The sequence below is a fragment of the Romboutsia maritimum genome (genome assembly GCF_002251085.2).
In the GTDB taxonomy this organism is placed as follows: Bacteria; Bacillota; Clostridia; order Peptostreptococcales; family Peptostreptococcaceae; genus Romboutsia_B; species Romboutsia_B maritimum.
The window spans coordinates 1-57671 of sequence record NZ_NOJZ02000003.1; the positions used below are offsets into that span (position 1 = coordinate 1).

Genomic DNA, 57671 nt, shown 5'->3' on the forward strand with positions numbered 1-57671 from the left:
GATTATATGCTAATATTTCATTAGTTGATGAATCTTTTATCGTAGATAGATAAGCCATTTTGCCATTGCCGTACGGCATATATGTAATATCAGTTAACATTATTTTACCAGGTATATTTTGTTTAAATTCCCTATTTAACTTATTTGGAACAACTCTATGTTCTTTCGTAGCCTTAGCCATGCGTTTGTATGGATTAGATTTACGTATTGGACAAATAATATTATACTTTCTCATTATTCTTTGGATTTTCTTTCTATTCATTATGACATTGAATTTATTCTTTAATATCATCTTTATGGTTCTAGAACCTTTCTTATATCCACGGTAATTAAATGCTTTTAGAATAATTTCTTTTGATTTAAGATCTTCATTTTCCATCATATCTCTAGCTTTAAAGTTTCTTAAAAAATTATAATAACCTGAAGTAGAGACATTAGCAATTTTGCATAAATGTCTCGTCATATTATAAAGTTTAAAGTCCTTAATTAAGTTTTGTATTAGCCTAAATATCATAGATGATGGTAATTTCTTATTTATCACCTGCCTTTCTTGCAGCTCGAGCTTTTTTATCAATTCAAGCTCCGCTTTAAGATACCTTATTTCAGCATCTTTTTTAGCAAGAACTTCTTCAATCGTTAAATCTCTATTAAGTGTTCTTCCTGAATTTAAAGTTCTAGTATCTTCTAAACCTAAAACGCCTTTATCCTTATATGCATTCCTCCATCTTCGACTAGCTGAATCTATACGCTTAATTCCAATTATATCAATATTAAATCCAGCATCTTTAAAAATTTTTCTCGAAGTTTTTCCATTTTCATATTCTGCAATAAACTGTAGTTTAAATTCATTAGTATAAGTTATCCCCTTAGAGGACACATTTTTTATATATTTATTTTTAGATAATTCTAGTATTTCTTGCTCTGTAAATATCTTTTTACTCATATTTCAATCACTCCTCAATTAATATTTTACAAAAAAAGACCCTATATAGATAGACACGTTTTTTCTCGTGTCCACTATATAGGATCCATTTTACCTTTGTTCTACGCTTTTTTTATTTGAATTTATAATTTTTAAATGTGATTAAACTTTTAAAAAACCTTATTACTAGTTTTTGGTGTAATTATATTTGATATGAAAATCAAAATTATACTTATCATCCAAGGTTTTAATCCAAATTGATTAATCAATAAATTAACTCCTGAAATTGTAACTAAAGCATATTTAATTGTAATCAAAATTGTATTTTTAGAGCTTTTTCCTGATAAAATCATTCTTATGCATAAAGCAAACATCCTTATGCCTACAAAACCTACCATCACTCCTACAATATCTTGAATTAAATAATAATAATGAAATTCCATAACTAATTACTCCTTATTCTTTTATATAGTTGCTGCAGCTTCTTCGTCTTCTTCAAGTGCCTTAATCTCTTCTTCTGTATAAGTCTTCATACTAAATCCAGTAGCTCCATATATGAATGATATTATAGGAGTTATCCAACTTAAGAAACAATATGGTATAAACTCAAATGGGCTAACACCTAATGTCTGACTACAGAATATAGCATTTGAGTTCCACGGTATTAATGGACCACCAAGTGTAGCTGTATCTTCTATTATTCTAGATAAGTTTTCTGGCTTTAATTTAAATTCTTTGTATAACGGTGACATTACAGTTCCTACAAATACAGATGTAAACATCATAGATGAACTGAATGCATTTGCAAAATAACTTGCAATAAATGTAGCACCAACTAACTTAGTTCTAGAGTTACCTATTTTATCTATCATTGGTTGTAATAATATTTCTAAGAAGCCAGTTTTTTGAAGTATACCTGCTATTACGAATACGATAAATACTAATAGCACTGTTTCTGCCATACTCATTATTCCACCACGATTTAATAATTTATCTGCATAATTAAGACCTGTATCTATAGAGTATCCATTTAACATATATTTTAATATATCACCTATTTTTTCACCTTCTTGAACAACTGCTATCCCCGCTCCAAGAATTGATGAAAATAGTATAGATACTATTGGCGGCTTTTGTAATAATAATAAAGCTAATAATATTATTATTGGAATTAAAGCTATAAATCCTATGTGGAAATTAGCTTTTAAAACAGTCACTACTTGATTTATTTGATTATAATCTATTGTATTATTTGCATATTTGAATCCTATTACTGTATATAAAACTATACATAATAAGTATGAAGGTACTGTTGTAAATGTCATATGTTTTATATGTGTTATAACGTCAGTTTTACAGACAGCTGCTGCTAAATTTGTAGAATCTGATAAAGGAGATATTTTATCTCCAAAAAATGCACCCGATATTATAGCTCCAGCTGTAAGTCCAGCAGGAACACCCATACTAGTTCCTATACTCATTAATGCTATACCAGAAGTCCCTAAAGTACCCCAAGAAGTTCCAGTAGCTATAGATGTAAGAGAGCATACTATTAATGTTGTAAGTAAGAAATATTTAGGTGTTATTATTGTAAGTCCGCTGTAAACTATTGTAGGTATAGTACCAGCTGCTATCCAAGTAGCTATTAATACTCCTACTGAAATTATAATTAAGTTAGATTGGAAAGCATCCTTCCCAACTGAGAATCCAAATTCTTCTATTTCTTTATTCGTATATCCTAATTTCATAGATGCAGGAACAACGATTAACCAAGATAATAAAAACATTGTTGTTATAGATGCCTTAAATACAACCATACCAACTGTAGTTAAACATATAATTGAAAGCATTACTAAAGCTGCAAATTTAAATGTAGGTTTTCTTTTTTCAATATTTTTACACATGATGTAATTCTCCCTCTATTTATAACGACATTTAAATAACGTTTTCATTTTACTCATTTGACTGTTTTATTTACCTCTTAATTAAGATATTATTGCTTTTTTAATTCTATTTAATCCTTCTTCAACCATAGCCCTTGGACAGGCAATGTTTATTCTTTGATATCCATCTCCACCTATACCAAAAGATACTCCGTTGTTTAGTGCAACCTTACCTTTTTCAACTAAAGCTTTTGCAACTTCTTCATCACTTAATCCAGTTTTACTGAAGTCTACCCATAATAAGTATGTTCCTTCTGGTTTTCTAACTTTTAGAGAAGGCATATTTTCTTCAATATACTTTACAGCAAAGTCTATATTTCCTTCTATATATTCAAGGTATTCATTTAACCAATCTTCTCCATGATTGTAAGCAGCTTCTGTAGCTACTAAGCTGAATGCATTATTTCTTCTTATATCTAATCTAATAAAAGCAGAATCTAATATTTTGTAGTCTTCTTCATTTGGTAATATAACTTGAGACATTTGTAATCCAGCTATGTTGAATGTCTTAGTAGGTGCCATGCAAGTTATACTATTTTGTGCAAATTTTTCACTTATTGATGCAAATGGAGTATGCTTGTGTCCTTTGAAAATTATATCACTGTGTATTTCATCTGAGATAACCTTTACATTATGCTTAAGACATATATCTCCTAGTTTTTGTAACTCTTCTTTAGTCCAAACTCTACCTACTGGATTATGTGGGTTACAAAGTAAAAATATTTTTACATCTTTGATTTTAGCTTCTATATCTTCATAATCCATAATATAGTTTCCATCTTCTAATTTAACTAAAGGACTTATTATTAACTCTCTTCCATTTTGTTTTACAACACTATTGAAAGGACTATAAACAGGCTCTTGTATCATTATCTTGTCATTTTTTTCAGTCATTTCTTGTATCAATATACTTATAGTTGGAATAACTCCTGGGCTGAATACTAACCATTCTGGTTTTATTTCCCATCCATATCTTCTAACTACCCAGTTTGCAATTGATTCATTGTAAGATGCTGGTCTAGTTGTATATCCATAAATGCCTTGTTCTACTCTTTTTTTAAGTGCATCTATTACACATGGAGCTGTTTTAAAATCCATATCTGCTACCCACATAGGAAGAAGATCGTTTGTTCCATATTTTTGTTCCATCTCTGACCATTTTGCTGCAAAGTTATTGCTTCTATCAATTACAGTATCAAAGTTATAATTCATAATTGTTATACCTCCAATATTTTTTTAATTATATTTTATGTATAAAGCAATATATGTGCCAAATTTTCAATTTTTTTATATGTAAGGAAACTATACTAAGTAATTTCATGTGAATAACCTATAAATGCTAGTAATACTAATGAGTCTAGAAATGTAAAAAATGACATTTTGAGCAACAAACAGAGTCGTTGGCAATATGAAGTATTTCGTCGACACACCGCTTAGGCTAAGCGAATTTTTTATTCGTTAAAAATCTTATTATTTTTCTAAATGTTTTAATAAAATCAATAGTTTTATGATTTTTTTAACCCATTAATAAAACAAATAAGTTTAAAAGGTAACCCAAATAACCCATTAAACCCATAATTTCTTAAATTTAATTTTGTTTAAGAAAATTTCTTCCTTTTTCTGTGATTATTGAACCACCACGACCGGATAAAACTTTTACAAACTCAAATTTTTGAAGTTCCAAAAGAATACTTCTTATTTGTTGCTCCGTTAAAAATATTTTTTCTTCTACTGCATATTCATAAAGCTTTCTTCTTCCTATTCTTTGTTTAAGTATATATGCTTCATTTATTTTTCTTAAAACAAACATGTAATCATTTAAATCCCTCTTAAAATTTGGTATAGGAAGTTTATTATTTTTCTTCAATATTTCAGAGCAATAATCTTTAGTTTCAATTGATTCAAGCATATACTCTGGTAAATCAGATACTGCTATTACTTTTTTATCTATATATGAGCAATATTCAGCTAAATTTCTTAATTCTCTTATATTCCCTTCCCAACGATATGATTTAAATACTGCTATTACTTCATCAGAAAGATTAAAGTGAACATCGAGATTCTTTTTAAAAGAATCAAATATTAAAAATACATCTTCTACACGTTCTCTAAGAGGACTAATTTTTAGAGGAAGAACATTTAATCTATAAAATAAATCTTTTCTAAATTTATTATCACAAACTAATTTTCTTAAATCTCTATTTGTAGCTGCAATAATTCTTATATCTACATCAATAACTCTATCAGAACCAACCCTTCTAATCTGCTTCTCTTGTATTACTCTAAGAATATTAGCTTGAGAGTTTAAATCCATCTCACCAATTTCATCTAAAAATATAGTTCCATTATTAGCAAGTTCAAATAATCCTATCTTCCCACCTTTTTTTGCACCTGTAAAAGCCCCTTCATCGTAACCAAATAATTCACTTTGTAAAAGCCCTTCCTGAAAAGTACTACAGTTTACTGCCACAAAAGGTCCTTGTTTCCTAGAAGAAGAACTATGTATAGATTGAGCAAATAGCTCTTTGCCTGTGCCACTTTCACCTATAATTAAAATAGATGAATTAGATTGTGCCATTTTATAAGCAATTTTTTTAGTGTTTAGTATATCTTCACTAATTCCAAGTATATCATCAAAATTGTACTTACTTACGTTTCCAGAATCAAGTAATTGAGCTCTAAGTTTAGCTTGTTTCTTTTCTGTTTGATAAAACTTAGCAATTTTTATTATAAATCCACTAAATACGTTTATGTTAGTATATCTAATATCTAAATTTATATCTATATTATTTACTTTAATAAGCTTTTGTAAGTGAGTGATTTCTTTATTTTTTATTTGATTAAAATCAAAAGATTTTATATAGTCTCCGATGTACTTACCTATCATTTCATTATCATTAAGAGATAAAATTTCTCTTGCTACATGACTATAAAATTGAACCATACCATCATGGCTTACACATATTATTCCTTCATCTATAGCAGATAATAAAAAATCAAATTGATTTTCCAACTTAGTTTGAGTTACTAGAAGTTTTTGTGTAATGTAGCTAGTAGGAATAATTTTATCTATAAATTTTTTTAATAAATCTTCTTTTATCAAATGTTCAAGGTTTAACTTTATAGCTATATCAGTTATACACCCTAAATCCATTATCCTATATCCTAAGTCTATAATCTCACAGTTATCAGCTTGTATAACAAGCTCTTCTCCTGGTGTCAAAACTACAGAATTAGGTGGAATTTTTTTTATCTCAGGATAGCAAGGCATAATGTTAGGAATTTCCATTCCCAACCTGTATATAAGAGTTATTGTTTCTAATGCCATACTCTTAGATAAATTATATACAAACACAGTTTCACATTTGTCTACTTTAGCAATTTTTTTAAAACTAGATTTTTCAAAAGTTAATTTAGGTATAACTATCTGGGTATCTGAAGCACACATTGTAGAAATTTCTTCATATTTTAACTTTACAGAAAGAATAATTAGTTTTTCATCAAAAAAAGTAATGTTGCCTTCTTCAAAAGAGTATAGATTTATTTTTATATTATCACCTAAAAAATATCTTATTTGATTTGCATACACTTCTCCTGCCTCTTTTTTTAGTGTTATTATAGCTAATTCTCTTTTTTTCATCTTTACTCCCCATATCCTAGTAATAATATTTTTTATTAAACCGATTATAACAATCTTTTACATAAAACGCAAAAAGGTAAGAAAGAGAGATAAAATATAAAATTTATCTCTCTTTTTAATATCTATTATTTAATTTTTTATATAACTTAAATAAATTAATCTTACTTACAAACATTACCTGCGACATTTAGTACATCCCAAGTTCTAGCGAATGGCGGTGCATAGCATAAATCTAACATTCCTAATTGATTAGTAGTCATTTTGCCGAATATAGCTGCTGCTAATACATTTACTCTTTGAACTGCATCCTTAAATCCTGCAACTTGCCCACCTAAAATAACCTTAGTATCAGCATCATAAACAAGTTTTACATATATCTTATCTCTACCTGGATAGTAGTTAGTTTGGTTAAAGTCACTTATAAACTTAGATTTATAGTTTAATCCTAGTTTCTTAGCTTTTGCTTCAGTTAATCCTGTAGCCGCAGCTTCCATATTCATAACTTTTATACAACTTGATGATAAAGAACCTTGGAATGAATTGTTAGCTCCTGCTAAATTTTCTCCAACTATTCTTCCTAATTTGTTAGCTCCAGTTGCTAAAGGAACAAACATATTCTCCTTAGTTAATGTATTTTTTATAGTTGCACAGTCTCCTGCTGAATATATATCTTCTACAGAAGTTTTACCGTATTCATCAACTATTATAGCTCCATTACCTAACATATCTATCTTTGTATCTTTTAAGAATGAAGTGTTCGGTCTAACACCAGTAGCTATAATAACTAAATCAGCTTCTATTTCACCTTTATTAGTTATTATTTTTTCTACTTTAGTTTCACCTAAAAACTCAGATGCTAACTCTTCTAAACGTAAGTCTATACCATGAACTTTTATTTCTTTTTCTAATACATCAGTTATTTCCTTATCAAATACTTGATCTAATATTCTATCTGTAGCTTGTATAACAGTTACTTCTTTACCTAATTTTTTAGCAGCTTCAATAGCTTCTACTCCTATAAATCCAGCACCTATTATAACAATTTTTTTTATTTCTTCTTTTTTTAATAATTCTTTAATTTTTATACCATCTTTCATAGTTTTTAAAGTTGATACATTTTCAAGTTTAACATTTTTTATAGGAGGTATTATACTACTTGCCCCCGTTGCTATCATCAATTTATCATAAGAATCTTCAAACTCTTCTCCAGTTTGTACATTTTTAACTACTATTTTTTTTAAATTAGAGTCAACATTTATAACTTCATGGAATATATTCAAATCTATTCCAGACTCCTTAAATTCCTCTGGACTTCTAGCAATCATATTATTCGGTTCATCAAAAAATCCTCCAACAAAATATGGAAGTCCACATGCTCCAAAAGACACTATGTCTGTTTTTTCATAAACTACAACTTCATATTCTGGCTTATTTCTTTTTAATTTAGCTGCTGCACTCATACCAGCTGCTACTCCACCTACTATTATAACTCTCATAAGTATCCTCCTTAAATATATAATTCATATAAACTAAGTAACTATCCTATACTATTAAAATATTTTCCATAATAACATATAAAATACAACAATTATATATTTTTGAGTAATTTCTATTTTGATTTTTTATATAGTTTAAAAATTCTTCAGAATAATCCCCTCTTTTTCTATAAAAAGAAGGGATTTATATTATTTACTAATATTAACTTATTTACACAATACTTCATTTAAATCTAATGTTTTTGTTCCATCTTCTAAAATGAAGCATGGTATTCCTATACCACCCGCAGCTTTTACCCCATCATATATTCCTGAACCTTCACGTAATGCTAAATAATCTTTTAAATCTGGTAAGCTTGATGATAAATTTTTAAAATCTACATCTATATCCTTCCCTCTTAATTGGCATAATGCATATATTGTGTCTGGGCATAAATGACTTCCTACTACTGTTACTTTCATGATAAAATCCTCCTTAATATTGTTTTAATATTTATGTAAAATTTTTAAATCTCTGCTACCATTCAGAGTTCTTAATTTTATTAGAGCAATAATTATGCCAAGTTTTTTTTAACATATTTTTTTCTACTAAAAGTATAAATAATGACAGATATTCTTGATTATCCAAAAATATCTGTCGTTATTTTTTTACTGTATTTAAACGATTTTCTTTTTTATGGGTTGAACTGTATCAATCATTTGTCACTTTAAACCCAAATTTAGTAGCTTAATACACAAATTTCCTCCCTAGAAATCTTAATAATATTAAAAAGGCAAGGTCTTGTGAATAGCTATTTTCACTCTGCCTTACCTCTTTTTTATAATTATTTTATTTTTTATTATTCTCAACTTCATTAAACTTTGAATTCATAATTAGTATGTCAACTCTTCTGTTAAGTGACTTCCCTTTATCGGTACTATTATCAGCTTTCGGTCTAAATTCTCCATAACCTGTTGCCGACACTTTGTCCCCTTTTATCCCAGCTTGATTAATTAAAATTTGTGCTACATTACTAGCTCTCATAACAGATAAATCCCAATTAGACTTATAGAAATAGCCCTTCATAGGAACAGAATCAGTATGACCTTCAATCCTAATATAACTATCACTTGCTATCGATTGATTTATAATTTTCCCTATCTTAGTAAGATAATCTCAAATAAATGCACTTATTATTTAATTAGTATGTTTTTATTTGAGATGATATTAAAATATATATAAGATACCTATTATTATTACTACAATTATCATTATAACTGCTAATTTATCTAAAAATTCTCCTGAATTTATATATATATATGGATTTATATAAAATTTTGGTTCTTTTTCTTTATTGTTCATTTTTTCGTCTTCTTTTTTTACTTCTTCTATAGCTGACATTCTAATTCGAACTTGAACTTCAGAAAGGATTCCTTTTTTAGCCATATCTTCTACATCATTAATTGCATTAGATAATACCTTTTGTCTTTCTTCATTTGTTTTACAGTTTTTTAGTTCTTCTTTTAAATCCTTACATTCTTTTATTGATTGCTCTGCTATTTGCTTCATGTCAGGGTATTCTTCACTTATAAAAAGTACTTCCTTCGAGGTTAATTTTTCTCCTTTAACTATTTTTATAGCTATTAATTCTGCCTTTTTAATTTGTTCTGGGATTTTTTTTGAAAACATTACTACTTCTTCTATAGCTAACATTTTAATTCGAACTTCAACTTTAGAAAGGACTCCTTTTTTAGCCATATCTTCTACATCACTAATTGCATTAGATAATATCTTTTGTCTTTCTCCATCTGTTTTGCAGTTTTTTAGTTCTTGTCTTAAATTCTTACATTCTTTTATTGATTGCTCTGCTGTTTGTTTCATATCAGGATATTTTTCTCTTATAAAACGTAGTTCTTCCGCAGTTAATTTTTCTCCTTTAACTATTTTTACAGCTATTAATTCTGCCTTTTGAACTTGTTCTTGAATCTTTTTTAAAGACTTCGCAACTTCTTCTACACCTGACATTTTAATTCTAACTTGAATTTCAGAAAGGGCTCCTTTTTTAGCCATATCTTTTACATCACTAATCGCATTAGATAATAATTTTTGTCTTTCTCCATCTGTTTTACAACTTTTTAGTTCTTCTTTTAAATCTTTACTTTCTTTTATTGATTGCTCTGCTGTTTGTTTCATATCAGGATATTTTTCTCTTATAAAACGTTGTTCTTCTGCAGTTAGTTTTTCTCCTTTAACTATTTTTATAGCTATTAATTCTGCCTCTTTGATTTGTTCTTGAATTTTTTTAAAAAGCTTTACAAATTCTTCATTCTGAAATTTATTTAGTTTAATTAATTCTTCCTTTGGTAATTCTTCAATATTTATTTCAGGCAATAACTTATTTTGTATTTGTTTAATTTCATTGCTAGACTTTATCTGACTTTTTCCATAAAGATTCCTATTATATGAGTTGTTATTTATATTGTTCATCATTTTTTATTCTCCTCAGGTGGTATTCCTATTTTTCTTTATGTAAAATTTTACTTCTTCGCTAAAATTTATTGCTTCTTCTTATTTTATATAAACTGAAAAGTTTTAACAATGTTTTTACATTTATTTCCATAATATTATGATAATACTTTCGCTAATTTTAAAAGTGAATTTAATTTACTTTTAATTTATCTATTTTATATTGTTATATAACAAAAAAGATATCATCATAACAGTATGATAATATCTTTTCATGGATTTCAATTGTATAATTTAACAAGCAACAATTTCCTTAATCATAAACTCTTTTCCACATAATAACTCCCAGTCTTTACTTTGACATTTTGGACATTTACGATTATTTTCAAGGAGATTAAAAACTTTATTACAATTTTTACATATACCATTACCTGGTAATATCTCAATTTTCAATTTGGTATCTTGTAATATCGTACCATCCACTGCCGCTGGATAACATTGCTCTATATATCTCGGAATCATTGATGAAAGCTCTCCGATTTGTAACACTAATGTATCAATTTTAGTCAATTGTTGCTCTATTGCAATTTTTTTTACTGTCTTAACAACCTCAATTACAACACCTAGTTCATGCAAATCAATCACCTACCCTTACTTTTTTGCTTATTGCATATTAATCTAGATTATTCATTTGTTGCAAAGAGTTTTTTAACCTTTTTAACTGCAATTCTTCCTTTACGTTTAATCATGTGTTTTACTACAATCGGTTTCAAATCTTCATATGCCGCACCTTCACCGTCATATTTTCTAACAAGTGAAATAGCATCAAACTTACATTTTGTTGTACAGACACCGCATCCTACACACATAAATTCATCTACAACTGTAGCCCCACAGCTAAGACAACGTTCAGTTTCTTTCTTAACTTGTTCTTCTGTAAATGTTTTTCGTAAATCTTTGAAGGTATCTTTTGATTTAACTGGATCAACATGACCTGCACATTGTCTTGGAATACGATCGTATTCTTCAAGGTCAAGATCTGTTTTATCTATCGCATGATATTCTCTCTTACTACGACCGATAGTTAAGCTTTGTCCAGGTTGAACATAACGATGTATCGAAATTGCTCCCTGCTTACCTGCAGCAATAGCATCTATAGCAAATCTTGGACCTGTAAATGAATCCCCACCAGCGAATATATCTGGCTCTCCAGTTTGGTATGTAATCAAATCAGCTTTTATTGTTTTGTTAGGATTTAATTCAACCTTACTGCCTTCAATTAAATTACCCCAATCAATTGACTGACCTACTGAAATCAATATGCTATCAGCTTCAACAACCTTTACATCATTTTCATCATAAGTAGGATTGAATCTTCTATTTTCATCAAATACAGAAACACATTTTTTAAATTCCATACCGACAACTTTGCCATTTTTAGTAACAATACGTTTAGGTCCCCAAGAGTTATTAATAATAATCCCTTCGGACATTGCCTCTTCTATTTCCTCATTAAGAGCTGGCATCTGTTCACGGCTTTCAAGACAGAACATATCGACTTTTGAAGCACCTACTCTTGTAGCGTTTCTTGCAACATCTATTGCAACGTTACCTCCACCAATTACAACTACATTTCCTTCAAGTTTCATGTCTTTGTCCAAATTTATATTGCGTACGAAATCAACACCTGGGATAACCCCTTTTGCATCTTCCCCTTCAATACCAAGTTTTCTGCCTGCTTGAGCACCAATTGCAAGGTAAAATGCTTCAAATCCTTGACTTCTTAAGTCATTTAGACTTAAATCTTTGCCAACTTCAATACCTGTTTTAAACTCAACACCTAATTCTCGTAAAATATCTATCTCTGCATTAACTACCTCTTTTTCCAATCTGAAAGATGGAATTCCCATAGTCAACATACCACCAAGTGCTTTTTGCTTTTCAAATACTGTCACCTTATATCCATCAAGAGCCAAGTAAAAAGCACAAGAAAGTCCAGCAGGCCCCGCACCGATAATCGCAATTTTATTTCCATATCGATGTTTCACTTTAGGTACATAACGGTTATTTAAATTTAAATCTTGATCTGCAATGAATTTTTTAATTTCATCTATAGCAATTGGGTCATCAATATCTCCTCTAGTACAAGCAGATTCACATTTTCTAGGACAGATACGTCCACATACTGCTGGGAATGGATTTTCATGTTTGATAAGTTCAAGTGCTTCTCTATATCTTCCTTGAGAGGCCAACTTAATATAACCTTGAATACCTATATGAGCAGGACATTCGGTTTTACAGGGACTTGTTCCACTGTCAGCAACAACTTGTCTATTGTAACGATATTCATGATTCCATTTATCTGGACCCCACTCTGTATCATATGGAAGATCTCTTTTCTTCTCAGGAATAGGTGTTTTACCACATAGTTTTTGACCCAATGTCAATGCATTAACCTGACAATTTTCAACACATTCACCACACGCAACACATTTGTCCTTATCTACGTATGAGACATAGTTTGAACGTACCATATCAGGATTTAAAAACATCTCTGCAGTTCGCAAAGACAAACATGAACATCCACAACAGTTACAAATTGCATGAGTTTTTCCAGAACCATCTAGATTAGGTATCTGATGTACCAACCCATTTTCCTCTGCTCTTTTAATAATATCAAAAGCTTCTTCACGTGTAATTTTACGTCCTCTACCTGTACGAATATAGTATTCGGCTGCATGGCCCATCTGAATGCACATATCTTCTTTTAAGTGGCCACAGCCTTCCCCCATAGCTTCTCTTGAAGTACGACAAGAACAATCTGAGACTGAAAAAATTTCATTATCATTTAGATATTTTGAAATTTCTTCATATGAGGCTTTTCTAGTTTCCCCTTCAATTGCTTGTTCAATAGGTATAACACGCATTAAACCTATACCTACCGGGAAATTACCTGCTGTCTTTGGACCTCTTACTCTTCCGTATGCTTCGAAGGATTCAGCGATTTGCGGATATTTTTTAACATTTTCCTTATTATTAACCATCATTTCCATAATTCCCGGAACCCAAGTTTCATACCAGTATTTATCAACACCATCTTTTTCATTAACAAAACAAACACCCGCAACAGCCAATTCCCATAATAATTTCGTTGTTTGTTCTACAGATTTACCACACAATGGAGCAACTTCCTCTGCGCTCATAGGTTTACGCATTTGTAAACAAAGTGCCACTTCTGCCATTTCGTCACTAACAACAGGTTCCAAAATCATATATTCTGGATCTGTGCTTTTAATTCCAGATTTTGACCCCATCTTTTTTCTGCTGACCTTATTAGCAAACTCTAAAACTTTTTCCTTAGTAGCCATAAATGTCCCCCTAATTAACTATATTTTTATTAATTTACGTTCCAGTTTTTCACTTCTGTACGTATCCAATTTGCCCACTCATCAATTCCCTCACCCGTTTTAGAAGAAATTGGAAAAACCTTAATATTAGGATTTAATTTTTTCACATGCTCTTTAACTGACTCTAAATTAAAATCAAAATAATCTATTACATCCATCTTGTTAATTAATAAAACATCAACTATAGAAAACATTAATGGATATTTTAGAGATTTATCATGTCCCTCTGGTACACTTAAAATCATAACATTTTTTGATGCACCAGTATCAAACTCTGCTGGACATACTAAATTTCCTACATTTTCTAAGATTGCGAAATCTACGTCTTCTGTTCCAAGTCCTAATAAACCTTGTTTAGTCATATCTGCATCAAGATGACACATACCACCTGTATGCAATTGTATTACTTTTGTACCAGTTTTTGAAACTGTATTAGCATCTACATCTGAATCAATATCTGCTTCTAAAATTCCTATTCTCATTTCATCTTTCAAAGCCTCAATAGTTCTTAAAACAGTTGTTGTTTTGCCTGAACCTGGTGATGACATTAAATTTAATAAAAAAGTCTTATCTTTTTTTAATTCTTCTCTAAGCAAATTTGCTTGTTTATCATTATCTTCAAAAACACTTTGCTTAATCTCAAGTACCTTATATGTATCCATATCATCCCCACCCCCATTTCTGTTAAAATATATTTTTAATTTTCCCCAATTTTAATACTATTTTTTAACAGTGCCAAAAACACAGTTCTTGCTAGTATTATAGCACCAAATCTGTAGTAAAACATTAAATTAAAGCCTATCTACTAAATAAAACATATTAACCTATTGCTTTCATTTTCATATAAACGGTGCTAGAATATTTATGAACACTACTTTTAAATACAATTGGAGGGATTATATGTTCTTATTTGAAGCACAGCCAATCACCAATTGGCTTATGTTACTTTTAGTATTCATTTTATTAATTATACTAAATGAAATTGGACGCCGTTATAAGTGGGGTGGGATTTCACTATTCATAATATTACCAATCATTCTTACCTTCTTTGTCTGGCCAAAAACAACTTCTGGTACAAGTGTAAATGACTGGTTTCATTACGCAAAAGTTTATTCTGCTTTAGCAGGATGTATAGGATTTTGGCTAATCCGTAATTCAAAAGATGCAGTTAATAAAAAATGGGTCTTATGTTTCCCACCTTTAATTCTTGCAATTAATATCCTTGAAGCTGTTACTCGTGATTTTCAAATTGGATTATTAGGACTTACAAAAGAAGTATTTGAAGGAATAATGATGTATAGTGGTTCTTGGAATTATTTAAATGGTATCGCAGGTATTTTAAACATTATTACTATTACTGGTTGGATGGGCATATGTATTAGCAAAGATAAGAGCAAAGATATGCTATGGCCAGATATGTGCTGGTTCTGGATTATAGCTTATGATATATGGAATTTTGCTTACACTTACAACTGCCTAGGAGATCATGCTTGGTACTGTGGCATAGCTCTACTTTTAGCTCCAACTGTAACTGCATTTACACTTAAAAAAGGGGCTTGGTTACAACATCGTGCTCAAACACTTGCTCTTTGGTGTATGTTTGCTATGACATGTCCTTCATTCATTGATAACTCTCAATTTGCTGTTAAATCAACACAAAATCCAACTGCATTGTTTATCGTAAGTTTTATTGCTTTACTTTCAAATATAGCAGTATTCATTTACATGATCTATAAAGTTAGAAAGACAAAACGTAATCCATATAAGGATGAGCTTTATACTGATTTACAATGTTATGAAGAAGTAAAAGCATTTTCTAAGTAAAAAATAATTTCAGTGCTAAGTTTATATTCAATATCATAATTAAAAGAAATCAAGCTTTGCAAATTTCTGCAAAGCTTGATTTCTTTATATAATAAAATTTGGGACTTTATAAATTTCTAGAAGATCAGTTAAACCTTCCATTATTTCTTTTCTAGAAAAATTACATTCTTTTAGTTTATCGTCATCTAGCTCATTAATAGTTTGATAAAAATCAATTCCTAGTCTTAGGTAATCTTTATTAGATTCTTCTAAACTTCTAAAAAGCAGATCTTCAGCTTCACAAATTTTATTTTTTCTAAGTAATAAACTTATTTCTTTATATAGCATATCTGTTTCTGATAAATTAATTTTGTCATTTATTTCATACGTAATTGTACTTGTATTAAATATTAGGCTAGCTACTAGTCTAGATATATTTTCAATTTGTCTGAGTAACCAATCTTGTTTATATTCCATAATAGCTTTTCTCCTATCTTCTTATCTTTTCTTCTCTATATTATATCCTATTTTTGGTATATTTTATGATAAAAATTAGGAGAATCCTTCATATTTATATAATAATCAAATTTAAATATTATGTTCCACAAAAAGTTCTATAAGGACAATTAGAAGGTTTAGGTGGATTTGAATATTTCTCTTGATATTCTGAATGTTCATATGGTCTTGATATCGCATCAAGAAGCTTTCTCATAATATCAAAATTACCTCTATTTGCAGCTTCTATAGCTTCTTCTACCCTATGATTTCTTGGAATCACTGCTGGATTTGACTCCTTCATTAATTGATGTACTAGCTTATTTGACTGTGATTGCCTTTTAAGCCTTTCTTGCCACACCTTATACCAATTATAAAATTCTGTACTACTAAACATACCCTTACCATTGTTCTTATTGAAAGTTAATGCAATAAAAGTATTAGTATAATCTTCGTTATACTTTTCCATCATACTAAGTAAATCTTCAATAATAGTTTTATCTTGTGCTTCTTCTTTAAATATTCCAAGTTTTGACCTCATTTTAGATAACCAATTTAAATAGTATAAATTATTAAAATTAGAAATAGCATCTTGAGCTATTTCTATAGCATCTTTTTCATTTTCATGCAATAAAGGTAATAAAGTTTCAGCAAATCTACATAAATTCCACTGAGCCATAATAGGTTGATTTTTAAAAGCATAACGCCCATAAGTATCAATAGAACTAAATACAGTATTAGGATTATAATTGTCCATAAAAGCACATGGTCCATAGTCAATAGTTTCTCCACTAATAGTCATGTTATCAGTATTCATAACACCATGTATAAACCCAACAGTTTGCCATTTAGAAACAAGATTCGCATGAAATTTTATTACTTCATTAAGGAAATTAATATACTTATTCTCATCATCTTTTATATTTGGAAAATGTCTTTTTAAACTATAATCAGCGAGTTCCTTAAGCTGCTTCGTACTACCAAATCTTGATGCATACTGAAACGTACCAAATCTAATATGGCTAGATGCTATTCGAGTTAATATAGCGCCTTCTTTTCTAGTTTCACGAATTACAGATTCTCCAGTTTTAACTATTGCTAAACTTCGTGTAGTTGGAATTCCAAGACCATACATGGCTTCACTTATTATATATTCACGAAGCATCGGTCCAAGCGCTGCCCTTCCATCTCCTCCACGAGAATACGGAGTTCTTCCTGAGCCCTTAAGTTGAATATCATATCTTTCACCCAAAGGTGTTATTTGCTCACCTATTAATAATGCTCTTCCATCTCCTAACATCGTAAAGTGTCCAAACTGATGACCAGCATAAGCTTGAGCAATAAAAGCACCTTCTTTTATAGTCTTATTACCTGCAAGTATTGACACCCCATCATAACTTTTAAGAGAATCACTATTTAATCCTAGATATTTTGCTAAAGGATTGTTGAAAATAATTAATTTGGGTGATTTTACTTTATTTATATTAATTTTACTAAAAAATATTTTTGGTAGAGTACTATAGCTATTATCTAAATTCCATCCCATTTCTACAACTTCTTTTTTATTAGTCATTTTTCCTCCTTATCTGTTTCATATTTTTAGTGTATTGTATATATTTAATTAATATGCCCTTATTAATAATTTTAAATAACATTGTTTTTATTCTAATGTTTTTATGGATTCAATAATATAAATTATTTACATCATTAATACACATCATTAAATTTTTGATATAATAAACTTATTATACTTAGGAGGTACAATATGAAATCAGCACAATATTACATAGAAAAATTAGATATGACATCACATGTAGAAGGAGGATACTTCAAGGAATCAGTACTATCAAAAGATTTCTTTAGAGAAGACAAAAAATTATTTAGTAGTATATATTTCCTACTTGAAACTGGAGAGGTATCTCATTTTCATAGATTAACTTCTGATGAGATGTGGTATTACCACGATGGTCAAGCTCTAACTATATATATGATAACACCAGATGGTGAGCTTATAACTAAGCAATTAGGATTAGATATAGAAAAAGGAGAGGTTCCACAAGTTTTAGTTCCTAAAGGATATATATTTGGTTCTTCTATGAACAACGATGGATTTGCTTTAGTTGGATGTATGGTAGCCCCTGCATTTACTTTTGATGATTTTGAATTGTTTAAGAGAGATGAACTTTTAAATATGTATCCACATCTTGAAGATATAATAAAGAAGTTAACTAGATAAAATAATTTTTTATTTATGATAAAAAGTCATGCACATTTGCTTATTATTAAAAGAAGACGGAATAATTCGTTCCATCTTCTATGATAATAATTTTTTAGTCTGGAAAAATACTTACTACTATGAATAAGTTTTAAATTTTATCTATACAATAATCCCACAATTCCTGATATATAAAATGTATAATAATTCTTATCTATATCTTTTATATCATAACTTGCACTAATAATAACCTCAAAATCATCAGATTCAGGAATATCATCATTTAAAGATGTACATCCAAAATAAACGTCTTCACTAATATACCCTTCTTCAAGTGTATAAATCTTTAATTTATTTGCACAACAATTGCCTTTTATCAAAGCAATAGAAAAACTTATCTGAGGTTTTATACTTATCTCCTTATAATAGGCTAACACCTTTAACTTCGTACAAATTTCTCCTAAATCAACTTCCATCTCTTTAATTTCTTCCTTTATTCCAAAATTTTCTATATGAAAATCATTTATATAACAAGTAAGATTCTGAGCTATATGCATTGATATTTTATTTTTTTTAATCCGAGAAACTAAATTTATATCTCCTATCTTCAAATATCTACCTTGTTCTATCTTACTTACAAATATATCCCCATAGTCCATATAATCCTGAATTTTATTTTCCCTTGAAATATCAGTAGAGTCTGTATTACCTGTAATATAAATACATCCTTTTTTATCTACCGTTATATCACTTGAAATATCTTCTCCACTTCCTCCTAAATATGTTGAAAATACAATATTTCCTCCTAAATCTATTTTGAGCACAAATGCATCTTTCTTATTATTGTAGTAAAATAGCTCATTCTCAAGGATAAAATCGTCTGATGTTGTATAACCTGTTACATATATATTTTTATATTCATCTATTTCTAGTGCAGTGGCTACTTCTTCTTTATCTCCTTCTATTTTTTTAGAAAGTAGTATTTTATAATCATTACTTATTTTATATACTACTGCATGTCTATTTTTTGACTCTGTATCTATCATATATCCTGCTATATAAATATTTTCGTTCTTATCTACTTTAATAGAGTTTGCTTCTTCATAACTATATTCACTTATATATGTTGCAAACTTTATTTTGTTAGTTAAGTCATTAGGATTTATTTTAATTAGGTATATATTCTTTGAACCATCAAATGTGTGTATTTGGTTTATTAAAGGAAAGCCTGATGATAGTGCATATCCTGCTACGTATATATTTTTATTATCATCTACATATATTGATTTGCCTAAGCCTACTTGACTACCTAAAGTCGTTGAAAATAGAAGTTCTCCAATTTGCCCTTCTCTTTCATTTATTTTTATTTTACTTATAAATATATCTCCTTTTCCAATTGTATTTCCTATTTGATTTACAAGTGGAAAGTCCTCTGAATAAGTTCCACCTGTTACATATACATTTTTATCACTATCTAGATATATTGAATTTGAATAGTCGTCTTCATATCCTCCTAAATATGTTGAAAATACTAACTCTCCTATTTCTTCTGATGTTATTTCATCTTTTTTTATTCTTATTTTACATATAAAAACATCAAAGCCTTTTGAATAGTCATATATTTGATTTTTTACAGGAAAATCGTCTGAGTTAGTATTACCTGTTATATATATACTTTGTTCATCATCTATTGCTATAGATGTTCCTTCATCTATACCTCTTCCTCCTAGGTATGTTGAAAATACAATCTTTCCATATTTATTTATTTTACTTACAAATATATTCCAACTTGGCTTATATATCTCTATAGGATTTTTTAGTGGAAAGTCTATTGAAAATATTCTTCCTGTTATATATATATTTTCCTCTTCATCTACAGCGATAGAATTGCTATTATCTTCATCGTTTCCTCCTAAATAAGTTTCATATATTAATATTGGGTCTATTATTAAATCTATATTTGTATTATATTTTCCTATTTGAAAAGAAATATCTCTTCCTGATAGTATAAATTTACTTTCTACTTCTACCGTTTTATCTTCTATTATTTGATACGCTTTTGGTTTCCTCATAAGAACTTTAGAGTTGTTTACTTTTATTTCTAAATCTCCCTCTTTATTTAATTTAATATTAGAATTATTTTCAATGGTAAGTCTTATATCTTTAGGATTTGCTCCACTTTTTACGATAAAATCATAAGCCAGTCTTTTGTCTTTTTCATAATATACTAAGTCTATTGATTTATATATTTCTTTGTATATTAATCTTTTAAAAGCTTCTATATTTTTTATCCAGTTACTTTCATCATTTCCTTTTTGATAGGTAATATTTGCATTTAATTTATCTTGTCCTTTTATTTCAAGTTTTGAATTATAACTATTATTTAAATTAATTTTTAGTATATGAGCTTCTACTTCTTTAGGTTTTTTAAATAGTTTATTAGTAATAATTAGTTGTTTAAGTTTTTGATAAAATCTTATGTTTTCTTCCGATTTGTTTACTAAGTTTTTATTTTTTTCCATTAAGCAAAGTACAATTTGATTTTCTAAAAAAAGTGCATTATATTCTTTAGTTCTAATTGAGTATTTTATATCTTTATCTATATAACCACAATTTTTTTCAAAACTTAAAGGAATACCACGCAGTACTTCTTCTTTTTTTAAAGTATTCATTATCATCAACCTTTCTATTGAATTTTACTATAAGACAAAATACTTCTAATCTATAGTTTCATTATTTTTTATAATAAATTAAATATTCTTTAATATTGTCTATAGGTGTATAGTCACTTATTTGATTGTTAGATATATCTAAATGTGTTAACTCAACTAGATTAGCTAAGTCGTTTAAATTACTTATACTGTTATGCGATAAATATAGTAACTTCAAGTTAATTAAAGATTTAAGAGGACTTATATCATATATATTATTGAAACTTAGATCTAATCGTTCTAAATTCACTAATTCTTTTAACGCTGATATATCTTGTATATTGTTTAAAGGTAAATATAATTCTTTTAAATTTAATGCGTATTTTAAATATGAAATATCAGTAATATTACTTGCTTTAATATCTAAAATAGTAAAACTTAATAGGTCTTTTGTAGTAATTGATTTGTTATAGCTCTTTGGTCTTCTTAGAACTTCATTTAGAAGTATTTGTGTATTTATATCTATATTATTTAGTACTTTTTCTTTATCAAATAAATATATTTCAACAGTTCCAGAAAAATCTAAGCCATTATCAAATCCAAATACTATAGTATTTGGTACAATTATATCTTTAAAGATTATAGTGTTTATTTGTCTATTGTAATCTCCTTCGCCTGGTATTATCGATGGTGTTAATCTATTTCTATCTTTTAAGAAATCTAGTGCTAATTTAAATGTATTATTTTCATCTGAAACATTTTTAAAATCAATTTTTTGGTTCTGTGCACTGAAATTTATAAGTTGTAGTTTAGATATCGATAGTATTGAACTTACTTGATTATTATCTATATATAATTTTTCTAAATTTTTCATTTGAGATAATTCCTTGATATCTGTTATTTTATTTCTTGATATGAATAGTTGTTGTAAGTTTATAAGAGAAGATAATTTATTTACACTTGTTAAATTATTTCCATTTATAGATAGTATTTTTAGATTAAATAATTTTAATATAGGTTTTATATCTATTTTTTTATTATCATCTATATTTAGTGTTTCTATATTTATTAGACTTGACAATACACTTATATTTTCTATATTATTTTGAGCTAAATTTATATTTTTTAATTTGGTTAAGTTACTCAATACATCAATATCTTTTATACCTGTATTGTCTAAATATAACTCTGTAATATTCGTTAATTTATTTAAGCTTTTTATGTTTTTTATGTTTGGATTTGAGCTAAGATATAGTTTTGTGAGATTAATTAATTCTGAAATCTTACTAATATCAGAAATATTATTGTTTTTCAAACTTAAGGAAGCGAGATTTGTTAAATTTGAAATTTTAGATATGTCTGTTATTTCATTGTTATCCATTTTTAGATTTACCAAATTTTGTGCATATTGTAACCCACTTAAATCTTGTATCTTATAATTACTTGCTTCTAGTTGTGTAAATTTACTGTCTTCTAACTCTGATTGTAAAATCCCATAGTTACATTCTTCTCTTCTTCCTAGATAATTATTTATAGCTATCCTTAAATCTCTATCAAATACTACATTTATTTCTATATCTATATTTACTAAGAGTTGATAATAGTGTCTCCATTTATCTGTAGGATATTTACTAGTAAATCCTATTTTTTTTCTATACGGTATGTTTATATGACTATAATAAGAATATTGTCCTCTAACACGCCAACCATCCCACAAATCATCATAAACACGCAAATTACTGCCATCAAAATCTTTTAAGTTACTTAAATCTATTCTTAGTTCTTCTCCTTGAACAATCCCACATTTTATATCTATAATTTGATAATCCAAATCACATATAAATATTGGATTAGATACATTATACTCTAATGGTGTTAAGTTTGTTATCTGATTATACTTAAGTGTTATTTCTTCAAAGTTTCTTAAATTTTTTAAATTTCTTAAAGCTTCTATATTACTTATTTTATTGCTATTAAAATTTGCTTTTTCTAATCTAGGTAAACTTACTATTGGCTCTATATCACTTACTTTATTGTTATTAAAGTTTATTCTAACTAACTTAGGTAAGTTTTTTAAAAACTCTATACTAGTTATTTTATTATTTTCAAAATCTAATTGTACTAAATTGATTAGATTTTTTATAGTTTTTATACTCGTTATTTGATTGTTATTAGCACTTATTTTTATTAATTTCGTCAAACTACTTAAAGAATCTATATTAGATATTTGATTGTTATCAATACTTATTTTTGTTAACTTTGTCAAATCACTTAAAGAATCTATATTAGATATTTGATTGTTACTTATATCTAATTGAGATGTTTTAGTTAATTCTTTTAATATAGTTATATCAATTATTTCATTGTTATTGATATTAAGTTGTACTAGTTTTGTTAGATTTATTAAAGAATCAATGCTTTCAATTTTGTTATTTCCAAGTTTCAGATAATATAGATTGATTAAGTTTCTTAAAGGTTCTATGTCTACTACTTGATTGTTGGTAATATCAAGGTTATATAGTTTTGTTAAATCTTTTAAAGCATTTATACTAGTAATTTGATTATTTGGAATTTCTATTTGAAATAAATTTTTTAAATTCTTTAGAGGTTCTATATTACTTATTTGATTTGAACCCATATACACTTGTTTTAGTTCTATTAAATTTTCTAAAGTATCTATATTATTTACTTGATTAGTATAAAAATTTAAATCTTCTATATTTTTTAAGTTGGTTAAAGATTCTATGCTAGTTATTTGATTTTCATTTAAATATAACGTTACTAAATTTGTTAAGTTTGCTAGGGAATCTATATTACTTATTTGATTTGAACCCATATATATTTCTTTTAATTTAGTTAAGTTTGCTAAAGAATTTATATTATTTATTTGATTATAGCTAATATCTAATTTTTTTAATTCTATTAAATTTGCTAGTTTTTCTATATTACTTATTTGATTTCCATTAAGATTTAACTGCTCTAGCTTAGTTAGATTTTCTAATGAATCTATATTAATTATTTTATTTCCACTAATACTTAGTTGTTCTATATTTACTAAGTTAGTTATAGCATTTATGTCAATTATTTTATTCTCATCAAGATTTAGTTCTTTTATCTTTGTAAGACCTTGCAAATTATCTATATTAGATATTGAGTTGTAGTTAAGATACAAAATTTCTAGATTTATAGCATATTCTAATCCGCTTAAATCTGAAAATCCATACCCAGATGCATATAAACACTTAAAATCGATGCTTGATAAATCTTCTATTGTAATATCTTGACTGTAATCGTATCTACCTAGTTGTTGATTTATTGCTACTTTAAGCCTATCATCTGCTATTACATTCGCCATTGTTGTCACCTCTATATGTTGTCATTTCTTTCTATAAATCTATATAAGATATTAATATTTTGTCTTATAGTATCTATTTATGTAATTAATAGACTAATTGTTCAATTAGAATTTTATTTTCAAATAATTTCTTAGTTCTTTAGGTATGTAAATAAACTACATAATAAAATTCAGAAAAGTATATAATGTATTCTATAGAATAAAAAAAAGAAAGTGTCTCATTCAATAATTTTAAAAACATCATTTTGAGACACTCCCTTTCGTGGATTCCAATGGTAGATATGATTTATTGTATTATTCAAATTCGTTCATAGCAAAAGAACCCACTTCACCACTATTAAAATTTATATGTTTATAAGAACTATGTAAATCTTTTAACTTAAAGTTCTCAATAAGTGATTTTAACATCTGTGCTTGTCCACTTAATTCTTCACTAGCAGCGGCACTTTCCTCTGATGTCGCAGAGTTAGTTTGTACTACATCTGAAATTTGTTCTACTCCTAATGTAACTTGATTAATTGCACTAGCTTGTTCTTCAGATGCTTTAGCTATTTCATTAACTAATACATTTGTTATATTAGTTGTCTTAATTATTTTTTGAAGTGACTTCGCTGTATTATCTACAATATTTGTTCCATTCTCAACTGATTTTATTGAATTTTCAATAAGTATAGCAGTATTTTTCGCAGCTTCTGCTGATTTAGAAGCGAGATTTCTTACCTCATCTGCAACAACTGCAAATCCTTTACCAGCAGAACCTGCACGTGCTGCTTCCACTGCAGCATTTAATGCTAATATATTTGTTTGGAATGCAATATCGTCTATTGTTTTTATAATTCTTCCAATTTCATTAGATGTAAATGAAATTTCATCCATAGCTTTAACCATTTGTTTCATTTGCTCATCACCATTTTTAACTTGACGACTTGAACTTAGTGTTAAAGCATTAGCTTTTTTAGCATTATCTGCAGTATATTGAATTTTTTCAGATATTTCTATAATATTTGCAGATAACTCTTGAATTGCACTTGCTTGTTCAGTTGCACCTTGTGCTAACATTTGTGATTCACTTGCCACTTGTTCTGATGCTGCTCCAACCTCTTGGGAAGATAAATTTATTTGTGACATTGTTTCACTTAAACCATTAGTAATTTTGATTATAGAACTTTCAATATTTTTAAATACGCCTATATATTCTACTTCAGTCTCAACATTAAAATCACCTAATGCAATTGCTTCTAAAGTACGAACTGTATCATTTATAATTTCCTTAGTTTTCTTACTCATTTGACGTATGCTATTTGATAAATTACCCAATTCATCCTTTGATTCATAATTAATAGTAATATCAAAGTCTCCAATTGCCATTTTATTTGCAGCTCTTTCTATTTCTTCAATTGGATCTTTTAGACTCTTTGTAATATATGTAAATATAATTGCACCTATTGCCATAGCAAATAAGCTTACCCCTGTAGAAATAAACATTGTCTTTGATGCTGTATCTTGAACTTTTTTCTCAAATTTAATTCCTCTTGCTTCTGCCTGTTCATTAACAGTTATTGAATCTTGTATACATACATCAAATGCTTTCCTGTATTCCATTGTATATATATCTAGTGTTGTTCCCTTGTGATTTTCTTGCTGTCCCATGTTATATATTTTTTCATATTCTTGTTTTAATATAACTACCTTATTTTTAATCTCATCTATTAGTTTCTTATCTCCTAAAAAATGACCTTGAAGCATCTCTATTCTGTTGTATGCACTATCAAAGTCCTTTAAAATTAAAGTTCTATATTTTGCATAGTTATTTTCAAGAAATCCATTATTAATATTACTTGAAATAGAAACTAAATCCTTTCTAAGACCCATAGATTGATTTGTTACTAAATAAGGTCCCTCAAATAAATCTTTACTTAATTGTTGTGATTTTTTCAAATTGTATATCGCATAAAAATTTGCAAATCCTGCAAACATCATCAAAACAATAAAGGATATCATCATCTTTTTCCCTATTTTTAAATTCTTCATTATATATTCCTCCCAGTAACTTAATTTTCTACTATTAATAATTTAAGTTAATAAATATTTTATCTTGTTTTTTACTTTATTATCTTTAATACCCCAAGGAATTGAGTTTAATCAAACTTATACTCTAAACCAACAATCCCTTTATTTAATATGTTATACATCTATTAATAGTTTAAAGCTTTTTAACAAACTATTACACTTTAAACTTTATGGACGTTAGATAATATAAAAAACGTATTGGCTATTTAATTTAGACAATACGTTTTTTGTAAATTTCAATAGTGATGAAGAATTATAGAGATACTACTATTCAACAATAACTCCACAAGCCCATTTTGCACCTGAATTTCCTGCAGGTTGTGAAGTAAAATCATCATATCCTTCATGAAGTATAAAAGATTTTCCTATAACTTCGTTTACAGTAAATCTATTAGTAAATGTAGAAATTATACCTATTCCATTCGCAGATAAGATTGGTGGTAAATCCCCTGCATGCATAGGGTGTGCTGCGTTAGTGGGATTATAGTGAGATTTTGCAGAAGTAAATGGATTATTTTCATTTCCTACAGAACAATCTCCAACTTCATGAATATGTAATCCATGAAATGAACTAGTCTGATTATTTAGATTAGGAATACCAGTTATATATGCCTTTACATAGACCCCATCTTCTAATTGATATAAATATATGGTTCCTTTTATACAAGGTGCTAATGGCCCTCCTTTTATTTGAGCATATCCACTTGGTCTAGATGGATTATATCCAGAAAATATTTTTTGAATATCATACTTTGGACAAGAATTATCCATAATGTACCTCCTTATTGTGTAATAAGTTTATAGCGCTATATATCTTATGATTTATATTTCAAGAATGTTAATATTTGATACTTATTTAGTATAATATGAATATAACTCTAAATCATTTTTGTAGTTTATTAGCTTTTCTTATACATATTCAATGTTTTTAAATCATTCTACTTTACTCAAAAAAATATTCATTTTCTCTGTATATGTAATATATCTTGTTCCTAAATAATAATCATAGTTAGGGGGAGGTGATATTTTTGAACAAAGGAATTTGGTTTGCAATAATATTAGGAACTTTATTGCACTTTACTTATAATTTATCTGGTAAAAATAAAATAGTAGGATATTTCTCTGCTATCAATGAAAGCATATGGGAACACATAAAATTATCTGTATTTCCCATACTAATTTATTCCTTATATATTTATATTAACTTACACGAATACATAAATAACTTTTTCTTTGCCTTAGGTATAGGACTTCTTTTGTCTATAATTATAGTTCCTTTAGTATTTTATACTTATACTAAATTTACCGAGTCGCCATTCCTTCCTTTTGATATAGGTATTTTTATTTTGGCTGTAGTTATTCCTTTTAAAGTTATAGAAAAAATAATAACGCTACCTAAACTTCCTTTTATCTTTAATTTATTAGGATTTGTACTTGTAGTGTTAATAATTGCATCTTTCATCAAATTTACATACCATCCACCTAATCATAAAATATTCAAGGAAGGCGAAATTTAAATTAAAAAGCGGTAGATTCTTTACACGTAGTAAATTATCTATCGCTTTTTATTAATACTTTTTACTCATTATCTTTAATATCTTTAAGTTCGTTATTAATTGCCTTTTCAAAGGTTTCCTTACTATTAATTCCTGATAATTTAGTATTACCTATGATAAATGTTGTAAAAATAGTAGAATATTCATTAACAGAAAATGGAGTAAAATTAATAAATGGTCTAAAGAATCGCTTAATAACATTTCACAATAAAAATTAGACATTGATGTTTTTCATCAATGCCTAATTCTTGGTGGATACTATTTACAAAAATAATATCCACGATTATATTTTCATTTTAATTAATTCTCTGATGTTTTTAGATAAAATATAGTGTAAAAATACTTTATTTAGGTATTTGACTTGATATATATGAATTTACTTCATCAGGCGAAATATTTAAAATAATTGCAAACTCTTCATTTAATAATCTTTCTGCTTCTTTCATAATATCATTGTCTGCTTTATGTGTTTTTTTACCCATAGATTTTGTATCTTCTTTATTACAATCTATACTTCTTATTACTTTAATTAGTTCCTCACATTGACCACTTTTAAGCATTGTTTTAAATTGCTCGCTTCTTTTTTTTTCATCATCTATCCATAAAGTTTTCATATTAGGAATATTATTTATTAATAAAGTCATATCACCTTCAGAGATTATGTTTCTCATTGGAATTTTCTTATTGTCTACAGGAGTTTTTATTATTGTATTATTATAATAAACAGGACTTAATACATAATATTTTCTTTGCTTCCCATTTATAAATTGCTCATTAGTTATATCTACAACTTTACATACCCCTGTACTACCGTACATTATATAATCGTCAACTTTAAACATTTAAATCTCACCGTCCTTAATAAAATAAAAAAAGTAGTTTTAACAACTGGACTTACGTTATCAAAACTACTCGCTGTATAACTATTTTATCACATTTCGAAATTTTAATGTAAATAAAACTTTTTTTTGGCTATATAACTCTTATTTTTTTAATACCTTTTCTTCCAAGAATCAGATTAATCTCTCCATTAAATTCTGCTTCTATTTTATTAATTAACTATGTAATCAATTCTTTATCAATATTTTTCATATATGCTTTCATTTAGAAATAACAACTGTTTTCTATATTTTAATTTTATATAAAGAAAACTACTTCCATACATTGATTTCAATAATTGTTTACATTATAAAAAAATAATATATTAACAATATACATCCTAGTAATATTCTATACCAGCCAAACACTTTGAAATCATGTTTTTTGATGTATCCAACAAGGAATTTAATTGCTAATAAAGAAACTATATATGCAACTAGCATCCCTACTATTAACATCATAAATTCAAAGCCTGTAAATACTATCCCAAATTTAATTAATTTAAGCAGACTTGCACCAAACATTACTGGTATAGCTAAGAAGAATGTAAACTCAGCTGCTACTTCTCTTGAAACCCCTATCAATAAAGCTCCTAATATTGTTGCTCCTGAACGTGATGTCCCTGGAAAAACAGCTGCTATTAATTGGAATAAACCTATAATTATAGCCATTTTATAAGTTAATTTGCTCATATCCTTTACAAAAGGATTTTTTCCCTTGTTATGATTTTCTACTACGATGAACAATACTCCAAATACTATAAGAGCTATTGCTACAGTTTGAAAATTATAAAATAGTGCATTTATCTCGTCATCCCATAGTATCCCAATCACTGCAGCTGGTATACAAGCTATTACGATTTTTATCCACATTATGATTATATCTTTTTGTACAAATGGCTTACTTTTTAATGAAAAAGGAAAAATCTTTTTCCAATATAAAACTACAACTGCCATAATTGCACCTAATTGTATAACTACAAAGAACATTTCTTTGAAAGCTGGTGACATACCTAGTTGTAAAAATTCATCAACTAATATCATATGTCCTGTACTACTTATAGGAAGCCACTCTGTAACCCCCTCGATAATCCCTAAGATAATAACCTTAAAAATTTCTATCAATTCCATTAATTTTTACCTCATTTCTTTTATTTATTAGTTATTTTACCTATATACCGATTTTAATTCAGATATTAAAATATAACTATCTTCAAAGATTACATTAATATTCCATTTATGTAAAGTTATTTTCTGATTTCTTAACTTAATAATTTATTATTGCTAATATTATGTATACAAATAAAAACACATTGACAATTTTATCAATGTGTTTTTCGTATATTTCAATAGTAGAGACGATTCACAAGAATAATATTCACAATTTATTATACATTAAAATTATAAAATTTTTTCTAAATTAATAACAAGTTCTCCTATTGCTTCTACGTACTGGCTTACTATCCTATTTGCAATTTCATCTAATAAGCTTTCATTACAAATATGCGAAGTAGCATTTCTATCTTCTAGTAAATTAATCCAAACTTTATCATCTGATATTAAATTGTTTACATATGCTTTTTTATAAATAGTACGTGGAAATGAATTTTCAAGAGTAACTCCTAAGTATTTCATAGCTTATTTAAGAGTTTTATGTGTCAGTTCATAAGTAAATTCAAAACGTTGAATCAGGCTATCTCTAACTATTTCATCTTTTCCATCATAAAGATTACTAACTTCTACTAGTTTATTATAGGCTTTTTTTAAATTCATATATTTAAATTCTACACTTCTCATAAATAACAATCCCATCCTTCTTAACTTGTTCTATAAAAAAACTATCTTTCACTGTATTCATATGTGAAAAATCATATTCTAATAAAGTTTCTGTATTCAGCTCTACGTCTTCAATAAATTCTGTTAATGATTGTTCTGAATACACCGCTAAATCAATATCACTTTTGGAATCATTGTCTCCTCTTGCCCTAGATCCGAAAATCATTACTTTTTCTATATTTTCATGTCTTTCACATATTTTTATTATCGCATTAATTATTGTTATATCTAAATTCAAATATACCATTCCTTTAATTTAATTACTTTTTATAATTTCTATTTAGTAGTTACTTTGATATTACGTTTATTATCATTATATACTAAACTCATAACCTTTGTATATGTCAACTCATAAATGGTTCTAGACCTATGTCAATATTTTAGACACAAAAATCGCGATTCTAACTAATGCTGCATAAATTTTCACAGTTTAATACATCACTTACAATATCTTTATAAAAATCACGCTCATGACACACTAAAATCAAACTTCCTTTATACTCTTTTAATGCTTTTTTTAGTTCATTTTTTGCATCTATATCTAAATGATTTGTTGGTTCATCTAAAATTAATATGTTACTTGGCCTATTTATAAGCTTACATAGCCTAATTTTTGATTGTTCTCCACCACTTAATATACTTATTTTGCTATCTATATGCTCGTTAGTTAGCCCACATCTGGCTAGCATACTTCTAATTTCATATCTATTGTACTTATAAAATTCATTCCATATTTCTTCTAAAGCAGTATTGTCATTTTCTATTTTTATTTCTTGTTCAAAATATCCTATTTCTTGATGTTTTCCAATTTTTATATTTCCACTTATAGGTTTATTAATTCCCATTAAACTTTTTAATAAGGTTGTCTTTCCTATTCCATTTGAACCAATTATAGCTATCTTTTGTCCTCTTTCCATTTTTATATTTATAGGCTTACTTAACGGCTTATCATATCCTATAATTAAATCTTTTGTCTCAAATATAACTTTTTCTGATTCCTTAGATTCCATAAATTTAAATTTTGGCTTTGGCTTATGTTTTGCTATCTCTATTCTATCAATCTTATCTAGCTTTTTCTGTCTAGATTTTGCCATGCCACTTGTTGATGCTCTCGATTTATTTTTTGCAATGTATTCTTCCAATTTAGAAATTTCCTCTTGCTGTCTATTGTAAGCTGACCTTAATTGAAGTTTCTTGGCTTCATATACCTTTATGAAACTTTCATAATTACCGATATATCTTGTTAGTGATTTATTTTCAATATGACATATTATATTTACAACACTATTTAAAAAATCTAAATCATGAGAAATTAATATAAATGCATTTTCATAAGCTTGTAAATATTTTTTTAACCATTCTATATGTTTTTCATCTAAATAGTTTGTAGGCTCATCTAATAATAATATATCTGGCTTTTCTAAAAGTAATTTTGCTAATAATACTTTAGTTCTTTGACCTCCACTTAATTTTGAAACATCTTTGTCTAAACCAATATCTCTAAGACCTAAACCAAGTGCTACTGATTCTACTTTTGAATCTATACTATAAAATTCATTATTAATTAAAACCTCTTGTAAATCAGTAGTTTTTTCAAGAGCTTTTGTAACTTCTTCTATATCCATTGAAGACATTTGATTATATATATTATTAAGTTTACTTTCCATATCAAATAGATTCTGAAATGCTTCCTTTAAAGTATCTCTTATAGATTTTCCTTCTTTAAGGTGAGTGTGTTGATCCAAATATCCAACACTTATTTTACTACTCCAATGTATATTTCCACTGTCAGGTATTATTTTATCGGTGATTATATTTACCTTCACCATTTGCTCCCACAAGTCCTATATGTTCTCCTTTTAATAATCTAAAGGATATATTTTTAAATATGTCTCTATCTCCAAACCCATGGCTCATATTTTCAACTGTTAAAATACTCATTTTTATTCCTCGTTTCTTGCTTTAATTTTCCATATTAAAATCATAACATTTAAAAATATAATAACCAAGTTTGCAAATATTTCTGTAATAATTTGGACTTTTTAAGTTCTATATAAAAGAGTGTCTCAAATAATTTTTAAAATTATTTGAGACACTTTATATTTATACTATTTGTTTTTCTTGTCTAATAATCCTTCTAATACTATTTTCAGTAAGGTAATAATGCTTAGTAAGTTCTTTAACAGATATACCTTCTTTATATTTGTTAAAAATCTCTACATTCCTTTTCTTTAAATCATTCTTAGTTCCACTACTTTCTCCCCAAGACTTTTTATTACTAGACTTTCTAGGTATATATAAATATCCACCATCTATATATTTTTGAATTAATTCAATAACATCTTCAGGTAATATATTTTGTGCTTTTTCGTATTTCATGATTCTCGCTCCTATCTACTTTTTAGTTCGTAAATAATGAAGCAAAGACTGCACAAAACAACTTAACCAAATTTAATTTTGGCTCCAAACAAAGTTTAGTTCTGTATATATTACAGTCTTTGCACGGAGCCAGAAACAATAACTAATACTGGTTTATTTTGCATAAATAACACCCCTTTATATTAATAGTTTATATTATTTTAATAATTTATATTTTTATATTATGCATAGACTACATCACATAAATTATATCATCTATAGTGGTAGTATTCAAAGGCCATAAATAATTCTGTATTAAATTTAACCATATAATACTTAGGGTTACTAAAAATTCATTAACAATTTACTTATATCCTAACACTCCCTCTCAACTTGGCTTGTTGTGATGCAAGAAATGTGGGTTCAGTTAAAGTTATGATGAAGTGTAAATAGTAATTATATAGCTTGTCTTTTTCCAAAATATTTTATTAAATATATTACAATTGGTATAGATATAACAACCAAACTTATTAATACAGTTGAATATAATGTTGGATTACCAAAAATATTATAGGTATTAGTATTGATAAACATACCTTCCGCCTTAACAGCTTCTGCTAAATTTATTTCTCTAAAAACTCTAGCTATAGAATCCATTGGAATAAAGTTTCCAAAAAATGCTGGAACATAGTACAACCCTAAATTTAATAAAAGAGATATCATATTATTTTTAACTAATAAAGACATTAACATTGTTACTAAAGCAAATAAAATTGCACCTATAAAACTAATTCCTAACCCTGCAATATAAAAATCAATAATTCTTATATCAAAAATAGTAGCACCATAATATTTGAATAACCTTAACGGTTTGTCCCACCCTATAAAATCATATCTTAGTGCACTCATTATATATATAGTATTTATGATAATAAATACTATCGCTGTAAATATTAAACCACTTAATATTTTAGATAAAACTAATTTATTTTTTCCATTTTTACAACTTAACATTATTTGAGCACTATTACTTTGATATTCATCACTAAATATTGGAGTCAAACCTGCTACTATTAAGACTGCTATTAATGTTGCTATTATTTTAAAATTAGCAGTTGTTAACCATCCGTGTGTAAAATAAAATTTTGGTTTTTCTATATTTTTCACTTTATCATATACATAGTTAAGATTTTTATATTCATATGTATCTGCTTTATTTTCTTTTTCTAACTTTCTTATTTCATCTTTCATTTCATTTAAGCTATATAATTTATTATTTATTATATATGTTGGTTCTACATGTAGTGGATTATCGTATGAAAAATGCATATGAACTAAATCTTCTTTTGTGAGTTTTTTCCCACTTTTTTCTTTTTGCGTTACATTTTCTACAGTCTTATCTCTATTGGATATATCCTCTTGTGTAATTACTTTTCCTTCATATTTTTTCATAACACTATAAGCATCATCAATACTATCCAATCCCTTAAATTTCAAATATAAATCTTGTCCTACTACATTAAAAATACCAAATAATACAGTTAATAGTAAAACTATCATCACTGATTTTTTAGAAAATATCTTGTATAACTCAAACTTTATTAAATCTATCATCTTGATTTCCCCCTAATTATTAGCACTTTCATTAAAATAATATAAAAATACATCTTCTAAATTTGGCTCTTCTTCTATGTATTTAACTTCTCTTATATTAGGTTTATTATCTCCTACTACCCTTACACAAATTTCATTATTTGTCCTAATCATACTTGATATTTTAAATTCATTTTGGATATCCTCTAAATCATTCTCACTAATTCTTAATGTATGTACCTTACCTCTAACCTTATTTATAATATCGCTTAATGATGATTTTTCAATTAATTTTCCTTCTTTCATAACAATTATTTCATTTGCTATAAATTCTATATCTGAAACTATATGAGTAGACAATATTACTATTTTATCTTTTGATAAATTTGCTATTAAATTTTTAAATCTTATTCTTTCATTTGGATCAAGTCCTGCTGTTGGTTCATCTAATATAAGTATCTTAGGGTCATTTAAAAGGGCTTGTGCAATTCCTAACCTTTGTTTCATCCCCCCTGAGAATTTTCTTATTTTTTTATTTCTATATTCCTCTAAGTTTACAAACTTTAATAAATCATTAATTTTATTTTTCTCAATTTCTTTATCTACTCCCTTTAGTGTTGCTACATAATATAAAAACTTTTCAGCTGTAAAATTTCTATAAAATCCTATATCTTGAGGTAAGTAACCTATTAAATCTCTATAATTAGAACCAAGTTTATTTTTACTTTCTCCATTTACTAAAATATCTCCACTACTAGAATTTGATACATCCGCAATTATCCTCATTAAAGTTGTTTTACCTGATCCATTCGGGCCAAGCAATCCATATATTCCACTGTGTAAAGTTATATTAAATTTATCTACAGCTATTTTATCTTTAAATTTTTTACTTATATTATTTATAATCAGTTCCATAAAGTCTCCCCCTAAAATTCAAATGTTGTGCAATCTATACTATTTATACTTTTTTTATAAAATAATCTTGATGCTACTATTGTAGATATTCCTGATATAACTAATACTATAAATATATTAATATTCGTTATATCTGCAATTTTTTCATATATACTAATACTCACCGCTCCTAATATCCATATCATTATACATAAAGTAACGCTATTTATACTTCGATATACAGAAGTAATAACTAAAGACATTGATGATATTATAAATATTGGAATTAGCCATATACCAATCATTTTAAATAAATTAATATCTGAGTAAACGTTGTTTAAATTGATACTTATGATAATACCAATTAATACAGATACTACATTTATAATTATTAATCTTGATAAAACAATTTCTCTTAAAGAGTATTTATAGCTAAGTTCTAACTCCCACACATTCTCATCTCTTCCTTTTATAATTTCAAACATTCCAAGTAATATTGGTATAGGTGCGATTATAGATGCACTTAAATATATACTTAAATCTAACTTCATTGTAGTTATAGTACCTACTAGTATTAATAATAATGATGATATGAAATATATCTTACTAATTAAGCTAAACTGAAATTTAACTAAGTCAATATTGTTTTTCATTCTTTCTAAAAATGTATTATGCTCTTTTATAGTCTGTACTTCTTGTTTTGGCATATATGATTTTAATATATCAATTGTAGAATCTATTTTTTGTTCATCAACCTTCTTAACTATATAATTATCTAGAAAATCTGCTATATCCATTAAATCTACTTCTGCTAAATCCTCAAATTGTTCATCTTCTAAGTTTTCACATCTCAGTTTGTGTATGTTGTGATTCATCTTCAAATATATCACCTCCAAGTAATTTCTTTAGATTTTTTATTCCATTAAATAGTCTTGATTTTATAGTATTTTCATTATCTCCGGTAATGTTGCTTATCTCTTTAATTTTTAAACCGTTATAATACTTTAAAAATATTGCTTCTCTTTGAAGGCTTGGTAAGTTTTCAACAGCTTCTTTTATTTTTATCGCTTCCTCTTTTTTAGAAACTATATCAATAACATTTGATGTATCTTCTATTTGATACTTTTCTATATTACAGTTTTCAATTCTTTGTTTATATATTTTACTTTTAAAATAATCTTTTGTTGTATTTACTGCTATTTTTAATAACCAACTTTGAAATTTTCCATTTTCTAAATTATATTTATCTATATTTTTCATCATTTTTATAAATACATCCTGGGATATATCGTAGGCTATATTATAATCATTTATAGTTCTATATATATAACTATGTACAAGATCATAATGTCTTTTAACTAATATTTCCATTGCACTTTCATTTCCTTTTAGTATCTCTTTTATTAGCTTTTCATCAGTCTGCGCCAAGTCATCCCCTCCTTTCACTTATATAACGAGTTAAGTTTATAAAAAGTTTTATTTTTTTATTATATATTTTAATTATTTTACTATTTACTTTACTTAATTAGCAAACAAATAGTAGCTAAATTTACGATATTAAAAATGGATGTTACACAACTAACTACTAAATTAGTTTTGTAACATCCATCTTTCTATAACTATATATCAAATTTAAAATCATAATCATTAATTTCATTAACTGCTCTTACACCAATAGACAGTTCATATGACCTATCCACCTAGTAATAGATTTATCTAAAGCGATTTAACAACCTTCTCTACTCTTGTTATTGCATCTTGTACCATATATCTTGGACAAGCTATATTCATTCTAAAAAATCCTGAACTTGTATTACCAAATGATGTTCCATCATTTAAAGCAACCTTACCTTCTTCAATAAGAGCCTTTGATATGTCTTTGTTACTTAAGTTTAATTCGCTAAAATCAAACCATACTAGATATGTTCCCTCTGGCTTAATTATCTTTACTTTTGGTATGTTCTTTTGTACATAATCTATAACAAAATCAACATTTCCTTCTAAGTACTCTAGTAATTCATTTAACCATTCTTCACCCTTGCTAAATGCTGCTTCCATAGCAACTAAACTAAATGGATTATTTCTCTTTATATCTAATGCTCCTAGCTTAGCATCAAATAATTCTAACTCTTCTTTTCTTGGAAATACTGCAAATGATGCTTGTAATCCAGCTAAATTAAATGTCTTTGTTGCTGAAAAACAAGTTATTGTTATATCTTCTACTTCTTTAGATAATGAAGCAAATGCCGTAAACTCATGTCCTTTGTAAACTAAATCTCTCCATATTTCATCTGATATAACTCTTATATTATACTTTAAGCATATATCGGCCATTTTTTGTAACTCTTCTCTTTTCCATACTCTACCTACCGGATTATGAGGGTTACATAATATGAACCAGTTTAAATTATCATCCTTAGCTTTAGCTTCGAAATCTTCAAAATCTATTTTCCAATTTCCATCAGAATCTTGTACTAATTCATTTTCTACTAATATTTTATCACTATTTTTAACAGTTCCTGCAAAAGGTGGATATACAGGTGTTTGTATCATTATTTTATCGGTATCTTTTACAAAGTTCTTTAATACTATAGATATTGTTGGTATTACACCTGGTGAATGTATTATTGACGAGAAATCTATATCATAGTTATATCTTTTCTTTGACCACTCTATTGCACTTTGATAGTATGAATCTGGTCTTGATACATATCCAAATATTTTTTGGTCTAATTTATTTTTCATTTCTTCTAATATTTCTGGTGCTGTTTCAAAATCCATATCAGCTATCCACATTGGAAGTAAATCATTATGACCAAAGTTTTTTCCCATTTCATTCCACTTAGCTGAGTTGTTTTTTATTCTGTCTACTTTTTTATCAAAATTATATTTCATTATAATTAACCTCCCTTATTTTATGTATACTATTTCATATTTATATATAAGTTAATACTAACTCGCTTTTAATGATTTTTTATATTCTTTTTCTTCAGCTGTACTTAATAACCCAAATTGTATCGTTATAATTGTTGATATTATAAGAGCTATTGGATATATCGCATATTGTAATACTTCAATTGGAGATACTCCTGCAAGACCTGTAACAATTAACATACCTCCATCATGTGGACACATTGAAAGTAATGCACAAGCGAATATATCCAGTAAACTTGCTATTCTCTTTGGTGCAATTTTAAACTTAAGTCCTATTTCTTTAGCAATTGGTGCAGAAATTATAATTGCAATTGTGTTGTTAACAAGAGACACCGAAAGTAATCCTGCAAGAATTCCTATTCCATACTCTGCACCTTTTCTGTCTTTAATCTTAGATGTTATCTTTTCAATTAACCATTCAATACCACCATAGTGCTTAATAAGTCCAATTAATCCAGAAACTAATATTGCAAGAACAGTGATACTCATCATACCTTCCATTCCAGACCCTATTGCTTGTACAAACTCAAGGATTGTCACCGAGTTAGTTCCTAATCCTATAATTCCACTCATAATAATCCCTATAAATAATACACCTGCAACATTAAACCCCATCATTGCTGTTACAAGAACTACAATATACGGTATAATCTTAATAAAACTATATGATAAATCCCCTTCTATTTGACCAATTCCACCTACCATCCCATAGATAATCATTGCAACTATAGCAGCCGGAAGCGCAATAAAGAAGTTCATCTTAAATTTATCCTTCATTTCACAACCAACACCTTTTGTAGCAGATATTGTTGTATCTGAAATGATAGATAAGTTATCTCCAAAGTAGGCTCCTCCTAATACAGCAGCACATGCTATTGCGACATTTATATCCGCCTTTGCTGAAACCCCTATAGCTATTGGTGCCATTGCTGCTATTGTACCCATTGAAGTACCTATAGATGTCGCTATAAAACTACTCATTAAAAATACACCTGGTATAAGTAGAGCCGGCGGTATAAAAGAAAGTCCAAAGTTTACAACACTATCAACTCCACCCATAACATTAGCCGCTCCTTGGAAACCTCCAGCAAGTAAATATATTAACCCTATAAGCATAACACCTGAGTTACCAGCATTTTTCGAAAAAACTTCTATCTTCTCATCTAATTTCATTGTTCTATTCATAAGTAAAGCAATACCTATACCTATTAAAAGTGCCACATGTCTTGGAAATTGACTGAAGGCATCTTCAGCACCTTGATGTGTAAAATAAAGTCCACTACCTATGTACAACCCTAAAAATATAATAAGTGGTAAGAATGCAATTGCTCCGTATTGTTTTGTTATCTTCTTTTCATCCATGTTTGCTCCCCCTTGTATAACAATGTATCTAATTCATCATATCTTTATAAGTTTAATCTGTATTTAACTTTATTATCAAAAATTATAAGATACATTATTATATATTTTTTATTAGTTTTTTAAGATATTGATTTTATAACAGATAAATTTATTAATAATATATCCGCCATATAATATTTAAAAAAATTAGGTAACCTACAAATGATTATTGTTTATTTAAATATCATAAACTCATACCCCTCTCCAGAAAACGTTATCCCCTATGTTGTTCTAAATAAGTTAGCAGTGTCTTTTCTCCTAACTAGTTAATAATTTTTAAAAATAATATATATCTTTGTATTATTTTTACAATATATATAAGCAAATGTGATGCCAGCTTTGTATTTTTTTATTTATTTTTTTATTTTTTTATCTAATCCCTAAAATTTCAACTAAATTCTCATTATGTATTTAAATATTGTTTTATATTTAACTTAGCATTCTATAATAAATTGGTTGATTATTCACCTAATATTTTCCCATTTCAACCATTTTATCAACCATTTCAATCCCTTTTGAGGTTATTTCACTCCCCTTTCTACCTCTAGAAATTAAAACTAGTTGATTTTTTGCTAGATATGAAATTATAGTTCTAGCTTCTTGTTCTGATAAAGGATAATCAGTATTTTGTGACGCATCAGAAATATTTTTTCTTCCTATTGAAACTTTTTCTTTTTTAGCTTTATAAAACATTTTTAAAACATAAACATATTTTTCTACTTTTTCTCTTGGAAATATATCCATCCAAAACTTATTATTATATTCTCTATGATAAAATTTTCCATCAGAATCTTTTTCATCTAAAAACGTAGGTGGTAAATCCTCTATATTTATTACTGATTTATCTACATAAGCTAAATATTCTATAACATTTCTTAGCTCTCTTATATTTCCTTCCCATTCATAAGTCATAAATATTTCTTTTACTTCATCTGATAATTCAAATTCAGCTGGTATACTTTTTTTAATTCCATCTGCAATCAATAATACATCTCCTTTTCTTTCTCGAAGTGGTGGAATGTTAATTGGCAGAGCATTAATTCTATAATATAAATCTTTTCTAAAAGTCCCCTTATTAACCATATCTTTTATCTTCTCATTAGATGCTGCAATTATCTTAACGTCAATACTAGTAATCTTTTCACTACCAATTCTAATTACTTCTTTCTCTTGTAATACCCTAAGTAATTTAACTTGTAGACTTTGACTCATATTTTCTATTTCATCTAAAAATAAAGTTCCTGTATGAGCATATTCAAATAGGCCCGCTTTCCCTCCTTTTTTTGCACCAGTAAACGAACCTTCCTCATATCCAAAGAGTTCACTTTCTAAAAGGTTTTCAGGTAATGCTGCACAGTTTATAGCTACAAAAGGCATATCTTTCCTATGGGATTCATTATGTATAGCATGTGCAAATAATTCTTTACCCGTTCCACTTTCTCCATATATCAATATTGATGCATTAGACTTAGACATTTTTGCCGCAACTTCTTTTACTTTTTTAAGTATAGGGCAGTTACCCTTTATATCATCAAATGTATACTTTGCCTTATGTCCTCTATTTAACAACTGAAGTCTTAACTTTCTTTGTTTATCCTCTTCATCCTTAAAGCGCTCTATAATAGCAAAGTACCCCTTAAAGTTTTCATTTTGTACAATTGAAGTTGTCCTTAAAGAAACTAAAACTCCTTTTATAGTTATAAGTCTAACATCATTAGTTAATAAATTATCTCTATATATATTAAGCGGCATAAATGGTAATGACTCATCTGTAGTTTTATCTAATACATCCTCTTTTTTTAAATGTAATATATTCTCTGCTGCTGTATTAAACTCAAATATCCTGTTATTAACATCTATTCCTATAACTCCAATATCTATTGAATCTAAAACTAAATCAAACTTAAGCTCTATATTTGACACCTTTCTAGTTAACTCATCTATACCATAATCTCTTTCTGCCAGTTGTTGTATGTAACTTTTAAATGGTTTCGTTTTCATTATGCTAGATATATCAAGCTTCAAAATCATCTCAACTAAAACTCTTTCAGTAAAAACTCTGCCACCTAAATCAATAACTTCTTCTACAAAATCAGGTATATATCTACTTTCCCCACATGTTACAGCAATTTTTATATTCTTATACTCCTCAGCCTCTTTAATACTTTCACTATTATCCGTTGGACCTAATGGAATAAAATTTATGTCATTAATACCTATACGATTTAATGTTGATACAGCTTCTATCGCCATATTTTTACTTAAATTCACCATTAAAATAGTAGCTCCTTCTCGGATTTTCTTTACTTTTTCAATACTTTCTTTGTTAAATGTAATACTTGATATTACTACATTACTATCTGATGGTATACAAGACATCGAATAATCAAACACATTTGACGATGTAGAACAGACTAAATAAAGATCTGCTTTTATCATATTTTCAAATCCATTTTCATCTAAACTGTAATAAAAGAATTCTATTTTATTTGTGAAAATATTTTCCAAATGCTTTGCGTAAAATTCGTTAGATTTTTTTGAAACACACATAACTGCAACTTTTTTCTTCATAAATACTCCCCCTTATGAGTAAAACTTATATTAGTCCTTTAATAATTTAAACTACCTCAATCTATTTAACTTTATAAATGTTATCTCCTTATCTGAAAAGCATGTAAAAAAGCCTCTTATTTGTAATTGTTAATTTATCAAGAAATATATACAAATAATAGGCTTTATATGATAATAATATTAAATATCAACTTAAAATTCAATCGTAATTTAATCTTTATATTAGTCTATATCTTTTAATATTTGATTTATACGCAGTTGTCTTTCTATTTTTGATAATATCCCATTTGCATTAATTCACTTGTATCATTTAATATAATATGACTATTCCAAAACGAAAAAGATATCGATTTATCAATCAATATCTTTTTCGTTAATTTCAATAGTAGAGACGATTCACAAGAATCATACCCACGATTAAATTATATATTTTAATGAATATTATTATAGTATTATTCATCTATTTTTAATATTAAATTTTCTATCCTTTTTACTTTTCCATCTCCTATAGTTACAACTATATCAGCCATTTTAGCTATTTTCTCATCATGAGTTATCATAACTAGAGTTTGATCAAATTCCTTTACACTCATACAAAGCATGTCCATAACTTCTTTACTAGTTTTACTATCTAAATTTCCAGTAGGCTCATCTGCAAATATTATAGAAGGCTTATTTGATAAAGCTCTCGCTATTGCAACCCTTTGTTGTTGTCCTCCAGATAACTCATTTGGAAATTTTTTTATTTGATTTTCTAGTCCTAATTTTTTAATAATCTCGTCAATATAATTTTTATCTATCTTATTATGGTCTACCGATACAGGCAAAACTATATTTTCATATACATTTACTACTGGTATTAAATTAAAACCTTGAAAAACAAACCCAAACTCTTCAACTCTAATTTTAGATAGTTTATCATCATTTAATTTATATATATCTTGGCTCTCTAAATATACATTTCCTTCAGTAGGCTTATCAAGTCCTGCCATGCAATGTAGTAGTGTACTCTTTCCACTACCACTTTCCCCAACTATTGCAGTAAATTTACCGCTCTCTATTTGTAAGGTAATTCCATCAATAGCTTTAACAGCATTTTCACCTTTTCCATATATCTTTTTTATATTATCAACCCTTATACTTTTTTTCATTTTGTAACCCTCCATAACATCTACTAATTTTCATTTATTCCATCAATTATATTTATCTTATCTATTGATTTTGCTTTTATATATCCTACTAAAAAAGCAAATAAAACTATTATTAATGTAAATATAATCGCTTCTTTTGGAGGTATATATATTGATTTTATTTTTATATCCATCCCCAAATGCTCTATAAATGTTTCTCTAATATATTTAAGATATTTGAACTGTTTTATTACAACAACAATAGTAGCAACTAAACTCCCTAATAATGCATAGGTTATAGATTCCCAGATTACTAATTTTTTAAGTGATTTTTTATTTAATCCCATTGCTCTTAATATAGAAATTTCCCTTAAATTATTATTGATATTTAAACTAATAGTTATATACATATTGAATAATGCTGAAACAAATACCAATAAAAAGATTATCATAGGAAAAACAATTCTAAACTCACGCTTATGCTCTTGCCCATCATAAACATATAAATATTTATTCTTTTCTTTTATATTATCTAAAAGTTTATTTACTGTTTGATAACTTTCTTCTTTGGAATTAAAAAATACTTCTTGATTATAAAATCCATTAGTTATTTTATTGAAATTATCAAAGTTCATCAGTGCTCTAACTCCAATATAATTCATTTCATTATTCATACTATAATCTTCATCTAAAATGACACTAACCCTAAACTTAAAATCTTTATAATCATAATTTCCATCAGAATCAGTAGTTATTACTTTATAACTAAGTATATCCCCTAATTTTAAGTCTTTTATGGCATATTTGTAGTTTGCATCCTTCATATAATAAAAGTTATTACATACAGCAATATTTATGTAATCACCTTTTGAATCATTTAAACTTTTAATGTTTCCTTCTTTTACAAACTCATTTAGTTTATTTATATCTTTCATACCTTCAATTACAGAGTAAACGTCTTGTGTATTTAAACTACTATCTTTATCTCCATAATTATCCATATATAGTTTATTTAATTTATCTTTTTCTGTTATTAAAATTCCTCTAGTATAATTTTGTACTTTTAAGTCTTTTACTCCATCAATATTTCTAATTTTTGAAATGTCTTGATCACTTACTTTTTCTATATTTTCACTAGTATTAAATTCAGGTCTTATAATATAGTTGAACTTATGAGGTGCATAGGATGAATATTTATCTACTTGATCGTTAATATAATCTAAATTAGTATCAAATCCATCTATAACCATAATCCCACTAAAAGATATTACTATTACAGAGACTAAAGTTTTTGTCTTCTTTCTAAGTAAATTGTTCTTTAAAAGAGTTCTAGTAATTTTCCTATTATATTTTGTTTTGTATCTTACTTTATCTGTACTATTTATAATATCTATAGGATATTTTCTTAGTGATTTTAAAACAGGAATAAGTACTGTAATTAATAGTATAAATAAGACTATTATTAAAGCTTTAAACACGATAAAATACGGAATATTTAATTTAACTTTACTAAAATCACTTATATCAAACATATTTAAAGTTACAATTGTACTCATAGCATATCTTGCAAATATGATTGAACTTATAAACCCTATAATTGAACCTAATGTAAATAATATAGCCATTTGAATTAAATAAAACTTAATTACCTTTTTATTGGACATTCCAATAACTCTTAAACAACCTGTTTGTGTTGTAAGTTTTGAAAGAATTATATTGAAGAAATTTACTATTGTAAATACTGCTATAACTATAATAAATATTTTAGATTGTACTTCATTATTGTCTTGTTGGTCTTTGAAAAGTCTAAGAGTTGAGTCTAGATATTCATTACTAGATATACCACTTCTAGTATCTTGTCTAATATCTACACTACTATCTAATTTTGGATTATAGTCTTCTCTTAACTTTGAAAACTTTGCGTCTAAATTTTCTGGATTAACTCCTTTTAAATTAAATACTGTATGGTATTTTAGTAAATCCTTAGGTATTGAGCCTTCATCAGTTTTAACAAATGTGAAAAGTTCTGCCCCTCCCATTGCTTCTTCATTTCCAGATGTATAATACTGCTCTTCTTTAGCTATGACTCCAACTACTTTGTATTTATTATTTTTGCTATAAATTTTTTCTTCTCCATTTACTTTGTATTGTATTTTGTCTATAGCATAAATACTTTTGTTTAATATATTTTTTTCACTAGATTTTTCAAATATTTTTTTATCTACAACAATTTCGCCTTTATTCTTTGGAAGTCTTCCCGATACTAGTTTATAGTTAAATGCTTTTAAATAATTTTCATTGTATGTATAAAGTTTAGATGTTAATCCATCTTTTGGAATAAACTCTCCTAAATCTTCAACTGTATTTACGTTGTAAACTCCATCTATCTTTTTTAGGTTTTCAATATTTTCTTTACTATTAGTTCTTAATGTTCCATCATAATAGCCTGCTATCTCTCTAGCCATATCTATTTGATTTAGCTGTACACTATTTGAACCAATATCAACCCCCAAAATAAGAGTTATTGCAACAACTATACAAGCTATTATTAAAATAGATTCTTTTTTATTCTTCATTAAATATTTTAATGCTAATTTAAACTCAAACATAATCCTAATAATCCCCCCCTTATACAAAATATAATTTCTAAAAGGTAAAAAATGAGAGCGCTCTCTTGTATTTAAAAGATAACACTCTCATTTTTTCTAATCAATATAACCAGCATAAGTGGTATTTTTTTTGTTCCAACTAGCATGAACCATGTATGATTTTAATCTATCGGAATATAAATATTTATTATAAATTTATTTTCTTCGTCTATAATTTCTAAATCTCCATTGTACTTATTTAAAGAAGATTTTACACTTTTCAGTCCTATACCATGTAAAAATTTATCTTTCTTACTTGTAATTATTTTCTTATTTTTATTTTTAATTTCATTATTTTTGCTATTTTCACACTTTATAACATAATAAGATTTGACTATTGTTCCTCTAATATTTATATATGGATTTCTTTTAACTTTCTTACACGCTTCTATTGCATTATCTAAAATATTAGAAAAAATAGATGATATATCTATCATTTTTATGAAATTACATTTTGAAAAGTTTATATTGCAAAATAATTCTATATTATTTTTTTCACATAAAGAGTTTTTTTCATTTAGAATTATGTCTAATATCATATTTTCAGTATTAAAAGTGCTTTCATACTCTTTTAACTCGTTATTAATGCTATCTATGTATTCATTTACATCCTCATTTTGAATTTGTTTAATACATGCCATGTGATTATTTATATCATGATATAATTTTCTTACTTTCATTTGAGACTCTTGGATACTCAGGTAATGATTGTACTGCATATCTAATTTATCATTTAAAGCTTTCATTTCAGACTCATTTTTCATATTTTTGATTATATTATTTATTATAAAAATCAAAAATATATTACAAAATATTATAGCAGTTATAACTGAGTGTTTTGTAAATTCTATGAAAGGTAAAAAATTAAGTGGTATAGAATTATTTTTATTTATATAAATATTTATATTGTTTGTTATTATAAAATTGTATATATGCTCAATATGCATATTTGATTTTATTAAACATAATATACATACTATATTTGTAACTACGGTAAATCCAATATAAATATAATATTTAACATTTAAATTTGATTTTACAATTTTATCAAAATATCTAAGTAATAAAATTAATATAATAATTAAAGGTATGGATGTATAAAGTTCATAGCCTATAGGAGGAAGATCTATTATAATATGTTCCATTAACATTACTAAGCACAAATAATCTACTGTATCCCTTAATATCCCATATCCAAATATAAAACATATTCCAAAAATAAAAGCATCTTTTAATGAAATCTTAAATATTTTTTTGCTTAATAGGGTAAATAATAACCCTTCATAAATAAAGTATTCGTACACATAACAAAACCGTGGAGTTATGATTATAAATATAACTATAATAAATATCAATATATAGTCTAATTTTTTAGTTAATTTTTTTCTATCATATATTTTATTAATCATTAAATAAAATACAGCTATATAAATAATAGTATTTATTTTATAAATTATATCTAAAACTAAACGCTCCATTACAAAGTTCTCCCAAGATAACTTAAAAATCTAGCTTTAGTTTCTTTAAATCTATATCTACTTATAGGTACTTCTTCTTGATTTTCTAAAATAGCTACATATTGTTTTATATTTTTAATAAAATCTATATTAACCATAAAGCTTTTATGACATCTATAAAAATTGTATCTGCTAAGTTCATTTTCTACTTTCGACATACTAGTCTTTATAGTATAGTCTTTATCTATGGTATGTACTGTCATCTCTCTCTTTTGAATTTCTATATATGTAATATCAGAAACCTTAACTTTACAAGCATCGTTTTTTTCGTTTACAGCAATATAACTTCTTTTGTTTTTATTTACTTCTTCAACACATGAAATAATATGCTTTTTAAGATGTTCTAATTTTATAGGTTTTAAAATATATCTATATGCCCTTACTTCATAACCTTCTTGAATATATTCTACAAGTGATGTTGTAAAGATAATTTCTACTTCTTTTTTGTCAATTTGCCTAATCTTTCTCGCTACTTCCATTCCGTTTAACTTATCCATTTGTATATCTAGCAAAAATATATCTACATGCTCTGGATAATTTTTAAAAAGTTCTTCCCCAGAATTAAAAACTAATATCTCATATTTACTATTTATTTCATCTAAGATTTTTTCTAAGTAATCTTTTAATATTTCTTGTTGTACTATTTCATCTTCACATATTACTATTTTTATCATACTACTCCCCATTTAGCTTATATATATTTAACTATCATACTAATTTTAACATATAAAAAAAAGCTATGGATATTAAAACATAGATTATATTTAACTATTTAGTTTCAGCTATCTTTCCATCTACAGATAAAATAAAAATGGGCTGTCGCGTTAGCATATTTTTTTATGCTAATGCGACAGCCCTATCTATTATTTTTATCTAAGATTATCTTTGCCTATTAATAAAAATAATTTGTTATTATTTTTATCAAATAACTTAGTTGCAAATAGGTTTAATAATGATTGGTTTGTTTTTTTATTATCTTTGAAATCATATCCTTTTATATTTAAAGTCTTACTATCACTTGAAAACTCATTATATAATTTATCACTTATTATAAATTGATGTTTATATAAACCTGCTACTAGTATTTTTTTATCAAGTACTCCTAACATATTTAAGTTTTTTTCTCTCAATTTATATTCTTTAATAGATTCTTGTTCTTTCAGGTATTTACTATTTTTTATACCGTCATAACTTGGTATAATCATAGCTTCATCATCTTTAAGAGTAACCTTTTTAAGATTTAGTTTTTCTGCTAATTTATTATACTCTGATTCTTTCATTACCATGTTTTCATTTTCATCTAATTGAAGCATAGTAAAATCTACTTCACTTACTTTTGTATCTTTTAAGCCATTCTTAATAGCTTCTTCTTGTTGTTTTTCTTCGCGATTTCCTTCCATAGATATATATGTTAATCTATATTGAAGATCATCATTGTCATTTAAAAAATTATTATATATAAAATTTCCACCTATAACTGCTATAGCTACTCCTATAACTATACCTGCTAATTTACCTTTTGATAACTTCATTTCAAATTTCTCCTTTGTTATTTAATCATAAAACTAATAGTTGCTAATATCCATAAATGTAATGGATAAAATACATAGAATAAATATTTGCTAAATTTATTATTCAGTCCTCTTTCACCGTTATACATTATAATTGTTGGTATAGCCAATATTTCTAAAAAATCTGAGTTATACATTAACATATCAAATGTGATATTAAATGATTCATAAGGAACATATTCCATCGATAGAAGTACTACAGATAACAATAAATATCCTATTATTTGTTTTTTCATATTTCCTCTGAAGAAATAAGTTATTAATATAAATGGTATAACTGATATTCCTCCTTCTGTAAACATTGTACCTACTATTACTACTATTGTAGCTAAAATTCTTAATAATATTTTTTTAAATCCTTCGTGCTTTTTAGCATACTCAAATATACTGATTCCAATAAAACCTACAAATAATGTGGCAAATATATTATTATTCACCATTACATCCTTACTAGCGAATATAGTGTTGATTATCATATTTCCAATATACATAAATATTGCAAATCCAAGTAATCTACTTCCATATCTTCTTTTATTTCTAGTATAGAAGTAACCTTCTACCAGGAAATAAGCAAACATTGGTGCAACCCCTCTTGTTAAACCATGTACCCAACTTGGTATTAGTCCTGAGAAAGCAGAGAATATATGGTCAAGTAACATAAGTGATATTAAAAATATCTTTATCTGAAATGCATTAAATTTTTTCATTTATTTTTCCTCCTTAGCTTAATATACTATTATTTTACATAATAATTAATCTACTAACCATTGATGTCTGTTACATTTAACTTACATTTTTGAAATATAAGTATATAAATGCTATGTATCAGTAATGAGTAAAATAATTCAAAATTTAAATAAATATTAAATGAAAACAAAAAAAGAACTACTAAGCCATAATCTTAGTAGTTCCTTTTTGTAGATTTCAATATTGGAGACGATTCTCAAGAATAATATCAACGATTAAATCCAATATAAGTATTTACTAATCATAAGTTTTATCAAATCATTATAAGTTTATTTTTCTACTATCATATATTTCTTTTAATATAACATCAGCTGCTTTTTTTGTTCCCCCTGCATTACGAAAGCTTTGTGCTAATTTATTTGCTTTTTCTTTATATTCATTGTTATTTATAACTTGTATTACTTTATCTTTAATACATTTATCTTTATTTTTATTTAACATAATTCCTGCACCTAAGTCATTAACTCTATTTGCTACCATCATCTGTTCTGAGTGCTGAGGAAATAATACCATAGGTATTCCATAATACAAACTTTCATTAACACTATTCATACCACAATGAGTAATAAATACATCTGTATTTCTAAGCACACTAATCTGATCAACATTATTCTTCACCTTAAAATTATCTGGTATATGCCCCAAATCTTCAATATTAGTATCCTTGCCAACAGACATAACTACATTAACATCACAATTTTCAAATGCCTTTATACAGTTTTTATAAAATTTAATATTTTTATTATTAACCGTTCCAAGAGAAATATATATTTGCTTTCTACTTCTTTCTTTATATTCAACAATTGCCTTTGGTACTGATGGTCCTACAAAAGAATACTTATCAGAAAAAGTCTCTGTCATTGGTTGAAATTCTCTTGATGTATAGACTATAGTATTAGTATCATTATCGTTTTTTATCATAGATATAAAATTCTCAACATCATATCCATTTTCTCGTAAGAGCTTTATTTTTTTATTAATACGCCCCCTACCTAAAACCATATGCATAATTTCATTAAAACCGTGCTTCATCATCTTTGCTGTATAATCATTAAATGCAAAAGTTGTTGTAGAACATATATATGGAATATTAAGTTTTTGTGCAAACAACTTACCCCAAAAACTTAAGGAATCCGAAACAATACAATCTGGCCTAAAATTTTTAAGTTCTTTACAAACCTTTTTATCTAAAGAAATAGTTGTATCTACGATCATTTCAATTAGTGTAGGAAAATCCTTTCCAATTTTCTTTTCATCCCCACAACTTAATTTCGGAAGATATTCATCACAGCAAATACATATTGCTCCAGCACATTCAATTTTCGCTTTAAAGTCATTGAAAGAATAATATAATACTTCATTGCCTCTATCTACTAATTCACGTACTACCTCAATTGTAGGGTTAGTATGACCATGTGCAGGAATACTAAAAAATACTATTTTACTCATATTTTAACCATCCTTTTATAATTTTCACTTTAAAGTCACTATTCTTTAATTGCTATGCCTAAATCTCCTACAAAGTTTAGCAAATCACGTTGATGAACAATTGCAATTCCTTTTTCCTCATCTCCTAAGATTAATAATTTATCACCTGCTTTTATATTAAACAACTCTCTAGCTTCTTTTGGAATAACAATCTGACCTCGTTCTCCAACTACAACAGCTCCAAAGAAGTGCTTTCCTTTAGGTGGTATTGCAATACCTGATTCTTCTTCTGAGTAATTAACTAAGTCATCTAATTTTACTTTGTATAATTTTGTAAGTTTAATACAACTATCTATATCAGGTGTTGATTCTCCATTTTCCCACTTTGCTACAGATTGTCTAGAAACATTTATTTTTTCAGCTACATCTTCTTGTGTATATTGATTATTTTTTCTTAATCTTTTTAAATTCGTACTAATCATATTTTTCATAACCCCTATATTTATTATATTAATATTATTGATTAAATTCCATCAACCGTTATTAACATCCGTGTATATATTTATATACATTTATCTTACTCTATATTTAATTTATAAATATATAAATTATTTAAATAAGAAAACTCATATTCTTATGAATATGAGTTTTCGTAGATTTCAATGGTGGAGACGATTCACAGGAATTATACTCGCGATTAAATATTTCTTGGAATATTTATATAGTTTATGTTAAAATACAATAGAAATTACAATCTAAGAGTGATGATTTCTGTACTACGAATCAAACCTACTTCCAAATAGGAAGGAGGTGGAAGTATGGAAATTTTAAAATTGTTATTAAATAACTCTGATGCTATATTAATTAGTATATTGGGAGCCTTTATTTATGATAAATTAAAAATCACTCTTACTGGCAATAAGAGTGATTCAAACGATTAATATCAAATTAATTACATAGAAATCACACTCTATTCCACTAGATTGTAATTTCCTTTTTATTTTATATACTTATATTATACTATATAAATTCTAAAAATAAACATCAAAATTAAAAATTTATCCTTATTTACACCCATTGATGTGGACATTTAATATTTCAACTTCTTTTCACCTATCTTAGCAGACACAAATACTATAAAACTAGACATAACTATAATAAATGTTATTATAATCATATTATTTCCATAAACAATTCCTTTTTGAATCGAAGAAGTAAGCTCTATAATCCATTTTGTGATTGATATATTACTTATAAACTTCAACATGTGAGGCATTTTATCTATTGGTAAAAAAGTTCCTCCAAAAAGTGCCATTATAAGAGATATTGATGAAGCTAATAAACTTGCTTGTAATTCACTATTCGATATAACTGTAACTAAAATAGATATACTAGCAGCTATGATAGATATTATAATCCCTAAAATAATAAATTTGCATATGGATATTCCTATATCTATTTTTAATAAATATATAAATACTGATGACACTAAAATTTGTATAATAGTGTTAATAGTATTATATATATAATTTCCTAATATATATCCAGACAATTTATTAGGTGTTGTAGAATACCTAAGTAATACTCTATCTTCCTTATCTTTTAACATAATTGAAGATGACATAGTGCATGTTATAATTAAAGTAATAAATATAAATCCATTACCTCTTTGAGATGTACTCAAGCTTCCTTCATCCAAAATACTCAATAAACCTTTTACGTTATCAATACTCCCACTATTAATAACTTCAGATATAGCTTCTTCAATCTCTATTTTCATATTTTCATCTAAACAATATACCTCAAATTTATTATCTTTTTTAAACTCAACTACACCTAAATATTTAGCTAAAATAATATCTGTATTAATAGTACTTTTATTTGCCGTACTTAGCTTCACTCTATCTATATTACTCACTTTTTCTTCAACTGATTTATTAATATATTGATCATCTATTACTCCAAGATTAATAGATGGCTTCATCATAGTATTAATTCCTATAGCCATAATTATAGATATTAACGGTAATAAAAAAGTTAAAACTAATTTCTTTTTATTTTTTAAGCTTCTTAAAAATTCATTTTTAGCCACAAGTAATGATACCATTATATAAATGCCTCCTTTTTAAAATATTTTATTGCCAATATGCTAAACAATACACCTAACCCAATTATTATAAATAAAGAAATAAGATACACATTTATTGTATTATCATTTAACATCATGAATATGCCCCTATTTATCCATGCAAGTGGCGATATATAACTTATCACTTCCACTAATCTTCCTAAAGAACCTATAGGAAAGAAGCTTCCTCCAAGAATAGCCATGATTAATATTGGTGTACTTACAATATTTTTTACAGACATAAAGTCCTTGCTACACAGTCCTATGAAAGTACCAAAAGATGATGCCATAAATCCTAAACCTATTAAAAGTACATATATCTCTAAAAATCTACCTCTATAATCTACTTTAAATATCATGTTGCATATTAAAAGTATAATCAGGTTATATACAGACATAGCAACTGTAGCAGGAAGTATTTTTGATAAAACTATAGACACCTTGCTAATAGGAGCTATTATAAATCGCTCTCCACATCTATGTAAACTTTCTTCTCTAGCAACATATATAAGAGTGATTGATGATAGAAAAGTACAAAAAGGAATAGTTACCATTGAATAGTAGTAATATGATGTTATTCCTGCATCTTTAGAGTAATAGTTAGTTGCCATATACCCTAATATAGTAATTAGCATTAATGGAAAAGTAACTCCGTATCCTATTAAAAATGAGTCTTTTATTCTTTTTTTCATTCCAAGCTTAAATAATACTTTAAATTCATTCATTATATTCCCTCCTAGTCTCTCAATTCTTTTCCTGTGATATATAAAAATATTTCTTCTAAATTATTTAATCCCTTGTTTTTATATTTATTCTTAATTTCCTCTTTATCTCCAGCTTCTACTATCTGTCCATTATCTAGAATAATAAGTCTATTACATATAGCTTCTACTTCCTCCATATAGTGAGATGTATATATTACCGTAGTCCCTTCATCTCTTAAACTTTTTGTTACTTCTAAGATATTATTTCTTGATTGTGGATCTATACCTACTGTTGGCTCATCCATTATCAAAATTTTAGGTTTATGTACTATTGAGCACGCTATATTAAGCCTTCTTTTCATACCACCCGAAAAAGAATCTGGATAATCATTTTTTCTATCATATAGTCCAACCAACTCTAAAGTTTCTTTTACTCTATTTTTTAGACTACTTCCTTTTAATCCATAAAGAGAACCAAAAAATGCTATATTGTCATAAGCAGTTAAATCGTTAAATAAAGCTATATCTTGTGGAACATATCCTAAAGCTTTTTTGAAATCATTATCATTTCCATTTACTTCTCTTTCCTCAAATAGTACTTTTCCTCCATCTGCATCTAATACAGTTGTAATCATACTTATAGTTGTACTTTTACCCGCTCCATTTGGTCCTAGAAAACCTAATATCTCTCCTTTATTAACTCTAAAGCTCAATCCATTTACTACTTCTTTTTCTCCAAAAGCTTTTTTAAGTGATTTTATTTCTAAAATTGTACTCATTTTATAACCCCATTTTATATCTAATATTTCATATACAACATTGTATATAACCTTTAAATAAAAATGTAGTTTTTCACTACACTTTTACTTTACCTGACTCATCAAGTTCATCAACTCTTCTAGAGCTTCTTTTGATTTTTCCGGATTATTTAAGATTATTTCTCTAAGTTCTTCAATCCTTTTTTTATCAGCTTGAGCATTGTTATTTTTAGGCTCTTCTACATCTCCAAAGTCAATATTTTTAATCATAACTTCTTGACTTTGACTATATTTTACATATTCATCATACTCATCTATTATAGCTTTATGCCATCTTATAGAATCTTTGATTCCATTTACAGTCATTTCAAATGATATTTTTTCAACTTGTAGTGTTGATTCATTTATCTTTATATCTTTCCAGTATTCCCAGTAATCTAAAGTTTCTTCAAGACTTTTTATGTGTTTATTTACTATTGCTATTGCTTCGTTTTTATCTAATCGATTGAATGTTATTGGTATTATGAACTTATCTGTACCTATTGGCATAAGTGGCTTATCTAATTCTTCCTCTATGGTATTTTTAAGTTCATTTTTACCTTTTTCAGTTATTTGATATATTTTTCTTACTTTAGACCCTACTGTTTCTTCTTTGTATAGCTCTACTTCTCCATTTTTCTCCATCTTACTTAGAGCATAGTATATTGAACCAGATTTAACCTTTGCCCAAACATCAAGTCCTGTAGCCTGAATGAATTTCTGTATTTCATATCCATGAGTTGATTTTATATTTAGATAATATAAAATAATTAATTTTACCATGACCTTCTCCTTAGTTTTTGATTAAATAAGAGTTATTAATTTCATTATATATACAACATTGTATATAGTCAATATATTTTACTCAACATTGTATATGTTTTATTCTTATACATATAAAAAACTCATATTCAATGAATATGAGTTTTCGTGGATTTCAATGGTGGAGACGATTCACAAGAATAATACCCACGATTATTCTTTAAATCTATTAATACTTCATAAAAGTTATAGAAAAATCAGTCCCGACTCCCTTCTCACTTCTAACATCTATATACCCATTATGAGATTCAATAATTGACTTAGATATTGCCATTCCTATCCCTACTGAATATTTTTTATTTGAAGTCTTACTTTTATAAAATCTATTAAATATTTTTGTTATTTCACCTTGTTCTATCCCCTCACCCGTATCTTCAATTGTTACTTTATAAAAGGCAGGACTTCTTATTAAATATACCTTCACACTTCCGTCTTTTGGTGTATGTTCTATACAATTTTTTATAATATTATTAAAAGCCTCTTTTAACCAAAATTTATCTTGATTTAATATAATATCCTCACAATCATCTAATTCTAATTTAACATCTCTTTCTTTTGCAAACTCTTCAAAACTATGTACTACTTCTTTTATAGTTTTATTTAAACTTTCTTCTTTTTTACAAAACTCAACTGTATTTGCATCTAATTTTGCTAGTTTTAATATGCTTTGAATCATTAAATTCATATTATCAAGTTGAGTACTGTTATCTTTTAAAAATTTTACTCTTTGCTCTTCTGTTATCTTTCTATTTAGTAATATATCATTGTATAAAATCATAGTAGCCAGTTTTGTTTTCAACTGATGAGATATATTTTGTAATAAATCTACTAAATGTTGCTTTTCTTTTTGAGTATTACTAATATTATTCTTGATTATTCTTCTAATATTTGAAAATTCTACTGCTAATTTTGAAAAATCACCTTCTCTATCTTCATTTATTAGATAAGTATAATCCTCATCAAGTATCTTACTTGCTGCTAGTGTTAATCTTCTTATCTTTTTAAAAAATTTAGCATATTGTAGATAATTTAATATAATCAATAAGCAGGATAAGATAAAACTTAATTCTATTATACCAAATTTACTAGCCAAATTTGGAAATAGGCTATTGTTAAGTGTAGTACTTATACCATATTGTTTTAAAGTAGCACGAGCTAATTCCTTATCTTTTTCATTAATATTTTTAGTTACTAATGGAATTATATCTTTTTCTAATTCTGGATTAAGAGTTACCGTTTTTAATATTATACTACCAATTATATCAATGTAATCTTGCTTTTGTTTTTGAATATAGTTATTATACATCCAAAGTTGAAGTGTCATAAAAATAGTAAGGATTAAAGTCAACATCACCGTACTTCTTTTAGCTTCTTGATTAATAAAAATTTTATTCAATATTACTCACTCCTTACTTCAACATCCCATTTATAACCTAGTCCGCGTTTGGTCGTAATGTATTTTGGATTTTTAGGATTATCTTCTATTTTTTCTCTTAGCCTTTTTATATAAACAGATAATGTATTTTCATCAAAGAAAATTTCTTCGCTACTTGTAACACTGCTAAGAATATCATCTCTTCTTAAGCTGCTAAAAGGCTTTTTCATAAATAGTATTAATAATTTGTATTCTAATGCTGTTAGGTTTAAAAGTTCTTTTTTCTTATATACATTAGTTGTAGTTAAGTTAACAGTTATATCACTGCTTATTAAAGTAT

Annotated in this window: 49 protein-coding genes and 2 pseudogenes (1 of these 51 running past the window's edge); 4 read left to right on the forward strand and 47 right to left on the reverse strand. The window is 26.8% G+C overall.

The features are described from left to right. The 12 genes from CHF27_RS02945 to hypB all read right to left on the reverse strand — a co-directional run. Positions 1 to 943: HTH domain-containing protein (locus CHF27_RS02945; protein ID WP_115975894.1), on the reverse strand; the 943-nt coding region annotated here is incomplete at its 3' end. A gap of 149 nt (positions 944 to 1092) precedes the next feature. Then, positions 1093 to 1365: a hypothetical protein gene (locus tag CHF27_RS02950; RefSeq protein ID WP_095406507.1), complete on the reverse strand. Its 273-nt coding sequence runs from the start codon at positions 1363 to 1365 to the stop codon at positions 1093 to 1095. A gap of 21 nt (positions 1366 to 1386) precedes the next feature. Next, positions 1387 to 2826, reverse strand: a complete 1440-nt coding sequence (gene nhaC / locus CHF27_RS02955) for a Na+/H+ antiporter NhaC (protein WP_095406506.1) — start codon at positions 2824 to 2826, stop codon at positions 1387 to 1389. An 81-nt stretch (positions 2827 to 2907) separates the two neighbouring features. Beyond that, complete coding sequence (locus CHF27_RS02960; RefSeq protein ID WP_095406505.1) at positions 2908 to 4077, reverse strand: MalY/PatB family protein; 1170 nt, start codon at positions 4075 to 4077, stop codon at positions 2908 to 2910. Between the two features lie 376 nt (positions 4078 to 4453). Next, positions 4454 to 6505 (reverse strand): sigma-54 interaction domain-containing protein, encoded by a 2052-nt coding sequence (locus CHF27_RS02965; RefSeq protein WP_095406504.1) that lies wholly within the window; start codon positions 6503 to 6505, stop codon positions 4454 to 4456. Positions 6506 to 6666: 161 nt separating this feature from the next. Then, positions 6667 to 8001 (reverse strand): CoA-disulfide reductase, encoded by a 1335-nt coding sequence (locus tag CHF27_RS02970; RefSeq protein ID WP_095406503.1) that lies wholly within the window; start codon positions 7999 to 8001, stop codon positions 6667 to 6669. 207 nt (positions 8002 to 8208) lie between these two features. Next, on the reverse strand, positions 8209 to 8463 hold the full coding sequence (locus CHF27_RS02975) for a glutaredoxin (RefSeq protein ID WP_095406502.1): 255 nt from the start codon (positions 8461 to 8463) through the stop codon (positions 8209 to 8211). 367 nt (positions 8464 to 8830) lie between these two features. Then, positions 8831 to 9142 (reverse strand): OmpA/MotB family protein, encoded by a 312-nt coding sequence (locus tag CHF27_RS02980; protein WP_095406501.1) that lies wholly within the window; start codon positions 9140 to 9142, stop codon positions 8831 to 8833. A 66-nt stretch (positions 9143 to 9208) separates the two neighbouring features. Continuing rightward, positions 9209 to 10471, reverse strand: coding sequence for a hypothetical protein (locus tag CHF27_RS02985; protein WP_095406500.1), 1263 nt, complete (start codon positions 10469 to 10471; stop codon positions 9209 to 9211). Between the two features lie 270 nt (positions 10472 to 10741). Then, positions 10742 to 11083 carry a hydrogenase maturation nickel metallochaperone HypA/HybF gene (locus CHF27_RS02990; RefSeq protein WP_095406499.1) on the reverse strand — a complete coding sequence of 114 codons (342 nt, stop codon included), beginning with the start codon at positions 11081 to 11083 and terminating at the stop codon, positions 10742 to 10744. Between the two features lie 47 nt (positions 11084 to 11130). Further along, a complete protein-coding gene (locus CHF27_RS02995; RefSeq protein ID WP_115975896.1) occupies positions 11131 to 13815 on the reverse strand; it encodes an FAD-dependent oxidoreductase in 2685 nt (894 codons plus the stop codon). Positions 13816 to 13844: 29 nt separating this feature from the next. Continuing rightward, complete coding sequence (hypB, locus tag CHF27_RS03000) at positions 13845 to 14516, reverse strand: hydrogenase nickel incorporation protein HypB (protein WP_115975899.1); 672 nt, start codon at positions 14514 to 14516, stop codon at positions 13845 to 13847. Between the two features lie 238 nt (positions 14517 to 14754). On the opposite strand from hypB, the gene CHF27_RS03005 reads away from it, so the two are divergent. After that, the gene (locus CHF27_RS03005) at positions 14755 to 15678 is read left to right on the forward strand and encodes a DUF5692 family protein (protein ID WP_115975902.1); all 924 of its coding nucleotides are present in this window, start codon (positions 14755 to 14757) and stop codon (positions 15676 to 15678) included. A gap of 84 nt (positions 15679 to 15762) precedes the next feature. Here the strand turns inward: CHF27_RS03005 and CHF27_RS03010 are convergent, their stop codons facing one another. Together CHF27_RS03010 and CHF27_RS03015 are read right to left on the reverse strand one after the other, a co-directional pair. Then, positions 15763 to 16134, reverse strand: a complete 372-nt coding sequence (locus CHF27_RS03010; RefSeq protein WP_115975905.1) for a DUF6483 family protein — start codon at positions 16132 to 16134, stop codon at positions 15763 to 15765. Between the two features lie 118 nt (positions 16135 to 16252). Further along, positions 16253 to 17725: a protein adenylyltransferase SelO gene (locus CHF27_RS03015; protein WP_115975908.1), complete on the reverse strand. Its 1473-nt coding sequence runs from the start codon at positions 17723 to 17725 to the stop codon at positions 16253 to 16255. A gap of 192 nt (positions 17726 to 17917) precedes the next feature. Here CHF27_RS03015 and CHF27_RS03020 point away from each other — a divergent pair, with 192 nt between their 5' ends. Beyond that, the gene (locus CHF27_RS03020; RefSeq protein WP_095405559.1) at positions 17918 to 18388 is read left to right on the forward strand and encodes a cupin domain-containing protein; all 471 of its coding nucleotides are present in this window, start codon (positions 17918 to 17920) and stop codon (positions 18386 to 18388) included. 137 nt (positions 18389 to 18525) lie between these two features. On the opposite strand, the gene CHF27_RS03025 is transcribed toward CHF27_RS03020, so the two are convergent. The 4 genes from CHF27_RS03025 to CHF27_RS03040 all read right to left on the reverse strand — a co-directional run bounded on the left by CHF27_RS03025 (position 18526) and on the right by CHF27_RS03040 (position 27214). Next, on the reverse strand, positions 18526 to 21039 hold the full coding sequence (locus CHF27_RS03025; protein ID WP_158534719.1) for a DUF7948 domain-containing protein: 2514 nt from the start codon (positions 21037 to 21039) through the stop codon (positions 18526 to 18528). Positions 21040 to 21100: 61 nt separating this feature from the next. After that, on the reverse strand, positions 21101 to 24373 hold the full coding sequence (locus CHF27_RS03030; protein ID WP_095405561.1) for a leucine-rich repeat domain-containing protein: 3273 nt from the start codon (positions 24371 to 24373) through the stop codon (positions 21101 to 21103). A gap of 294 nt (positions 24374 to 24667) precedes the next feature. After that, positions 24668 to 26404 carry a methyl-accepting chemotaxis protein gene (locus CHF27_RS03035; RefSeq protein ID WP_095405562.1) on the reverse strand — a complete coding sequence of 579 codons (1737 nt, stop codon included), beginning with the start codon at positions 26402 to 26404 and terminating at the stop codon, positions 24668 to 24670. A gap of 306 nt (positions 26405 to 26710) precedes the next feature. Further along, positions 26711 to 27214 carry a superoxide dismutase family protein gene (locus CHF27_RS03040; RefSeq protein ID WP_095405563.1) on the reverse strand — a complete coding sequence of 168 codons (504 nt, stop codon included), beginning with the start codon at positions 27212 to 27214 and terminating at the stop codon, positions 26711 to 26713. 257 nt (positions 27215 to 27471) lie between these two features. Between CHF27_RS03040 and CHF27_RS03045 the strand changes: the two genes are divergently transcribed. Beyond that, on the forward strand, positions 27472 to 27960 hold the full coding sequence (locus CHF27_RS03045) for a DUF6512 family protein (RefSeq protein WP_095405564.1): 489 nt from the start codon (positions 27472 to 27474) through the stop codon (positions 27958 to 27960). Between the two features lie 383 nt (positions 27961 to 28343). Here the strand turns inward: CHF27_RS03045 and CHF27_RS03050 are convergent, their stop codons facing one another. From CHF27_RS03050 to CHF27_RS14675, 23 genes and pseudogenes are all read right to left on the reverse strand, one after another. Next, positions 28344 to 28841 carry a CarD family transcriptional regulator gene (locus CHF27_RS03050; RefSeq protein ID WP_095405565.1) on the reverse strand — a complete coding sequence of 166 codons (498 nt, stop codon included), beginning with the start codon at positions 28839 to 28841 and terminating at the stop codon, positions 28344 to 28346. Between the two features lie 339 nt (positions 28842 to 29180). Beyond that, positions 29181 to 30008, reverse strand: coding sequence for an undecaprenyl-diphosphate phosphatase (locus CHF27_RS03055; protein ID WP_095405566.1), 828 nt, complete (start codon positions 30006 to 30008; stop codon positions 29181 to 29183). Positions 30009 to 30278: 270 nt separating this feature from the next. Next, positions 30279 to 30689, reverse strand: a pseudogene (locus CHF27_RS03060) (HI0074 family nucleotidyltransferase substrate-binding subunit). Beyond that, a complete protein-coding gene (locus CHF27_RS03065) occupies positions 30655 to 30951 on the reverse strand; it encodes a nucleotidyltransferase domain-containing protein (RefSeq protein ID WP_243444931.1) in 297 nt (98 codons plus the stop codon). The pseudogene CHF27_RS03060 and the gene CHF27_RS03065 overlap by 35 nt, the downstream one beginning before the upstream one ends. 163 nt (positions 30952 to 31114) lie before the next feature. Next, a complete protein-coding gene (locus CHF27_RS03070; protein WP_330409737.1) occupies positions 31115 to 32539 on the reverse strand; it encodes an ABC-F family ATP-binding cassette domain-containing protein in 1425 nt (474 codons plus the stop codon). Then, positions 32514 to 32654 (reverse strand): ATP-binding cassette domain-containing protein, encoded by a 141-nt coding sequence (locus CHF27_RS14795; protein WP_158534721.1) that lies wholly within the window; start codon positions 32652 to 32654, stop codon positions 32514 to 32516. The genes CHF27_RS03070 and CHF27_RS14795 overlap by 26 nt, the downstream gene beginning before the upstream one ends. Positions 32655 to 32816: 162 nt before the next feature. Further along, entirely contained in the window at positions 32817 to 33092 is a 276-nt protein-coding gene (locus CHF27_RS03075; protein ID WP_095405568.1) for a CD3324 family protein, read from the reverse strand. A 435-nt stretch (positions 33093 to 33527) separates the two neighbouring features. Then, positions 33528 to 34685, reverse strand: coding sequence for an ABC transporter permease subunit (locus tag CHF27_RS03080; protein ID WP_095405569.1), 1158 nt, complete (start codon positions 34683 to 34685; stop codon positions 33528 to 33530). A 12-nt stretch (positions 34686 to 34697) separates the two neighbouring features. Continuing rightward, entirely contained in the window at positions 34698 to 35579 is an 882-nt protein-coding gene (locus tag CHF27_RS03085) for an ABC transporter ATP-binding protein (protein ID WP_095405570.1), read from the reverse strand. Between the two features lie 11 nt (positions 35580 to 35590). Next, entirely contained in the window at positions 35591 to 36433 is an 843-nt protein-coding gene (locus CHF27_RS03090; protein WP_243444935.1) for a hypothetical protein, read from the reverse strand. Further along, positions 36402 to 36986 carry an RNA polymerase sigma factor gene (locus CHF27_RS03095; RefSeq protein ID WP_095405572.1) on the reverse strand — a complete coding sequence of 195 codons (585 nt, stop codon included), beginning with the start codon at positions 36984 to 36986 and terminating at the stop codon, positions 36402 to 36404. The genes CHF27_RS03090 and CHF27_RS03095 overlap by 32 nt, the downstream gene beginning before the upstream one ends. Positions 36987 to 37274: 288 nt before the next feature. Continuing rightward, positions 37275 to 38453, reverse strand: a complete 1179-nt coding sequence (locus tag CHF27_RS03100; RefSeq protein ID WP_095405573.1) for a MalY/PatB family protein — start codon at positions 38451 to 38453, stop codon at positions 37275 to 37277. Between the two features lie 57 nt (positions 38454 to 38510). Continuing rightward, positions 38511 to 39854, reverse strand: coding sequence for a Na+/H+ antiporter NhaC family protein (locus tag CHF27_RS03105; protein ID WP_095405574.1), 1344 nt, complete (start codon positions 39852 to 39854; stop codon positions 38511 to 38513). 507 nt (positions 39855 to 40361) lie between these two features. Next, a complete protein-coding gene (locus CHF27_RS03110; protein ID WP_095405575.1) occupies positions 40362 to 42464 on the reverse strand; it encodes a sigma-54 interaction domain-containing protein in 2103 nt (700 codons plus the stop codon). Between the two features lie 452 nt (positions 42465 to 42916). Next, complete coding sequence (locus tag CHF27_RS03115) at positions 42917 to 43615, reverse strand: ABC transporter ATP-binding protein (RefSeq protein ID WP_243444932.1); 699 nt, start codon at positions 43613 to 43615, stop codon at positions 42917 to 42919. A 23-nt stretch (positions 43616 to 43638) separates the two neighbouring features. Next, on the reverse strand, positions 43639 to 46203 hold the full coding sequence (locus tag CHF27_RS03120; protein ID WP_095405577.1) for an ABC transporter permease: 2565 nt from the start codon (positions 46201 to 46203) through the stop codon (positions 43639 to 43641). 161 nt (positions 46204 to 46364) lie between these two features. Continuing rightward, positions 46365 to 47720, reverse strand: coding sequence for an ATP-binding protein (locus tag CHF27_RS03125; RefSeq protein ID WP_095405578.1), 1356 nt, complete (start codon positions 47718 to 47720; stop codon positions 46365 to 46367). Then, positions 47720 to 48433 carry a LytR/AlgR family response regulator transcription factor gene (locus tag CHF27_RS03130; protein WP_095405579.1) on the reverse strand — a complete coding sequence of 238 codons (714 nt, stop codon included), beginning with the start codon at positions 48431 to 48433 and terminating at the stop codon, positions 47720 to 47722. Before CHF27_RS03130 ends, CHF27_RS03125 begins: the two co-directional genes overlap by 1 nt. Positions 48434 to 48628: 195 nt before the next feature. Then, the gene (locus tag CHF27_RS03135; RefSeq protein WP_095405580.1) at positions 48629 to 49291 is read right to left on the reverse strand and encodes a hypothetical protein; all 663 of its coding nucleotides are present in this window, start codon (positions 49289 to 49291) and stop codon (positions 48629 to 48631) included. Positions 49292 to 49308: 17 nt separating this feature from the next. Then, on the reverse strand, positions 49309 to 50037 hold the full coding sequence (locus tag CHF27_RS03140; protein WP_095405581.1) for a TraX family protein: 729 nt from the start codon (positions 50035 to 50037) through the stop codon (positions 49309 to 49311). Positions 50038 to 50338: 301 nt separating this feature from the next. Then, positions 50339 to 51526, reverse strand: coding sequence for a macrolide family glycosyltransferase (locus CHF27_RS03145; RefSeq protein WP_095405582.1), 1188 nt, complete (start codon positions 51524 to 51526; stop codon positions 50339 to 50341). Positions 51527 to 51564: 38 nt separating this feature from the next. After that, positions 51565 to 51774: an AbrB/MazE/SpoVT family DNA-binding domain-containing protein gene (locus tag CHF27_RS14670; protein WP_334293870.1), complete on the reverse strand. Its 210-nt coding sequence runs from the start codon at positions 51772 to 51774 to the stop codon at positions 51565 to 51567. Positions 51775 to 51807: 33 nt separating this feature from the next. Further along, positions 51808 to 51996: pseudogene (locus tag CHF27_RS14675) on the reverse strand (helix-turn-helix transcriptional regulator); the annotation flags it as partial. A gap of 327 nt (positions 51997 to 52323) precedes the next feature. On the opposite strand from CHF27_RS14675, the gene CHF27_RS14560 reads away from it, so the two are divergent. Then, positions 52324 to 52446, forward strand: coding sequence for a hypothetical protein (locus CHF27_RS14560; protein ID WP_274541551.1), 123 nt, complete (start codon positions 52324 to 52326; stop codon positions 52444 to 52446). 149 nt (positions 52447 to 52595) lie between these two features. On the opposite strand, the gene CHF27_RS03155 is transcribed toward CHF27_RS14560, so the two are convergent. The 6 genes from CHF27_RS03155 to CHF27_RS03180 all read right to left on the reverse strand — a co-directional run. Then, positions 52596 to 53612 carry an ABC transporter permease gene (locus CHF27_RS03155; protein ID WP_095405584.1) on the reverse strand — a complete coding sequence of 339 codons (1017 nt, stop codon included), beginning with the start codon at positions 53610 to 53612 and terminating at the stop codon, positions 52596 to 52598. Then, complete coding sequence (locus tag CHF27_RS03160; RefSeq protein ID WP_095405585.1) at positions 53612 to 54358, reverse strand: ABC transporter permease; 747 nt, start codon at positions 54356 to 54358, stop codon at positions 53612 to 53614. Before CHF27_RS03160 ends, CHF27_RS03155 begins: the two co-directional genes overlap by 1 nt. 11 nt (positions 54359 to 54369) lie before the next feature. After that, positions 54370 to 55116 (reverse strand): ABC transporter ATP-binding protein, encoded by a 747-nt coding sequence (locus tag CHF27_RS03165; RefSeq protein WP_095405586.1) that lies wholly within the window; start codon positions 55114 to 55116, stop codon positions 54370 to 54372. Between the two features lie 84 nt (positions 55117 to 55200). Then, positions 55201 to 55917, reverse strand: coding sequence for a PadR family transcriptional regulator (locus CHF27_RS03170; RefSeq protein WP_095405587.1), 717 nt, complete (start codon positions 55915 to 55917; stop codon positions 55201 to 55203). A 208-nt stretch (positions 55918 to 56125) separates the two neighbouring features. Beyond that, on the reverse strand, positions 56126 to 57352 hold the full coding sequence (locus CHF27_RS03175; RefSeq protein ID WP_095405588.1) for a sensor histidine kinase: 1227 nt from the start codon (positions 57350 to 57352) through the stop codon (positions 56126 to 56128). A gap of 2 nt (positions 57353 to 57354) precedes the next feature. Beyond that, a protein-coding gene (locus CHF27_RS03180) for a response regulator transcription factor (protein ID WP_095405589.1) crosses the window boundary here: on the reverse strand, positions 57355 to 57671 show its 3' end. The gene runs 376 nt beyond the window's last position; 317 of the gene's 693 nt are visible here — the last part of the coding sequence; its start codon lies beyond the right edge, outside the window; the stop codon is at positions 57355 to 57357.

Excerpts from the sequence above, each read along its gene's own strand:
- CHF27_RS02950 (WP_095406507.1), bottom strand. The coding sequence starts at position 1,365 with ATGGAATTTCATTATTATTATTTAATTCAAGATATTGTAGGAGTGATG.
- nhaC (WP_095406506.1), bottom strand. The coding sequence starts at position 2,826 with ATGTGTAAAAATATTGAAAAAAGAAAACCTACATTTAAATTTGCAGCT.
- CHF27_RS02960 (WP_095406505.1), bottom strand. The coding sequence starts at position 4,077 with ATGAATTATAACTTTGATACTGTAATTGATAGAAGCAATAACTTTGCA.
- CHF27_RS02965 (WP_095406504.1), bottom strand. The coding sequence starts at position 6,505 with ATGAAAAAAAGAGAATTAGCTATAATAACACTAAAAAAAGAGGCAGGA.
- CHF27_RS02970 (WP_095406503.1), bottom strand. The coding sequence starts at position 8,001 with ATGAGAGTTATAATAGTAGGTGGAGTAGCAGCTGGTATGAGTGCAGCA.
- CHF27_RS02975 (WP_095406502.1), bottom strand. The coding sequence starts at position 8,463 with ATGAAAGTAACAGTAGTAGGAAGTCATTTATGCCCAGACACAATATAT.
- CHF27_RS02985 (WP_095406500.1), bottom strand. The coding sequence starts at position 10,471 with ATGATGAACAATATAAATAACAACTCATATAATAGGAATCTTTATGGA.
- CHF27_RS02995 (WP_115975896.1), bottom strand. The coding sequence starts at position 13,815 with ATGGCTACTAAGGAAAAAGTTTTAGAGTTTGCTAATAAGGTCAGCAGA.
- hypB (WP_115975899.1), bottom strand. The coding sequence starts at position 14,516 with ATGGATACATATAAGGTACTTGAGATTAAGCAAAGTGTTTTTGAAGAT.
- CHF27_RS03005 (WP_115975902.1), top strand. The coding sequence starts at position 14,755 with ATGTTCTTATTTGAAGCACAGCCAATCACCAATTGGCTTATGTTACTT.
- CHF27_RS03010 (WP_115975905.1), bottom strand. The coding sequence starts at position 16,134 with ATGGAATATAAACAAGATTGGTTACTCAGACAAATTGAAAATATATCT.
- CHF27_RS03015 (WP_115975908.1), bottom strand. The coding sequence starts at position 17,725 with ATGACTAATAAAAAAGAAGTTGTAGAAATGGGATGGAATTTAGATAAT.
- CHF27_RS03020 (WP_095405559.1), top strand. The coding sequence starts at position 17,918 with ATGAAATCAGCACAATATTACATAGAAAAATTAGATATGACATCACAT.
- CHF27_RS03025 (WP_158534719.1), bottom strand. The coding sequence starts at position 21,039 with ATGAATACTTTAAAAAAAGAAGAAGTACTGCGTGGTATTCCTTTAAGT.
- CHF27_RS03030 (WP_095405561.1), bottom strand. The coding sequence starts at position 24,373 with ATGGCGAATGTAATAGCAGATGATAGGCTTAAAGTAGCAATAAATCAA.
- CHF27_RS03035 (WP_095405562.1), bottom strand. The coding sequence starts at position 26,404 with ATGAAGAATTTAAAAATAGGGAAAAAGATGATGATATCCTTTATTGTT.
- CHF27_RS03040 (WP_095405563.1), bottom strand. The coding sequence starts at position 27,214 with ATGGATAATTCTTGTCCAAAGTATGATATTCAAAAAATATTTTCTGGA.
- CHF27_RS03050 (WP_095405565.1), bottom strand. The coding sequence starts at position 28,841 with ATGTTTAAAGTTGACGATTATATAATGTACGGTAGTACAGGGGTATGT.
- CHF27_RS03055 (WP_095405566.1), bottom strand. The coding sequence starts at position 30,008 with ATGGAATTGATAGAAATTTTTAAGGTTATTATCTTAGGGATTATCGAG.
- CHF27_RS14795 (WP_158534721.1), bottom strand. The coding sequence starts at position 32,654 with ATGAGTATTTTAACAGTTGAAAATATGAGCCATGGGTTTGGAGATAGA.
- CHF27_RS03075 (WP_095405568.1), bottom strand. The coding sequence starts at position 33,092 with ATGAAATACGAAAAAGCACAAAATATATTACCTGAAGATGTTATTGAA.
- CHF27_RS03080 (WP_095405569.1), bottom strand. The coding sequence starts at position 34,685 with ATGATAGATTTAATAAAGTTTGAGTTATACAAGATATTTTCTAAAAAA.
- CHF27_RS03085 (WP_095405570.1), bottom strand. The coding sequence starts at position 35,579 with ATGGAACTGATTATAAATAATATAAGTAAAAAATTTAAAGATAAAATA.
- CHF27_RS03090 (WP_243444935.1), bottom strand. The coding sequence starts at position 36,433 with ATGAATCACAACATACACAAACTGAGATGTGAAAACTTAGAAGATGAA.
- CHF27_RS03100 (WP_095405573.1), bottom strand. The coding sequence starts at position 38,453 with ATGAAATATAATTTTGATAAAAAAGTAGACAGAATAAAAAACAACTCA.
- CHF27_RS03105 (WP_095405574.1), bottom strand. The coding sequence starts at position 39,854 with ATGGATGAAAAGAAGATAACAAAACAATACGGAGCAATTGCATTCTTA.
- CHF27_RS03110 (WP_095405575.1), bottom strand. The coding sequence starts at position 42,464 with ATGAAGAAAAAAGTTGCAGTTATGTGTGTTTCAAAAAAATCTAACGAA.
- CHF27_RS03115 (WP_243444932.1), bottom strand. The coding sequence starts at position 43,615 with ATGAAAAAAAGTATAAGGGTTGATAATATAAAAAAGATATATGGAAAA.
- CHF27_RS03120 (WP_095405577.1), bottom strand. The coding sequence starts at position 46,203 with ATGTTTGAGTTTAAATTAGCATTAAAATATTTAATGAAGAATAAAAAA.
- CHF27_RS03125 (WP_095405578.1), bottom strand. The coding sequence starts at position 47,720 with ATGGAGCGTTTAGTTTTAGATATAATTTATAAAATAAATACTATTATT.
- CHF27_RS03130 (WP_095405579.1), bottom strand. The coding sequence starts at position 48,433 with ATGATAAAAATAGTAATATGTGAAGATGAAATAGTACAACAAGAAATA.
- CHF27_RS03135 (WP_095405580.1), bottom strand. The coding sequence starts at position 49,291 with ATGAAGTTATCAAAAGGTAAATTAGCAGGTATAGTTATAGGAGTAGCT.
- CHF27_RS03140 (WP_095405581.1), bottom strand. The coding sequence starts at position 50,037 with ATGAAAAAATTTAATGCATTTCAGATAAAGATATTTTTAATATCACTT.
- CHF27_RS03145 (WP_095405582.1), bottom strand. The coding sequence starts at position 51,526 with ATGAGTAAAATAGTATTTTTTAGTATTCCTGCACATGGTCATACTAAC.
- CHF27_RS14560 (WP_274541551.1), top strand. The coding sequence starts at position 52,324 with ATGGAAATTTTAAAATTGTTATTAAATAACTCTGATGCTATATTAATT.
- CHF27_RS03155 (WP_095405584.1), bottom strand. The coding sequence starts at position 53,612 with ATGGTATCATTACTTGTGGCTAAAAATGAATTTTTAAGAAGCTTAAAA.
- CHF27_RS03160 (WP_095405585.1), bottom strand. The coding sequence starts at position 54,358 with ATGAATGAATTTAAAGTATTATTTAAGCTTGGAATGAAAAAAAGAATA.
- CHF27_RS03165 (WP_095405586.1), bottom strand. The coding sequence starts at position 55,116 with ATGAGTACAATTTTAGAAATAAAATCACTTAAAAAAGCTTTTGGAGAA.
- CHF27_RS03170 (WP_095405587.1), bottom strand. The coding sequence starts at position 55,917 with ATGGTAAAATTAATTATTTTATATTATCTAAATATAAAATCAACTCAT.